The 57,671-nt window shown below is 47.3% G+C and carries 56 protein-coding genes and 4 pseudogenes (2 of these 60 cut by a window edge); 23 read left to right on the top strand and 37 right to left on the bottom strand.

Features of this window, described 5'->3' with window-relative positions; translation table 11 throughout:
- The 5 genes and pseudogenes from AC4G47_RS22625 to AC4G47_RS22645 all read right to left on the bottom strand — a co-directional run.
- On the bottom strand, positions 1-88 hold the start of the coding sequence (locus AC4G47_RS22625) for a hypothetical protein (RefSeq protein WP_491102803.1). 959 nt of this gene lie to the left of the window's left edge; 88 of the gene's 1,047 nt are visible here — the first part of the coding sequence; its start codon is at positions 86-88; its stop codon lies off the left edge, out of view.
- Positions 89-258: 170 nt separating this feature from the next.
- On the bottom strand, positions 259-903 hold the full coding sequence (locus AC4G47_RS22630) for a tyrosine-type recombinase/integrase (RefSeq protein WP_491106763.1): 645 nt from the start codon (positions 901-903) through the stop codon (positions 259-261).
- Positions 904-906: 3 nt separating this feature from the next.
- Positions 907-1,104 (bottom strand): annotated as a pseudogene (locus AC4G47_RS22635) (phage integrase N-terminal SAM-like domain-containing protein); the annotation flags it as partial.
- Positions 1,016-1,312 (bottom strand): hypothetical protein, encoded by a 297-nt coding sequence (locus tag AC4G47_RS22640; RefSeq protein ID WP_491106836.1) that lies wholly within the window; start codon positions 1,310-1,312, stop codon positions 1,016-1,018. The pseudogene AC4G47_RS22635 and the gene AC4G47_RS22640, both read right to left, overlap by 89 nt.
- Positions 1,313-1,508: 196 nt before the next feature.
- Positions 1,509-1,823, bottom strand: coding sequence for a hypothetical protein (locus AC4G47_RS22645; RefSeq protein ID WP_491102804.1), 315 nt, complete (start codon positions 1,821-1,823; stop codon positions 1,509-1,511).
- A gap of 790 nt (positions 1,824-2,613) precedes the next feature.
- On the opposite strand from AC4G47_RS22645, the pseudogene AC4G47_RS22650 reads away from it, so the two are divergent.
- A pseudogene (locus AC4G47_RS22650) lies at positions 2,614-2,914 on the top strand (IS5 family transposase); the annotation flags it as partial.
- Positions 2,904-3,173 (top strand): hypothetical protein, encoded by a 270-nt coding sequence (locus AC4G47_RS22655; RefSeq protein WP_491102805.1) that lies wholly within the window; start codon positions 2,904-2,906, stop codon positions 3,171-3,173. The pseudogene AC4G47_RS22650 and the gene AC4G47_RS22655, both read left to right, overlap by 11 nt.
- 307 nt (positions 3,174-3,480) lie before the next feature.
- Here the strand turns inward: AC4G47_RS22655 and nagA are convergent, their stop codons facing one another.
- The 16 genes and pseudogenes from nagA to AC4G47_RS22735 all read right to left on the bottom strand — a co-directional run bounded on the left by nagA (position 3,481) and on the right by AC4G47_RS22735 (position 21,625).
- Positions 3,481-4,623, bottom strand: coding sequence for an N-acetylglucosamine-6-phosphate deacetylase (gene nagA, locus AC4G47_RS22660; protein ID WP_491102806.1), 1,143 nt, complete (start codon positions 4,621-4,623; stop codon positions 3,481-3,483).
- 26 nt (positions 4,624-4,649) lie between these two features.
- On the bottom strand, positions 4,650-5,435 hold the full coding sequence (locus tag AC4G47_RS22665; protein ID WP_491102807.1) for a DeoR/GlpR family DNA-binding transcription regulator: 786 nt from the start codon (positions 5,433-5,435) through the stop codon (positions 4,650-4,652).
- A 379-nt stretch (positions 5,436-5,814) separates the two neighbouring features.
- Complete coding sequence (locus AC4G47_RS22670; protein WP_491102808.1) at positions 5,815-6,156, bottom strand: hypothetical protein; 342 nt, start codon at positions 6,154-6,156, stop codon at positions 5,815-5,817.
- A gap of 208 nt (positions 6,157-6,364) precedes the next feature.
- Positions 6,365-7,129 (bottom strand): class I SAM-dependent methyltransferase, encoded by a 765-nt coding sequence (locus AC4G47_RS22675; protein WP_491102810.1) that lies wholly within the window; start codon positions 7,127-7,129, stop codon positions 6,365-6,367.
- A 2-nt stretch (positions 7,130-7,131) separates the two neighbouring features.
- Positions 7,132-7,614 (bottom strand): SRPBCC family protein, encoded by a 483-nt coding sequence (locus tag AC4G47_RS22680; protein WP_491102812.1) that lies wholly within the window; start codon positions 7,612-7,614, stop codon positions 7,132-7,134.
- A gap of 18 nt (positions 7,615-7,632) precedes the next feature.
- Positions 7,633-7,941, bottom strand: a complete 309-nt coding sequence (locus AC4G47_RS22685; protein ID WP_491102814.1) for a hypothetical protein — start codon at positions 7,939-7,941, stop codon at positions 7,633-7,635.
- Positions 7,942-8,484: 543 nt separating this feature from the next.
- A complete protein-coding gene (locus AC4G47_RS22690; RefSeq protein WP_491102816.1) occupies positions 8,485-10,206 on the bottom strand; it encodes a helix-turn-helix domain-containing protein in 1,722 nt (573 codons plus the stop codon).
- A 45-nt stretch (positions 10,207-10,251) separates the two neighbouring features.
- Positions 10,252-11,028 (bottom strand): ferric iron reductase, encoded by a 777-nt coding sequence (locus AC4G47_RS22695; protein WP_491102818.1) that lies wholly within the window; start codon positions 11,026-11,028, stop codon positions 10,252-10,254.
- A 1-nt stretch (position 11,029) separates the two neighbouring features.
- Positions 11,030-12,070, bottom strand: coding sequence for an ABC transporter substrate-binding protein (locus AC4G47_RS22700; protein ID WP_491102819.1), 1,041 nt, complete (start codon positions 12,068-12,070; stop codon positions 11,030-11,032).
- Positions 12,071-12,206: 136 nt separating this feature from the next.
- Entirely contained in the window at positions 12,207-12,485 is a 279-nt protein-coding gene (locus AC4G47_RS22705) for a hypothetical protein (RefSeq protein WP_491102820.1), read from the bottom strand.
- A gap of 109 nt (positions 12,486-12,594) precedes the next feature.
- On the bottom strand, positions 12,595-13,128 hold the full coding sequence (locus tag AC4G47_RS22710) for a chloramphenicol phosphotransferase CPT family protein (protein WP_491102822.1): 534 nt from the start codon (positions 13,126-13,128) through the stop codon (positions 12,595-12,597).
- A 119-nt stretch (positions 13,129-13,247) separates the two neighbouring features.
- Positions 13,248-13,577: a DUF3024 domain-containing protein gene (locus AC4G47_RS22715; RefSeq protein ID WP_491102823.1), complete on the bottom strand. Its 330-nt coding sequence runs from the start codon at positions 13,575-13,577 to the stop codon at positions 13,248-13,250.
- Positions 13,578-14,040: 463 nt separating this feature from the next.
- Positions 14,041-14,958 (bottom strand): NAD(P)-dependent alcohol dehydrogenase, encoded by a 918-nt coding sequence (locus AC4G47_RS22720; RefSeq protein ID WP_491102824.1) that lies wholly within the window; start codon positions 14,956-14,958, stop codon positions 14,041-14,043.
- Between the two features lie 690 nt (positions 14,959-15,648).
- Positions 15,649-17,691 (bottom strand): B12-binding domain-containing radical SAM protein, encoded by a 2,043-nt coding sequence (locus tag AC4G47_RS22725; RefSeq protein WP_491102825.1) that lies wholly within the window; start codon positions 17,689-17,691, stop codon positions 15,649-15,651.
- Positions 17,692-18,556: 865 nt separating this feature from the next.
- On the bottom strand, positions 18,557-20,437 hold the full coding sequence (gene recQ / locus AC4G47_RS22730; RefSeq protein ID WP_491102826.1) for a DNA helicase RecQ: 1,881 nt from the start codon (positions 20,435-20,437) through the stop codon (positions 18,557-18,559).
- 309 nt (positions 20,438-20,746) lie between these two features.
- Positions 20,747-21,625, bottom strand: a pseudogene (locus tag AC4G47_RS22735) (Rpn family recombination-promoting nuclease/putative transposase).
- A 328-nt stretch (positions 21,626-21,953) separates the two neighbouring features.
- Here AC4G47_RS22735 and AC4G47_RS22740 point away from each other — a divergent pair.
- Entirely contained in the window at positions 21,954-22,472 is a 519-nt protein-coding gene (locus AC4G47_RS22740; protein ID WP_491102828.1) for a DUF5412 family protein, read from the top strand.
- A gap of 206 nt (positions 22,473-22,678) precedes the next feature.
- Here the strand turns inward: AC4G47_RS22740 and AC4G47_RS22745 are convergent, their stop codons facing one another.
- The 5 genes from AC4G47_RS22745 to AC4G47_RS22765 form a co-directional block, all read right to left on the bottom strand.
- The gene (locus tag AC4G47_RS22745; RefSeq protein ID WP_491102829.1) at positions 22,679-23,809 is read right to left on the bottom strand and encodes a glycosyltransferase; all 1,131 of its coding nucleotides are present in this window, start codon (positions 23,807-23,809) and stop codon (positions 22,679-22,681) included.
- 164 nt (positions 23,810-23,973) lie between these two features.
- Complete coding sequence (locus AC4G47_RS22750; RefSeq protein ID WP_491102831.1) at positions 23,974-24,720, bottom strand: class I SAM-dependent methyltransferase; 747 nt, start codon at positions 24,718-24,720, stop codon at positions 23,974-23,976.
- Positions 24,707-26,101: a nucleotide sugar dehydrogenase gene (locus tag AC4G47_RS22755; RefSeq protein ID WP_491102833.1), complete on the bottom strand. Its 1,395-nt coding sequence runs from the start codon at positions 26,099-26,101 to the stop codon at positions 24,707-24,709. The genes AC4G47_RS22750 and AC4G47_RS22755 overlap by 14 nt, the downstream gene beginning before the upstream one ends.
- 75 nt (positions 26,102-26,176) lie before the next feature.
- Positions 26,177-27,166 carry an SDR family NAD(P)-dependent oxidoreductase gene (locus tag AC4G47_RS22760; RefSeq protein ID WP_491102835.1) on the bottom strand — a complete coding sequence of 330 codons (990 nt, stop codon included), beginning with the start codon at positions 27,164-27,166 and terminating at the stop codon, positions 26,177-26,179.
- An 18-nt stretch (positions 27,167-27,184) separates the two neighbouring features.
- On the bottom strand, positions 27,185-27,874 hold the full coding sequence (locus tag AC4G47_RS22765) for a glycosyltransferase (protein WP_491102837.1): 690 nt from the start codon (positions 27,872-27,874) through the stop codon (positions 27,185-27,187).
- Between the two features lie 306 nt (positions 27,875-28,180).
- Between AC4G47_RS22765 and AC4G47_RS22770 the strand changes: the two genes are divergently transcribed.
- Complete coding sequence (locus AC4G47_RS22770) at positions 28,181-28,891, top strand: GT-D fold domain-containing glycosyltransferase (RefSeq protein WP_491102838.1); 711 nt, start codon at positions 28,181-28,183, stop codon at positions 28,889-28,891.
- Positions 28,892-29,118: 227 nt separating this feature from the next.
- Here the strand turns inward: AC4G47_RS22770 and AC4G47_RS22775 are convergent, their stop codons facing one another.
- Positions 29,119-29,526, bottom strand: coding sequence for a hypothetical protein (locus tag AC4G47_RS22775; protein ID WP_491102840.1), 408 nt, complete (start codon positions 29,524-29,526; stop codon positions 29,119-29,121).
- Positions 29,527-29,716: 190 nt separating this feature from the next.
- Between AC4G47_RS22775 and AC4G47_RS22780 the strand changes: the two genes are divergently transcribed.
- From AC4G47_RS22780 to AC4G47_RS22840, 13 genes and pseudogenes are all read left to right on the top strand, one after another.
- Positions 29,717-30,865, top strand: coding sequence for an RluA family pseudouridine synthase (locus tag AC4G47_RS22780; RefSeq protein WP_491102841.1), 1,149 nt, complete (start codon positions 29,717-29,719; stop codon positions 30,863-30,865).
- A 48-nt stretch (positions 30,866-30,913) separates the two neighbouring features.
- Positions 30,914-31,492, top strand: a complete 579-nt coding sequence (locus AC4G47_RS22785; protein ID WP_458127194.1) for an SLOG family protein — start codon at positions 30,914-30,916, stop codon at positions 31,490-31,492.
- 129 nt (positions 31,493-31,621) lie between these two features.
- Complete coding sequence (speD, locus tag AC4G47_RS22790; protein ID WP_491102843.1) at positions 31,622-32,437, top strand: adenosylmethionine decarboxylase; 816 nt, start codon at positions 31,622-31,624, stop codon at positions 32,435-32,437.
- A 185-nt stretch (positions 32,438-32,622) separates the two neighbouring features.
- Entirely contained in the window at positions 32,623-33,033 is a 411-nt protein-coding gene (flgB, locus tag AC4G47_RS22795) for a flagellar basal body rod protein FlgB (RefSeq protein WP_491102845.1), read from the top strand.
- Positions 33,034-33,181: 148 nt separating this feature from the next.
- A pseudogene (locus tag AC4G47_RS22800) lies at positions 33,182-33,670 on the top strand (GNAT family N-acetyltransferase); the annotation flags it as partial.
- A 159-nt stretch (positions 33,671-33,829) separates the two neighbouring features.
- Complete coding sequence (locus tag AC4G47_RS22805; protein WP_491106764.1) at positions 33,830-34,282, top strand: NUDIX domain-containing protein; 453 nt, start codon at positions 33,830-33,832, stop codon at positions 34,280-34,282.
- A 126-nt stretch (positions 34,283-34,408) separates the two neighbouring features.
- On the top strand, positions 34,409-34,930 hold the full coding sequence (locus AC4G47_RS22810) for an ankyrin repeat domain-containing protein (protein WP_491102846.1): 522 nt from the start codon (positions 34,409-34,411) through the stop codon (positions 34,928-34,930).
- 226 nt (positions 34,931-35,156) lie between these two features.
- Entirely contained in the window at positions 35,157-35,672 is a 516-nt protein-coding gene (locus tag AC4G47_RS22815) for an RNA polymerase sigma factor (RefSeq protein ID WP_491102847.1), read from the top strand.
- The gene (locus AC4G47_RS22820) at positions 35,669-36,988 is read left to right on the top strand and encodes a DUF4179 domain-containing protein (RefSeq protein WP_491102849.1); all 1,320 of its coding nucleotides are present in this window, start codon (positions 35,669-35,671) and stop codon (positions 36,986-36,988) included. Before AC4G47_RS22815 ends, AC4G47_RS22820 begins: the two co-directional genes overlap by 4 nt.
- A 101-nt stretch (positions 36,989-37,089) precedes the next feature.
- On the top strand, positions 37,090-38,133 hold the full coding sequence (locus AC4G47_RS22825; protein WP_491102851.1) for a S66 family peptidase: 1,044 nt from the start codon (positions 37,090-37,092) through the stop codon (positions 38,131-38,133).
- 64 nt (positions 38,134-38,197) lie between these two features.
- A complete protein-coding gene (locus AC4G47_RS22830) occupies positions 38,198-38,503 on the top strand; it encodes a hypothetical protein (RefSeq protein ID WP_491102852.1) in 306 nt (101 codons plus the stop codon).
- 237 nt (positions 38,504-38,740) lie between these two features.
- On the top strand, positions 38,741-39,502 hold the full coding sequence (locus AC4G47_RS22835; RefSeq protein ID WP_458127192.1) for a threonine/serine exporter family protein: 762 nt from the start codon (positions 38,741-38,743) through the stop codon (positions 39,500-39,502).
- An 18-nt stretch (positions 39,503-39,520) separates the two neighbouring features.
- On the top strand, positions 39,521-39,979 hold the full coding sequence (locus tag AC4G47_RS22840) for a threonine/serine exporter family protein (RefSeq protein WP_491102853.1): 459 nt from the start codon (positions 39,521-39,523) through the stop codon (positions 39,977-39,979).
- A gap of 120 nt (positions 39,980-40,099) precedes the next feature.
- On the opposite strand, the gene AC4G47_RS22845 is transcribed toward AC4G47_RS22840, so the two are convergent.
- The 7 genes from AC4G47_RS22845 to AC4G47_RS22875 all read right to left on the bottom strand — a co-directional run bounded on the left by AC4G47_RS22845 (position 40,100) and on the right by AC4G47_RS22875 (position 46,777).
- A complete protein-coding gene (locus tag AC4G47_RS22845) occupies positions 40,100-40,606 on the bottom strand; it encodes a DUF2569 family protein (protein WP_491102854.1) in 507 nt (168 codons plus the stop codon).
- 243 nt (positions 40,607-40,849) lie between these two features.
- The gene (locus AC4G47_RS22850) at positions 40,850-41,308 is read right to left on the bottom strand and encodes a DinB family protein (RefSeq protein WP_145320301.1); all 459 of its coding nucleotides are present in this window, start codon (positions 41,306-41,308) and stop codon (positions 40,850-40,852) included.
- 411 nt (positions 41,309-41,719) lie between these two features.
- Positions 41,720-42,661, bottom strand: coding sequence for a DUF1963 domain-containing protein (locus AC4G47_RS22855; RefSeq protein ID WP_491102855.1), 942 nt, complete (start codon positions 42,659-42,661; stop codon positions 41,720-41,722).
- Positions 42,662-43,001: 340 nt separating this feature from the next.
- A complete protein-coding gene (locus tag AC4G47_RS22860; protein ID WP_491102856.1) occupies positions 43,002-44,291 on the bottom strand; it encodes an ammonium transporter in 1,290 nt (429 codons plus the stop codon).
- Entirely contained in the window at positions 44,288-44,707 is a 420-nt protein-coding gene (locus AC4G47_RS22865; RefSeq protein WP_458125801.1) for a hypothetical protein, read from the bottom strand. Before AC4G47_RS22865 ends, AC4G47_RS22860 begins: the two co-directional genes overlap by 4 nt.
- Before the next feature lie 368 nt (positions 44,708-45,075).
- A complete protein-coding gene (locus tag AC4G47_RS22870) occupies positions 45,076-45,579 on the bottom strand; it encodes a GNAT family N-acetyltransferase (RefSeq protein WP_491102858.1) in 504 nt (167 codons plus the stop codon).
- Positions 45,580-45,676: 97 nt separating this feature from the next.
- Positions 45,677-46,777 carry a peptidoglycan DD-metalloendopeptidase family protein gene (locus AC4G47_RS22875; RefSeq protein ID WP_491102860.1) on the bottom strand — a complete coding sequence of 367 codons (1,101 nt, stop codon included), beginning with the start codon at positions 46,775-46,777 and terminating at the stop codon, positions 45,677-45,679.
- Positions 46,778-46,996: 219 nt separating this feature from the next.
- Between AC4G47_RS22875 and AC4G47_RS22880 the strand changes: the two genes are divergently transcribed.
- The 3 genes from AC4G47_RS22880 to thrS all read left to right on the top strand — a co-directional run bounded on the left by AC4G47_RS22880 (position 46,997) and on the right by thrS (position 51,988).
- On the top strand, positions 46,997-47,758 hold the full coding sequence (locus tag AC4G47_RS22880) for a response regulator transcription factor (RefSeq protein ID WP_491102861.1): 762 nt from the start codon (positions 46,997-46,999) through the stop codon (positions 47,756-47,758).
- Positions 47,755-49,515, top strand: coding sequence for a sensor histidine kinase (locus tag AC4G47_RS22885; protein ID WP_491102862.1), 1,761 nt, complete (start codon positions 47,755-47,757; stop codon positions 49,513-49,515). Before AC4G47_RS22880 ends, AC4G47_RS22885 begins: the two co-directional genes overlap by 4 nt.
- A gap of 472 nt (positions 49,516-49,987) precedes the next feature.
- Positions 49,988-51,988 (top strand): threonine--tRNA ligase, encoded by a 2,001-nt coding sequence (gene thrS / locus AC4G47_RS22890; RefSeq protein WP_491102863.1) that lies wholly within the window; start codon positions 49,988-49,990, stop codon positions 51,986-51,988.
- Positions 51,989-52,000: 12 nt separating this feature from the next.
- Here thrS and AC4G47_RS22895 read toward each other — a convergent pair whose 3' ends face one another.
- Positions 52,001-52,864: an SDR family oxidoreductase gene (locus AC4G47_RS22895; protein ID WP_491102864.1), complete on the bottom strand. Its 864-nt coding sequence runs from the start codon at positions 52,862-52,864 to the stop codon at positions 52,001-52,003.
- Between the two features lie 104 nt (positions 52,865-52,968).
- Between AC4G47_RS22895 and AC4G47_RS22900 the strand changes: the two genes are divergently transcribed.
- Both AC4G47_RS22900 and AC4G47_RS22905 read left to right on the top strand, forming a co-directional pair.
- On the top strand, positions 52,969-53,511 hold the full coding sequence (locus AC4G47_RS22900) for a hypothetical protein (RefSeq protein WP_491102866.1): 543 nt from the start codon (positions 52,969-52,971) through the stop codon (positions 53,509-53,511).
- A gap of 56 nt (positions 53,512-53,567) precedes the next feature.
- On the top strand, positions 53,568-54,299 hold the full coding sequence (locus AC4G47_RS22905) for an MBL fold metallo-hydrolase (RefSeq protein WP_491102867.1): 732 nt from the start codon (positions 53,568-53,570) through the stop codon (positions 54,297-54,299).
- A 261-nt stretch (positions 54,300-54,560) separates the two neighbouring features.
- Here the strand turns inward: AC4G47_RS22905 and AC4G47_RS22910 are convergent, their stop codons facing one another.
- Positions 54,561-55,760, bottom strand: coding sequence for a PQQ-dependent sugar dehydrogenase (locus AC4G47_RS22910; protein ID WP_491102868.1), 1,200 nt, complete (start codon positions 55,758-55,760; stop codon positions 54,561-54,563).
- 262 nt (positions 55,761-56,022) lie between these two features.
- Between AC4G47_RS22910 and AC4G47_RS22915 the strand changes: the two genes are divergently transcribed.
- On the top strand, positions 56,023-57,111 hold the full coding sequence (locus AC4G47_RS22915; RefSeq protein ID WP_491102869.1) for a M24 family metallopeptidase: 1,089 nt from the start codon (positions 56,023-56,025) through the stop codon (positions 57,109-57,111).
- 223 nt (positions 57,112-57,334) lie between these two features.
- On the opposite strand, the gene AC4G47_RS22920 is transcribed toward AC4G47_RS22915, so the two are convergent.
- Positions 57,335-57,671 carry the 3' portion of a queuosine precursor transporter gene (locus AC4G47_RS22920; protein ID WP_491102871.1) on the bottom strand. 347 nt of this gene lie beyond the right edge of the window, so 337 of the gene's 684 nt are visible here — the last part of the coding sequence; the start codon falls outside the window, past its right edge; the stop codon is at positions 57,335-57,337.

Here is a 57,671-nt window from a genome sequence, read left to right on the forward strand (position 1 = left end):
ATTCTCTTGGACGTGGTACACCGGCCCTAAATTCAGCATATTCTGTATCTTTGTAAAAATTAATAATAGCGTGTCTTAAGGAATTCATTGATTTTTCTCCTTTTTAATAATACTTTGCAGGAATTTCAGTTAACATCTAATTTATGTACTTCGTAAATACCACACATCCTGCATGATATGTGAACTACGTATATGATAACCTATGGTGTAGTATTTGCGAAGAAGAATTTGGTGAAAAAGGGAGATTTATTGAGGCATTCAATCTCCCAAATCCATCCGATCCAGCGGGCTTTGAATACGCTGGATATTTTTCGTACTAACATGCGTATATCGCTGAGTTGTACGTGCACTCGTATGACCAAGTAACTCCTGAATGTAGCGCAGGTCTGTCCCGTTCTCCAGCAAATGAGTGGCAAAGGAATGCCTCAGCGCATGAATACTAACCTTATTCATAATTCCTGCGCGTTGTCTGGCTTCTTCAAATACCTTCTGCACGCTCCGCTCGGTAAGATGTCGATCAGAAGATTGCCCCGGAAAGAGCCAACGATTTGGTCTATATTCAGCTATGTATTTCTGCACCATATCCCAGGCGAGGCTTGAAAGAAGCGTCCTCCGATCCTTTTGACCCTTCCCCTGTCTCACAATGAGTGTCTGCCTTTCAATATCGAGATCGCTGCAACGCAGACGTACAACTTCACCTACACGAAGCCCGGAAGAATACGTCAGAAATAATATATCCTTATGTTTAGGGTTGATTACGGATTTAAGTAATTGAGCAACTTCCTTTTCGGACAACACTTGCGGAAGCTTGGTCTGCTTCTTGGGACGAATATACTGGATATCCGTAGGATGATGGAGCACATGTTTGCAATAGAAGCGGAGCGCGCTAATGGTCTGATTCACGCTAGAATGGGATATTCCTCGCTCCAGCAAACCTAAACAATACATCTGAACATTGGAAGTAGTGACATCCGTATTTTTAAGGCTCAGGCTGCTTAGAAAACGCTCGACCTGATTACAATACGCTTTGATCGTTTTGCGACTGTATCCTCGTAACTTTAGCGCCTTCTGTAACGGTTCTTTGCTCCGGGGTAATCTGAACATCTTTTGGATCGAACTGATTTATGAACTCCTTAATCGCAACGATAGTGTAGAGGATAACCCAAACTTTTTGACTGGGTTTCCACTTTCTGCCCTTAATCTGGCGAATACGCTGAATGTATGCAGGGTTATATGGGATATGAATGTGAAGGGACTCAGTGGAACCTTTCGTTATAGTAATCTCCTCTTCGTATTTAGCATGTTCATTCATCGGAAACTCTCCTTTGTTTGAGTCTATGTCTTTCTCCGCAATTTTGAAAAATAAAAAAGGAAGGATCTCTGCACCCCAAATAGGGAATCAGATGACCTTCCGATGCTTTCGGAACATTTATGATGTTTAAAAGTAGAGATGAGCACAGCAAGTTTAATAGCACATCGCCACTCCATGTAACTTACCAAAGCATACACTACTGATCAATTTGTCCTGATGGATAACAGTAGACGATTGAACCAGCAGCTGGTATTTTGTTTGGGGAGATCCCTTTTCCCAAACATATACCGATATTCTTCTTCCCAGCTATAGAATGGTTAATTTGAGTAGAAACAACTTTAAACATTTGCTCTTTCCCATCCGTTTTCTTGATGATAATCTGTTCACCGATCATCTCTTTGATTGTTGAAGGGAGTAATCCATCTAACTCTGCATTGGCCCCCATAACGACGGTTCCGAATTCCGGTGTTTCAAAGACTAAACCAACGCCAAACAGCATTTTAACTTCCATTCTGCAGCCACCTTATCTCTGATCGATGAATAAGCTCGCCTTTGACATCTCTTACCCTGAGATCGGCATTACGAAGTCTAACCATGGCATCTATCAATATGCTTAAGTTATCCATTTAGCTTCTGCCCTTCTAAACATACAAATGCCACCCCATAATAAAAACAGCCAAGATGAAAGCTGATATCCCAGAAATGATGTACATGACCTTTTGCTTTTTGCTGTAACTGTTCTTCCGCAGTTTGTAAATAAGCAAGCCAAGATACGCCACTGCTAAAACAACATATAGTAGGTTAAACAATAAATTGATGTGCAACGAAGAATAAGCAGGATAATTTGGAAAACTAATCTTCGTCTGTATGATGAAAAGATTAAGAAGGAGTACCACACCTGCAAAATTGATTGCAAGATGATATTTATCAAAATCAGTTGGAGTATTTCCTCGTTTATGTAGTTTGTTAATAAGCATCCGGATTAAATAGCCGATCAAAGCACATAAACTGAAAATGGCGGCTAGCGCAACAGGAATAAGAGATATCTTAATTAAGTTCACCTTTAAATTTGATACAGGCAAGTAATCAATGTAAGGAGTGACGGAGATTTTTTCAACAACACCATTATGCTCGACAACATTATAAGATTTTACTAAATCAGCTTTTGTATATTTCGTTATATCAAGTGCCGTAAATAAATTAGTAATACTAGCGGCTGCCCGTCGTGCGGATTGAAAATATCCTCCCCCCTCTGAGGTAATTATATTAGAATTTACCTGGCTCGTTCAGGCGCCCCTTAGCGTGATCTACCAGGCCATTTCCCTAATTGGAAATCCGTTTACACCCGCTTTCGACGCTGGCAGAAAGCGGGCATTTGGGATGAAGTGTTAAAGCAGGTTTCCCTAGATCCTGACGAGGAAAGCGTGATGATTGACGCTACGATTGTGCGAGTTCACCAGCATGGATCAGGCGCAAAAGGGGGCAAAGCAAGCGATCGGACGTTCCCGAGGTGGATTAAGCACGAAAATTCATGCGGTAGTTGACGCGTTAGGGAATCCACTTCGCTTCGACTTGACTGGAGGCGAAGCGCATGACTCCGTGTATAAAGGTAATGACAGATGCGATCGAATGCGTCTATGCCAAGGGACAGTTAATGGGAGAATTCAACAAAACCTCTTCTCCAGCAATGATCTCTCGTGCCTATATCTCTTTCTTTAATGGAGTGGGCTTAACTCTTGGAGAAAGTATTATTCATCATCCCGAGTGGGAAAATCTGAAGGGGCATGCCTTTTATTTGTTCGCACCCATACAACCTAAAGAAAAAAACTGGAGGAGTCTGGATGAGTATGTAGGAAAATAAATTCAATCCAAGAGAACCAACTAGTGAGGGAGCTTGTCCTGACGAAGTAATGTGCTTATTCGCCATCCGTATGTCCTCTGAGTAAATCCGATGAGATTTTATGATCGACCATGGTATCACCTCCACAACTACAATGTACATCATATTACCCCACAGTCGATGTAATATTTTTATCATGATACCATTATTATTGTTTATATATTTGACGATTATTATCCTGTATGGGTCGGGATGTGAAGAAAATAAAAAATAAGCCCACTAGACTGATCTAATGGGCTTTCGCTGTGGAATCGCAAATAATAGTGATTTATAGAATTTGACCGCCCACCATCGTCCAGAGAACCTGAAATTCATCATCCAATAGGACCAGGTCGGCATCGAAACCAGAGGAAATTTCCCCCTTTTGTTGAAATCCAAGAATATTGGCCGGCGTAGTTGAAGCCATCTGTACGGCATCTATCAAGGGAATTCCGGTTTCGACAGTATAACGTAAGGCTTCATTCATGGTAACTGTACTGGAGGCCAGTGTTCCATCCTCCAGTCTTGCAATGCCACCCGATACCGTGACATGATGGCCTCCAAATAGATAATTCCCATCGCCCATACCCATTGCTTGTAAAGCATCTGTGATCAAGACCATTCCTTCCGGTCCTTTCAGGTTATGTATCAGTCGAATAATAGCAGGATGCAGATGGACATTATCCACAATAGCTTGAAGACTTACATGTTTCTCTTCAAAAGCAGCCACGATCAGACCCGGATCTCGATGATGGATCGGCCGCATGCCATTAAAACAATGCGTAACATGACTCGCACCTGATGTAAAGGCTTGTTTGGCTTCCTCATATGTGGCATCCGAATGAGCGATCGCTATAACTACTCCCTGTTCTTTCAAAAAGGAAATCAAGTCCATTCCTCCCGGCAGCTCGGGCGCAATAGTAACCATCTTAATGAGTGACCCTGCTTCCTGGAAAATGATCTTCATTTCTTCTATGTTGGGATGCCGCAAATACCTTTCATTCTGCATTCCTTTTCGCTTCGGGTTCAGATACGGTCCCTCTAAGTGAATCCCTGCGATCTTTGCTCCCACTTCTTGTCCTATTACACGCTTGACACTACGAATCATTTCCAGAAGATCCTCCATCGTAGAACTAACAGATGTAGCCAGAAATGAGGTACACCCCGTTAAAGCACATTGGCGTGAAACTTCTTGAATACTCTCTTCAGTACCGTCCATCATATCAAAGCCATTGGCACCGTGGATATGAACATCTATCATCCCAGGTACTAGCAAATGTCCTCTCCCATCAATCCGTTCATACTCTCCTTCTAGCGTAGGAAGATCACCTGTGTCTATCCTCATGATTTTCCCTTCAGAAATCCACACATTGGCTGATGGAACGATACGGTTGCGAAGTGCCATTTGTACATTATGCAAAATATAATACATAAAAACCCTCCTCTTCCCTATGGTTATCAGTCTTGCTTTCGAACCTCTTCATTTTCTTCCTGACACTCAATAACAGTGATGTTCTTCTGATCCAGAACTTCTCTGATCTCACTCGGGAGTTCCAGATTTGTGACTAAAATGTCAACGAAATCAAAGTCCAGCCGATGAATAGATTTGCCAATAAATTTTGTGTGATCGGCTACTACGATAACCTGATCAGATCTTCTGGCCATTTCTTTCTTTACCCGGGCATCTTCTTCATATGGATAATAGAGTCCATCAGACCGGATCGCCGATGCTCCAATGAAGGCTTTATCAGCACGAATTTCACTTAGTTTATCGATAATGGAAGAGCCATATAAAAAGCGGTGCTTTACATTCAAGTAACCACCGAGTATATAGATTTGGAGATCCTCTCGATTGGACAAGATCCCTACGTTATCAATGGAGTGCGTGACCACCGTGCAATTTTTTGCGCTAATTTGTTCCGCTACAAATTGCACCGTGGTTGATACGTCTAAAATCACAGTCTCATGGTCTTGGATAAGTTTTGCCCCAAACTTCCCTATTTTTTTCTTACTCTCGGATTCATCAATCAAACGATCCTGATAAGACAGCATTTCTTTCTGTAACTCAGGTAACGATAGCCCCCCATGAGTTCGAATCACAACGCCTTCTTGTACTAATCTAACAATATCCCTTCGTGCAGTATCCCTTGATACTTCAAACAGCGTACATATATCTGTAACACTCATCGATTGGTTTTGTTTCAAGTATTCGAGTATTTTTAACAATCTTTCCTCTTGATACACAATACATGCACCTCCTTTAAGTAATTATAAGCGTAATTTTGAGTGTTTACAAGTTATTATAAGTAAATCTTAAGTTAGTGTAAGTATTTATTCCTGACCGTTCAATAAAAAAAGACGTTAGCCAGATGAATTCACATCCGTTAACGTCTTTTTAAGTTAAGATTTACTGCTAAGAAAAAATTAAGGAATGGATTTCGGAGACATTTGCTTAACAAATTGACTTAAATCACTCAGATACTTCTCATCAAAAAGCGCTCTAGGAAAGAAAATGGCAATCAGAAGCAAAAGGATTTAAACCAAATTTATGTTTCAGTTTCTTTTCTAAAGCTTGCTCAGTTATTTTTTCTGGAAATTCCGATTCAGTTGTAACCCATTCTGGCTATGTAAGAGCGATTTGATATTTGTCTAAAATACTGTATTTAGCTGTCTTTGGTATACCTAGTTCCCACATTAAGTTAATTAATTCTCTTTTCTTCGGTTTCAATCTCTTATTGTTATTATGATTCTCATCTTTTATGTTGGAGAAAAATTCATTTATTGTAGCTTCTAAATAACCAACTGTACACAATAGTGCGCCTGTAACATAAGATTCATATTGAATTCGAGCAACTACATCACTACTGTTGTTTTTATTTTTCTCCACTTGTAAAGCATTCCTTGCCAAAAATACTGCAGACTGTATATGGTTAAAAGAAAAATCCTTTTTTCGCTGGCATAACAATAATCCCCTCCGGTTTCAAGTGTTTGAGTAACATGATCTCTTTTTTCACTGTCTACCATGAGGGGATAATACCAATGAGTTTTCACCTCTATGACATTCCCCTTACACTCCCTTATGGGCCTACTTTATTCCATCTTCGTCAGGCAGATCATACCGGATATTCAGATTGCAGTTATTTCGGGGGCAACCCATCCTTTTACCATTAAGCCTACAACTTTCTTGCTTTGATCACAAAAGTGACGGGAAACATCTTCGCTCTTTGGGCAAGATCATTGTCCTCGCCCTGCAGCCTCATGATTTCTTCGTCGGTTTCCTCCACCATCTGCTCGATTGCGAACCCGGCTTTTGCCAATGCATTGATGTAGGCGGACATCTTGCGGTCGGATAAAGTGAGTTCACCTTGGATAAACTCGGGAGCCACGGCGCACCAGGATTCATCAAAATAACTTTTGCTGAACACGAACTTTCCGTTCTCTTCGATGACGCATCTATGAATGGGATGAGACCAGCTGAAAATGAAGATACCGTCTTTTTTGAGATAGGAAGCAATCCGGCTGAACGTTCCTTCGAGGTCGGTGGTCCAGCCTATCGCATAGATGGAGTAAACATAGTCAAAGTATTCCTTCGGTATACCGCATTCTTCTTCCATGGGTGAGCAGATCAGCCTCGCCGAAATTCCGCGCTCCGCCAGATGCTGCCGTGCCTTCTCGATCTGCTGCGCGGATAAATCGATGCCCCATAGTTCAGCTGCCTGCCGCTCACCTTGATACTGCAAGGATTGACCGTTTCCACAACCGATCTCCAGTACCTTTGTCCCAGAGACATCTCCAAACAGACGGTATTTCGCTTCCGAGACAAACGCTCCGTACAGAGGAAGCACGATCGCGCCTAAAAACTCATTTCCTCTTGTATCCCAATAGGAACGATTAATGTGATGAATCTTGTCCGTATTGATCGCAATAACCTCCGTCACTGTTAACCTTCCATATTAAATGCTTCACTATAGATTTCACGCAGCTTAGTGGAGTTATCATGCCAATGAATGGGCTTACCATTGATAATTTGGACCAATACATCCAGACACCTATGCCATCCAGCGGCGGTATTCACTGCCCATGAATCATCGTTAAACGTATGGGTGAAAATCATTCGACACCCTTTATCCTCTTCCTGCAATGAAATGTTAATCAGATCATCAACTTCACGGAAACCAAATACATATGGCTTTTCCAACTCTGTAATGGTCCCCTCATATGTCGTTCCTTCACCATCATCGAAGGCAATCTTCCCACCAAGTCTGAGATCCATCTCTCCTGTTGCAAAAGGATACCATTGAGCGAAGGAACTAGGCTTCGTAATCACAAGGAAAACATCTTCTGCATTATAATGAAGAAATCGTTCAAATCTTAGAGCATACCGACCGTTTGACTCATGTAATGTACCATATTCATTCATCATTACATCCTCCTTCTTTCATCACACATATCCATCTTCAGGTTCACCAACATCAAAGCCCAACACTTTTGACGCTTCCAACTTAAATGTTTCTATCCAAGACATCCATACATCGCTATTCATCTGTGCATAAAAGGATAATCCACTTGGTTCAACGGATGCTTCAATATAAACATCATCCTCTTCAGTTCCAAACCAATATGGAATTCCACTTTTATAACCAACCCATCCTGGCATACGCTCATATACTTTAGAAACTTTAGCCCACACCTCATCAGGCAGGTCATACCTTATATTTAGGTTGCAATGATGAGAGTTTATGTTGTTCATTTAGATTCTCCCCTTCTACTTTAGACGTATATGAAGATATATCCTCTATTTTTATGTAACGTACCACACTTCTTCAATTACTTGTTCAAAGATATATCTCTTGGTCTTTATATACTATTTTCGTTATCGCTTTTGTATATTTTAATCTCGTGATTTCAATCAGTTCATTTGGATGCATCAATTTCACAATGTGACTATCATTTATTTTAATTTTTCAGGGAACAGTTCTCTAACCTCTTGCCATTTCATGTGTTATACCTCCAGTTATTCGTATTGGTTCAACTTTCTATTATTTTAACATATACCCCTTACTTCACATATCGTTCCTGTATTCGTAACACCAGACGTAGTCCAATGTGTCCTCACTCAAGTATGTAAAATGTACAAAGAAACCGTCCCATAGTATATGGTTGCTTACACTTCCATTTACTATGGGACGGTTTCTTTTGTTTTTAAATATTAAGAAAGGATCTGTTCCTTGTATTAAGACTTATGAGACGCCCCCCACAATCTTGATATTCCTCCTCATCAAAAAACTGCCTCTCAAGCCAACAACGCCTGAGCGACCTGATCCACAATGCCATTGATGCCTGTTGGCCCATAACAACCGATCCATGTCGCGGTATCTACGGAGTGTATTTGCTGTCGCTCATCTGTATCAAGCATCCCCCAGACACGTTGCTCGGTCGCGGATATACCCTCCTGCATGATCTCATTGCTAAGCAAAAAGTAGTGGCTCGCATGTACAGCAGGTAGTCTCTCAACAGAGATATGATAGGCCGTGTCGGTGGTATCTGCTACAAATAACGGGACAGGCAGACCCAGATCACGGTACAGCACAGCACCTGTACGATGAGAGGCAGAATGTACGCGAACCAGAGAATCCAGTGGACGAATCAGTGCCACGCTCTTACCTGCCAGTACTGGAGCAAGTTCTTCAGAAAGCAATGTGGTTCGTCGGTGATAATCCGCAAGTATACGTTTTGCCTCTGCTCGTTTACCAGTTAATTCACCGAACAGGCTAAGAATGGTCTGCCAGCTTTCATTGCGCTTAAACATGAGAACTGGAGCGACCCGGCTGAGCCGTTCATAGTGCTGATCATGCACCTCGGTGCAAATAATCAGATCCGGAGACAATCGTTCCACACCAAGTAGATCCGGGTACTCATACGTTCCGAGTAACTCGGTATCCTGAAGTCCTGCCCTGATATATTGCGGGAAATGGAACGTTGCACTTCCTAGTCCCACACTTCCTGCTGGAGATAACCCAAGCGCAAGCAAATGATCCGCATATTGAACATCCAGTACGGCGATACGCTGTGGAGAACGGGTGACAGGATATTCACCTCGCATATGGCATATCACTGGGCCTTGGTCCGACTCGTACGAAGAAGCTATGCGATTCCGCAGCAAGGATTGAGCATAGTTTGCATCGGTTTCCGAAGCGGCAGCAAGCCGATAACGTAGCGGAGGGACGCCATAATATTTCTTAAACGCCCTACTGAAATAATACATGTCACGGTAGCCCATTTTTTCAGCAATTTCCCCAATGGACGCATCCGTATGATGCAGCATCCGCGATGCATTTTCCATCCGTAGCTGAATGACATACTCCATCGGTCCGAGCTGCTTCTCTTGTTTGAATCGTCGCTGTAATTGTCTTACGCTGCAACCAGCGAGGGCTGCCAGCTCTTTAAGATCTAGATTCTTGCGATAATGCGAAGATATATATGACACGACAACATCCACCATGTCGGACTCTGCTCCGCCTTGACCACGCTCATACTCCATGATCAGTTCGTAGATCATCACCTGGAGCAACGCATTGGCATGAAACCGTTCCAGTCCTTCGCCACGACGCCATTTGGCAACGATTTTTTCCGCATTTTGAATCCATTCTGCCTGAGTCACAGGGTTCTGAATAAACGAATTTTGCAGCGGATGTTTGCGATACGAGGGCATAGCATGGAAGGCTCCTTCCGTTGAAGAAGCCTCGTACATGATTACGATATAATAAAGTTCGTCTGATCTGGCCGTCAGCATAAAGGATGATCCCTTCACCACATGACAGGCAAAAGAAGCTCCAATGTGGCAACCCTCGCCATCCATTGCAAGCTCCCCTTCCCCTCCATATGCCAGCAGCAGCACATTTGAAGTTAAATCCGTTTCGTGTAAAACGCTGCCTGTCTGCAAAGTACCGCTATCCCCGTCAAGCATCTTGATCGTCGTATCACTCCATAGACTTGTCTGTTCTTGCAGCGGCATTTCTCTCATCTCCTGACAATAGCAAAGGTAAAGTTGTTGCTGTTGTCATTTTAGTTGAGATTCTTTCTCATTGTCAATTTTCGGACATTTCCGGCAATATTCACCTGACATCTGATAATAGAAACAACAGGTGATGCGCTCGCTTTTTGCGACTGGAACATTGTCCTTACAATCGGTGAATCGGGTCAACGGATTCTTTCTTACACCGAACACTTGCCCGGACGCCACTTGCGTCAGATATGAAAAGTCTGCCTGGATGTGCTCACTATCCCACTCTGGCTCGTCTTCATCAGGCGTATACAGTGGGCCTATGCGTACCATGATATTCTCCCAGAGAATACTCATCGAAAGAGGCGCAATTGCAGCAAGCGTCTTTAACAAAGGTGTAAGCTGTACCGCAAACATCTCCTCGACCACCTTTTCCCGCCACACTGCCCTGTCTCCTGTTAGTCCTTCAGCCTGAAGTCCATTCACCGCTAGAAAAGGAAATCGTGTGCCGCCCTCATGATCTGAGAGCGCCGGATGATAGAGAAAGCTGTTCTCCAGCTGAAAAGAAACATGCTGATGATGAAAAGTCATCGCGGTCACCAGCGGAGCCGTCCACAGATAACCGATTCGCTTGGCTAACATCGAAGCGGCTACCTTCATGTCAGGCGCATCGATGTACTCTTGTAACCAACTGATATACTCTCGGCATGCCGCTTCGTCATGCAGCTCACTTAGAGCAATGGTACGGACACTATGTTCAGGTGGCTCACCGAGCAAGATCGAATGATCCTCCACTGTCTCTTTCCATAAATCTGTCGAGAGATACTGGTTCATATTAATTCGATCCGAGCAGGGCTTCCGATGCCTGATCTACAATAAAATTAATCGCAAGAGGTCCGTAGTATGCAATCCAAAGTGTTGAGTTTACGTCATACGTGCGGTTATTTTTCACAGCATCAAGGGACTTCCACACTGGATTACTCACCATAGCCTCGGCCTCTGCCGCAAACAGCTCATCCGACAGCACAAAATAACGATCTGCCCCAATGTCAGGAACCTTCTCCATCGAGATTTCAACGGAGGTATCATCTTTGATCTCTTTAGCGAGTTCAGGCATGTTCAAGCCCAAATCCTGATACAGAATGCCGCCTGTGCGATGCTCGATCCCATGAACACGAATGCCTTCTTTTCTCGGACGAATCAGCGCTACCGTTTCATCACCCATCTTCTCCGCCAGCTTGGTCTTCATTCCAGCAACTTTTTCCTCATAGGCTGTGCGCACTTTCTCCGCCTCGTCCTGCTTGTCTGTAATCTTAGCCACTGTGGCTAACGTATCACGCCAGTCTTCGTAGAAGTCGAGTACCAGGGTAGGTGCAATTTTGCTTACACTCTCATACTGTTTCTCCTGGAAGTCCGTCATGATAATCAGATCCGGGTCCAACGCTACAATCGCTTCCAGATTGGGCTCGTCCCGTGTCCCCAGAACCTGTACATCACTCGGCTGATCGCCCAAGTATTCTGGAAAATCTGTGTTGCCTCCAGCGATAACACTGCCTGCCGGCTTCTCGCCAACCGCTAACATCTGATCCAGAAACTTAACATCAAGCACAGCAATTTTCTGTGGTTTTTCGTTTAGCGTCAGCTCACCCTTCATGTGATTGATCGTTACAGGGAAAGCTCCGGCAGTCTGTGATTCTGTAGTCGAAGGCGTTTCCGTTGTAGTTGCTGCAGGCTGATTACCGCTATCTGTACCTGCTCCGGCACCGCAAGCCGTCAGTACAAGAATAAGGACCATCATCAAGCCCATTAATAATCGTGATTTGTGGGCAGCATACGCCTTGCTTCCGGCCGCTTGCCCCTTTGTTCCTTGATTCATGATGAATCCCCCTTATGTATAATACTGATAATGATTTTCATTATCGAAACATAAAGAGAGTATAAACGATCTCCGCATCGCGTTACCATGTACTTTTGCGACATTTCATCCGGACTAATGCGACATCGTAAGCCACTTATCCGACATTTAATTTTTCAGAAATATATGCTTGCAGTCGGTAAATGTCTGAAAGAAGCTCTTCTTCCTCCGGCGTATTTCCATATTCCCCTAGCCAACGCGGTGTACGAATGTGCCACTCGTTTGACATGTATTGCTGTTCAACCTGGTACTCTACGATGTGCTCCAAGAAATACGCCAGAGAGCCGAAGGATTGTTTACCAGTATCGTTGATAATGGATTTTGTTTTCTCAATGATTGCCTTTAACATGTGTTGGATATGATCTTCTGGATTCATAGCGTTCTCCCCATTTCAACTGTGAAAAAAAGAAAGGGCATTCTTCAGTCTCAGTCTCTTCTACTTAATTTCTTAAATGCCAAGTATTCCTTATCGGACTTCATATAACTTAATATTTTCCGGCACATTCAGCTGAGCTAAGCTCTTCCGTGTTCACTTCCAGATCATATTCATCATAGGAGTATATGTAGTCGAACTGGGAATGGGCGAGTCCGATCGCGCGATCTCCTCTGATCTGCTCTCTTCTGGTGAGTTCTTCTTTCGAGCAGTGTAGACCTACAAACAATATTGGATAATCCGAAAGCAAATCATAAAAACCGTTAAACCACTTGTCATTGCTGATGACCGTATCCACGATGACATTCAAACCCATCTCCGAAAACAGTTTAATGGTTGCACAGTACAATGAATGGATGGGATCAAAAAGGATATCTGTCATCACATGAGCTTCCAATTCTCTTGTTGGTTTCATAACTGGATATGTAGTATCGATAAAATGATCATAATTATGGAGAAATTGATCTACAGATAGATGATGAAATGGAATCTCTCTAATCTCTCCCTGATTTTTCATTTCCACCGCGATGCTGGTCTTACCCGAACTTGACGTTCCATTCAAAAATATAATGAGTCCTCGTTCCACATCCATCACCCTTATCTATGAAATTGGCAGAACGTTTACCGGGAATCTGTCTATAATGTATCAATAAATCTCTCCATCATTCCGTTTATTTCATACTCGTCCATTCCTCTGTATTTCGGTTAACCCCAGAACATTCCGTTATGACCTTCGTCCACGATCTTGAGTTGTGTTTCAAAATCTTCGTTCGGTTCGATATCATCGATGAAATGCCATTTGCCTTTACTGTCCTGCCAATACACTTTCCATGCCTTCTCATCCAATCTGAACTGTGCTACCGGCAGCTGTACCCATTGCTCGCTTCGAAAGGCTTGTCTTTCTTCAATCAACGTCACATGATTTCCTCTGATTTTATAACTAATCTTCATCTGGCTTTTCACGTGCTCGGGTACTGCATTTTGGGTGTAATTATCCATAATCTTTTGAATCCGCTTCTTAGTAAAATCATCCATTTTCTATAGCTCTCCTGCCCTAATCGGTTTTGGTTTAATTATATCACGATGTTTTCTCAGACCTAAATGATGCTTTTAGTGATGTAAAAGGTAAAACGGAGCGCGGCTTATACAATGGCAAGCCGCGTCAGGGTGAGGTGCTGCGTAAAATGGGTGCAGCACCTCATAGGGTTGCACCGCGTTTTAATAAACGCGGTGCTCATCATTCCAGCAGCATTACGGTGGACTACGCCGTGATGCATGCAATAAAAGCGCCACGACCGCATAGTCGTAGCGCTTCTCTCTGCTGCATGTCGCCAATTGGCCATGCAAGCTAGCCCCAGAGCCGCTGCATTTACATGGAAGCGGCTTTACGCTCCCTGTGGTACCGCAGGGATTGACCTTTTCCTCAGCCGATCTTCAGCACCTTTTTCCCTAAAACATGGCCTCAGCGTAAAGCTGATTCCTATATACATCCTTCATTCTATCTGACCGTTATTGCCACATTGCCTTTCTTACGCCCGGTATCCACATATCGGTGGGCCTCCACAATTTCATCCAAAGCATAGGTTCGATCGATGATCGGTTTTAGTTTGTTTTCCTCGATCAACTCTTTGAGAAAGAGTAAATCGGCTTCTTCCATTTTCGGAAGTCGACTGTTGTTTAGAAAAACACCATGGGGAGTTAGGATTTTTTGGCATTGTGAGGGTTTGGCTTTTATTACGGCATCATAAACGATATCGTATTTCGTTTCTGATTGCGTAAAGTCTTCTTCGGTATAATCAATTACTTTATCCGCTCCTATAGATTCTACCAATCCAAAATTACTTTTACTGCACACCGCTGTGACTTCTGCTCCATAGTATTTCGCAAGTTGAATTGCATACGTCCCAAGGCTGCCGGATGCTCCATTGATCAATATTTTCTGGCCTGGCTTGATTTTTGCTTTTTGCAAATTTTTCAAAGCTGTAAGTGCTCCCGATGGAACGACCGCAGCTTCTTCGTAGGATAAATGCTTGGGCTTTATTGCAACCATTCCTTTTTTTTCACCGGTTCCGTCTTTCACTTCTCCAGGTAAACAAATGTATTCGGCATAACCCCCACGAAACCCTGTAAGCCCAAAGACCTTGTCTCCTTCCTTAAAGGATTGTACGTCCTTTCCTACCGACTCAATCACACCGGATATTTCCAGGCCAAGTATTAAATTTTTCCTGGGCTTGAGCATGCCAAATACAAGTCTCACCAAGAATGGATCAGCTCTTCGAATACGGGTATCGCCAATATGTGCAGTGGCTGCAAAAACTTTAATTAAAACCTCATGGTCTTTCGGTTTAGGCTTTTCCATCTCTTTCATCTGTAGCACTTCTGGCGGTCCGTAATTGGTGCAAATCACAGCTTTCATATGAACCCTCCTTAGTGTTTCTCTGCCTGGTTCGATCATTGTTTATACATCAGCAGCCATACTGTTGAGCCTCTTTTAACGTTCGAATTGGTTGGGCCATGTTTGGGATTGATGGCGACTTCAATAAATATGCTTCAGGGCCTGCTTTTAGTGCTATTCTAATATTCCGTTCATCTTCCAAATGTTGTTCACATCATCATATTTATTAAGATCACATCCCCAAGTAACAGCCGCAAGCTTTGATAAAACGGATCGTTTTTTCAACTGTACCATTTTCTCGAACCGATAACCGTATCATTGATGCAGTAATATGTAAATCAACTTAAAGTAGGCCTTCGTTTCCAGTTCCTCTGGCGTGACCTTGAAAACAAAAGGAAGGCCCTTCTTCATCCCAAATAGAGAATCAGACGACCTTCCGATGCTTTCGAAACATATATGATTTTTTAAAAGGTGGAGCGGAGCGCGGCTTATGCAGTGGCAAGCCGCGTAAGGGTGAGGTGCTGCGTCCAATGGGTGCAGCACCTCATTGGGTTGCACCGCGTTTTAATAACCGCGGTGCTCATCAGTGCAGCAGCATCACGGTTGCTACGCCGTGATGCATGCAAAAAAGCGCCACGACCGCACAGTCGTGGCGCTTCTCCCGCTGCATGTCGCCAACCGGCCATGCAGGTAACCCCAAAGTCGCTGCACCTACATGGCAGCGGCTTCTTCTCCCAGCGGCAGCGTGTAATACTGCGCCTGCTGCCCTTCATGCTGCTGGTACACAACGACCAGCAGCGTCCGGCCTTTCGCGGCAAGCGGGCTGGCGCCTGCTAGCACACGCTCAAGCCGGAACGGAAGCACATCCAATACGGTGTGCTTCTGCAGTTCCTTTTCGCCGAGACCGAGGTCGGCGAAAGCACGGGCACCCATGACCGTCTGTGCGGTCATGGCCGAGGTCATCGGCAACGCACGCGAAGCGTTGCCGTCCACCATGTCCGCCGCTCCATCCGCGGCGGACCCTGTTGCGTCGCCCGAAGCAAGCGACGCTGCATCCCCGGCTTCGCTGCCGATTACACCCGCCGCATCTGCGGCAGCGTCTTCCCCGGCAGCAGCCGAACTTGCCACAGCGGCACTCGGACCCGTGCCGCTGCTTTCCAGCCATGCCTTGCCTGAGGCACCGGCAACGCGTGGCAGACGAACGTCTTCCGGACGTTCAGCCAACGTTTTCATATAACCCGCCCACTGGTCTTTCTGGAGCGGATCTTCCCACCAGATTTTACGCGGTTTGTATTTGTGGCCGAGGAAATAGTCGAGCTTCATCAGGCCGAGCACGATATCCATATGCGGCGTGCCCCGCGACTCCAGGAAGCTGTGCAGACGAGTGAACAGATCCTCCAATTGGTGACCGATCTTCTGCCACCCCTGACCCTCCCAGTAATCCCCAAAAGCCTGGAAGAAATCAAACGGCGAGTTGAACTCCTGCTCCATCAAGTACTTCAGCGTATGGTCCATCCGGTGTGCGTTCCAGTATTTCTCCAGCACATCCTCCAGCCGCTTCAAGCGTACAATGTCGCTGAACGGTAGCACATCACTGCCCAGAATCTCATACGGCGCGTGGTCCATGTACGTGTAGTTGTACTTCTCCGCATCCAGACGCAGCCCAGTACCACGCAGCATTTTGAGGAATCCGAGCTGAAGCTCTTCTGGCCCCAGTGCAAACACATCGTTAAACGTCTTGCGGAACGTATTGTAATCTTCCTCCGGCAGTCCGGCGATGAGATCCAGATGCTGGTCGATTTTGCCGCTGGCTTTGACTTTGTTCACCGTACGGCTCAGCTTGGTAAAGTTCTGACGGCGTTTCACCAGTTCATTCGTTGGATCGTTCGTGGACTGGACCCCGATCTCGAACCGGAATGTTCCCGGTGGCGCATTCTCTGCCAGATAGTCCAGTACTTCGGGACGCATAATATCCGCCGTAATTTCAAACTGGAACACCGTCCCCTGATGATTCTCGATCAGGAATTTGAACATTTCGAGCGCATAATCCCGCTTGATGTTGAATGTCCGGTCCACAAACTTGATCAGCTTCGCACCCTTCTCAATCAGATACAGAATATCCGACTTCGTCCGCTCAATATCGTAATACCGCACGCCGACCTCAATACTGGACAGACAGAACTGACAACTGAACGGACAGCCCCGGCTGGTCTCAAAATAAACAACCCGCTTCCCGAGATCCGGGATATCCTCTTCAAAACGATGTGGTGAAGGCAGATCGTTCAGATCCGCCTTCGGCCGTCCTGGCATGAGAATGATCTCTTCCCCTTTGCGATACGCCAGTCCATACACAAAGTGAAACTTCTTACTCCCCTGCAGCTCCGTCAAAAGCTGATGCAGCGTCTCTTCCCCTTCACCCATCACGATGTAATCGACATTGGGAATCCGGTTCATCCAATATTCCGTGTCATAGGACACTTCCGGCCCGCCCAGTAGAATTTTCACGTTCGGCATAACCTTTTTCAGATTATCGATGACCTTAATCGTCTCTTCAATGTTCCAGATGTAACACGAGAACCCAACCACGTCAGCGCCGCGCTGGTACAGATCGGACACAATATTCATGACCGGGTCCTTGATCGTATACTCCGCCAGGTCAATATCAAAATCCTTCTCACTGTACGCCTTTAGACAACGCAAGGCCAAGGAGGTATGGATGTACTTTGCATTTAATGTAGAAAGAATAACCTTCATGGTTCACAACCTTTGCCTGGACACCCAGACCATATTTTTTTGGTAAAAGGAAAGCTGCACAGCCATCCTACCTCGGACGCTGTTCATGCAAACCTCTCTAATGATAGCCATTCCACGTCTCATGGACATATCCAACTTTTGTCTTTCAAAGAGTGGACACTCTTTTTAAAAAGACATATACATCCTGCCAACCACAAACCACAACATATAGTATAAAATACATACAATCAAACCACATGTTGTGCAGTCTGCTGTCGGCCAATTCTAACGCCCATGTCCACCTTTTGAAAGACAATCCACCGCTTTTTGTCCGCACTACAGAGACAACATTATCAACTTCAACTTGTAAAAGACCTCATTCGCGTTCCATCCACGATTCGTTATCCACTTCTTACTATATAAACTGAACTAAAGAAAATTTACACTTGCCACTCCGATGACAGAACAACTTTCTGATCGCTGTTATCCCCAGATTTTTTATATTCGGCTTTACAGAGGGAAATCTGGTGATAAGCGTATGCTTTCGATGCAGCTTTCTTTCAGAAAGCTTTTAGGCGCACGCTCCGCTTCTTCAGGTTATTTCTGTCCTCTACATTCTCGTGTAAATGTATCGTTCAATTTATATAACTTGAGGCTTCAGCCTCAAACCTGTACCGAACGATTCCCCCGTATCATGGACAAGTCATCGAATAGCACGAGGCATATCTATCAACTTTTTAATCAATTAAGCTTTACGAGTCATGAACTTCAAAGACCTGAAAGCGCGAATGTAACAACAATTCTCACTTCATCCCAACCAGCCAAACTCGCTCAAATTGATCATACTCACTCATACTTACTCATACCTACTCATACCTACTCATACCTACTCATACTCGTAAAAAGTATCGTCATCCGTATCTACTTCTTCGCCCGATTGCTTCTGGAAAAACTCCAGGAACGGCAGTCCGTACTTGCGGTACTTGACCTCACCGACCCCTTTGATATCCAGCATGTCACGTTCTGTCTGTGGACATACCACACTCATCTCGCGCAGGGTCGCATCATTGAAAATAATGTACGATGGCACATGCTCTTTCGCTGCCAGATCACGACGGATCAGACGCAACTGTTCGAATACCGTCTCATTCACCGCAGATGGCATCGCATCCCGACCACGACGTCCGCCATAGTTCGTACCCGAAGCCGTCGCCGCTGTCTTGCGGACCACACGCTGCATCACTTCACGTTGGCCTTTAAGTACTTCCACCGCTAGGGGCTGCAAACGCACAACCGGATATTGTCCCTCGGACAGCATCAGATAGCCTTCGGATACCATCACGTTGATGATCTCTGAAATCTCACGCTCTGTCCGATTGCCCATCACACCATAGGTTGGCAGAGAGTTGAAGCCGTAATCGAGCACTTTTTTGGCACGAGAACCTTTAAGCACCGAAGCGACCAAGGATACACCGTACCGTTCACGCATACGGTGAATACAGCTAAATATTTTCTGCGCATCTATCGTCATGTCTACTAGCTCGCGATCGTCCGTACAAGAACTGCAAGTGCCGCACGGTTTATCGTCATGCACCTCACCGAAATAATCCAGCTGCGCACTGCGCAGACAGCGGGTCGTGTAACAGTAATCCACCATCTGCTGCAGCTTCCGGTAGTCGTTCTGTTTGCGGTCACCCTCCATCGGATTCTGCTCAATCAGGAACTTCTGGGTGATAATGTCCTGTGCCCCGAATAGCAGAATGCACTGACTCGGCTCTCCATCCCGTCCCGCACGCCCGGCTTCCTGCACGTACGCCTCCATGTTCTTCGGCATGCTGTTATGAATCACGTAACGCACGTTCGATTTATCAATCCCCATGCCGAACGCATTGGTCGCCACCATCACTCGGATATCATCGTACAAAAAAGCTTCCTGGCTCTGGGACCGTTCATCGTCCGTCATCCCGGCATGATAACGTCCTGCGGGCAATCCCGCCTGCAACAAACGCTGATGCAGATCGTCCACGTCCTTACGGGTCGCGGCGTATATAATCCCCGGCTCGCTGGCATGCTCGCGCGCATAATTCAGGACAAAGTCCTTCTTGCTCTCGCCGCGCAGCACGCTAAACGCCAGATTATCCCGCCCAAGTCCGGTCACATATGTCTGCGGGTCCTGCAAACGAAGCAGCCGCAGAATATCGCCCATGACCTCGGGCGTCGCTGTAGCCGTAAAGGCCGCAACCACCGGCCGCTCCGGCAAACTATCCACAAACGGCGCTACCGCCAGGTAGCTTGTCCGAAAATCATGTCCCCACTGCGATACACAGTGGGCCTCATCCACGGCAACGCAAGAGATCGGCAAATAGCCCATCTCCTCGCGGAACCAATCCAGCTCCAGTCGCTCAGGCGCGACATAGAGCAACTTCAGCTCACCGCGCTGCGCCGCGCGGATGCGATCATTCACTTCTTTGCCGCTAAGTGTACTATTAATATACGCGGCAGCAATTCCGGCGGTCGTCAACGCATCGACCTGATCTTTCATTAATGAGATCAACGGGGAGACAACAAGCGTCAGTCCCGAATATAACAGAGCGGGGATCTGATAACAGATCGACTTACCGCCCCCAGTTGGCATAATGCCAAGCGTATCTTCGCGTTCCAGCAGGCTGGCTACGATCTTTTTCTGTCCCTCACGGAAGTCGGGGTAGCCATAATATTTTTGCAGGAGACCCTGCGCTTCTTCTAATGTAGGTGTTTGCACACTCATGTAAAGACTCCTTACTTATCACCGGTGTTCTTCCACCAGCTTGGTCCGATCCGATTCTGACATCCGAAAGCGGGCATATACCGCATCCTTGACAACAAAATGGCGTTCTCATGACTTGTCCGTCAAGCAAACGCCGCTCCCTTTAGTTTAACGGCCCAGCCCCGAATGAGCAACCGCGTTTTACTGTAAAACGTTTGAAGCTTCTTCACCAAAATAAAAACAACCGTCCTGCCCTAGTTGGACAAAACGATTGCATTAATTTTGACAAACCCTAAGCCATCCAGCGACTGTTTTGTGCTAGATGCGCTTCTAATCTTTCAACGCCTCAACTTCAGACGCAGTTAGACCACTTGTTTTGGCAATCACTGAAATTTCAATATCAAAAGAAAGCATATTTTTTGCAATCTCAATCGCTTTTCTTTTTTCCCCTTCTACTAATCCCTTTTCTATCCCCTTGGCTATTCCTTGAGCTATTCCCTTTTCCGTAGCCCACTCAATCATAGAAGCTTCATCATGCAAATACTTTTGACGCTCTTCATACAGGCGACGCGCTTCCTGATCCTGACTGAGAAACTCCAGCGTATCCATCGCTTTTTTCAACGTAGGTTCATTCATTTGCAGCACCTCCCAATTGGATTTGTCAGCACCTTTCAGGAACAATAGCCAGTTAATCAGCCCACCTTCCATCGGAACGCGTTGATCGTCCAGTTTGGACAGCTCCATGAAATGCACTTCAAGATCATCACTCAATTCAAGTCCAGTGTGGTCTTCCCTCAGGTGAAACACATTATGATAACGCTCATTCGCGATAAACGAGTAATTCAAAATATTTATGGTAACACACTTTTTCAATTCCTTGTATGTCTGACCTTCCTGCAGCTGACTCGAATAACGCTTACTCCAGTAGTATAGGGTACGCTTTTCGATGTCATATTTATTAAATAACTGCATTTCAATGTTGATCAGCTTACCTTCGGCTGTTTTCGCCCAGATATCAAATATGGACTTGTTTATCCAGTGGAGCATCTTTATCCGTATATGGATTGAGTAGTACGATCTCTGTCAGTGGCTGCTCACCCGACTCCGCAAACGTTCGTTCAAGAACACCAGCAGGACATCTTTATTTTCCTCACTGCCAAAAATACGCTTGAAAACAAAATCGTTTCGAGGATCGAGCAAATCAGACATCTGACCATCAACTCCGTTTCTTTCTATTCTAGCATGCTTGTCGTAAGTAATTGCAGCATTAACCACCTTTATATATGTTAAACATTCCACAACAAACTATTAATTCCCCTTGCTTCTTGTAGCCCAAAATTTGCTATCAATGCCGCTTCCTCCATTATAATTTAGTCCCTCTTTATTTAAGGGTGATTTTAACTTATTTGTTATTAATTAATAAATGCAGTGTGTTACCATAAATTAATGAATACCTTCAGGAGAAGACATTGGCATATCCATATCTCCATTCCTTATATTGTTCCTACCCAACACCTCTAAAGGAGGGCAATTTATTATGAAACAATATCCACATGCTATTGATTCTTCAAACATCTCACCACCAAAATCTTGGATACGTAGACACCCGATTTTCACTACATTTACATTATTGATACTTGTGCTGTTTGCCGCCATATTTCTGTATTTCTGGCTCCGCCCATACTTCTCCACATTTGACCGTTCTGAGAAAGGAGAATTGAGCTACTCCATGCCTTCACAGAATGGTGAGTATACTGCCGAGATTTATGGTGTGTCCTATGGTGGTGCGGCAGGCGGGGTTACGATGTGGGTCGATGTGAAGAAGACGAACCCTGAGGACTCCACAGCCCAAACGATATATCGTGCTGAGCACCACGGGAATAACCATCTGGAATGGGAAAATGAAAACACACTACGAATCGAAAACTGGAACGCATACACGAATGAGACCATTACACTCAACATGGATGACGAAATCTATGATGGACGGGGTTGGGCATGCAAAAGCTTGCGGATGAAAGACCAGTATGTGCGATGCTTGGCACCCGAAAAGTAAAATTCCCAGCAGCATAAACGACCTCCTGACCACATGGCTGATCCTCAAGATGTGTGGTGTTCAATGCACCTTACGTTAGAAGATGTGCGCGTTCACTCGGTGTGAAGTATAAACATAAAGCAAACCCCGCTCACCGATTACCTCGGTCAAGCGGGGCTGCTCTTACTCTACATATTATCGTTCCTCATCTGTCCCAGTTTGTCTCCCTACTTACGAGGTGAAACCTCACCACGTTCTTCCCGTTCCTTCCTCTCCTTGCGCACTACCACTTCCAGCTTCTGCCGATTGGCAAGCAGTCCCGGATCGTCTGGCAGATACTCCCGGGCTTTGGTGTTATGCATCAGTGCCTGCTCCCAATTGCCCAGATGGGCATAACAGAGAGATAGTCGGGCATGTGGTAGCCAGGTGCGGCAGGCCGCGGGCACCGGACGAAGACCCGGATCGCGGCTGCTCACGTCCACCGCCTGCATATACCAATAGATCGCAGAGACGGGTTCCTGCCGTTCATGGAAGCAGGCCGCAATGGCGCAGCAGAAATCGGCATGCGGCAGGTCATACTGGAACGACTGCAGCAATGCGCCGAGCTTACGGCCCGGCTCGCCAAGCCGTTCATGACATTCCGCCAGCCGCGCGCAGGCAATCAGGCGATCCTCGCGGTAACCGCTTGGCTGCTCCAGCAGCTTCGCATACCCGCGTGCCGCCGCTGCATAACGCTTGCGGTCATAACATTCGCCTGCATAATAGAACAGCAGGCGACCTTGGGCTACGCCCTCTTCGGCGATCCATTTGCGCAGGATGCGCACGTTTCGCGCCGAATGATGTCCCGCTCCGCGGCGGTGCGTGACGGCAATATCTGCCGTAATAACTCCGCTCGGCGGGAAGCTAAGCTGCTCGTGCAGCCGGCCATGCCAGCGGCACCCGGCATCCCGCTTGACCAGGCGAAGCCGTCGGTCCGTCACAAGCGGACTTCCCTCCGGGCCCTCGGCCAGCGTGTAGTTCAAGATCACAGCCGCCGTCTCCCCCTTGGACGGCAGCTGCTGCTTCAACCCCTCCAGCTTCGCCCGTTCCGCAGGCAGCAGCACATCATCCGCATCCAGCCACAGGATGTACTCCTGCGTGGCCTTGGCGAATGACTCATTCCGCGCTGCGGCAAAATCTTCCTTCCATTCATACGTGTAGACCTGGTCGGTATACTGCGCAGCGATGTCCATCGTACGATCCGATGAACCGGTATCCACAATGACGATCTCGTCCGCGATGCCGGCAACCGAATCTAGACAGCGCGCCAGCGTGCGTTCCTCGTTCTTCACAATCATGCACAGACTGATGGTGATCACGTTTTGAGCCCCTTCCTGTCGTACGCGTATTGCGAAATGTCGATCATGCAAGGTCTCCTATTTTCTAACTAACTCAAGTCCACAGTTCTGATATACCTGCAATAATTTTAATCTCTCAGTCAGATGCCCTCTTATATCCTATCCTGTTACACTCATATCCCATGTTACACTTCTCCACTCTCCTGACGGCGAAGCCGTTTCACCTGCTCCACCGCACTGTCCAGTGCCTTCTTGCGCTGCTTCATTACGCGGAGATGCTGTTGTTCCACCTCGGCAAAATGGATATGATCCAGCTCCATCCACTCCATCAGTTGATCCAGTGTCGGCGACATGTGCAACTGTGTATTCCGCCGTCTGCGGGCCACGCAACATAGATATTTATGATGAACTTCCAGTTTCAAGACTTCGAAATACGGCATCAGGCACAGCGCCAGGCTTCCTGCATAGAAGGTCTGCTTGTGGTCATAGAACGGATGATATCCATATGGCACGGTCACAACCAGCGTCCCATCCTCTTGCAGCAGTCGATGAACCTGGACCAACAATGTCTCTGGACGAGCAAAATGCTCAAGAACTTCTCCAAGCATCACTGTGTCAAAGGTAGTCCTTACTTTCCATTGCGTAATATCCAGCATCCGAAAATCGACATTGTTCCTAACAGGTCGGGACTCTTTAGCAAGCTCGCCCTGGGCATACCGGATACTTTCTTCCTCCAGATCAATGCCAGTGACACGAAAACCTTCACGCGCCAGCAGAATGGAGGCAATACCCTGACTGCACCCGACATCCAAAATCCGCGTACCCTTCGCTTCACGGCACATCCAGTGGATACGGGTTCTTGTCGCTTCATGAGAATCTTCCGAATTAATCTCGCCATAATAGCGTTCACTCACTCGGTCATGATTCGCCATAGGTATCCCCCTTTTTTCCTTGCCGAACGGGCTGGCCCAGCACCACAATATTTCCCCCGTGGCATCCAGCAGTTGCGTTGCGTGTATCAAAAATCAGCTTCGCATGATCCGCCATCTCCTGATAATCGAATGCCGAATGATCCGTCGTGATGATCACCAGATCAGCCCATGTCCACAATTCCGGCGTAGCAGGCCGGGATTGAAGCAACGTACCGTCATCCTTGCGGAAGACAGGCACCATTGGATCAGTGAAAACGACTTCTGCACCCGCTGCGCTCAGCAGCCGGAAGACATCCAATGCTGGCGATTCGCGCAGGTCGTCGATGTCTTTTTTATAAGCCATACCCGCCAGGACAACGCGCGCTCCCCGAACAGATACACCATTCTTCTCCAGCAGCTCCGCTGCACGCTTCACCACTCTCTCTGGCATCTGCCGATTGGTTGCATCCGCCAGCTGGATGAATTGCAGCTCCGCTCCCTGACGGCTTGCAGCCCAGGACAGATAGATCGGATCGATTGGGATACAATGTCCGCCGATGCCGGGACCGGGATAGAATGGCATATAACCAAACGGCTTGGTGGCCGCCGCACCCAGCACCTCCCAGATGTTTACACCCATCTGTTCACAGGCCGGAGTCAACTCATTCACCAGTGCAATGTTCACACTGCGAAATGTATTTTCGAACAGTTTTGCCGTTTCCGCTACTGTTGTTGAACTGACCGGAACAACTTCGTTGAGGAATGAACCGTAGAACTGTGTGCCATAGGTCAGACAAGCGGGTGTGGAGCCGCCAATGATCTTCGGGGTATTTTTCACACCATAATGTACACTGCCCGGATCTACACGCTCCGGAGAATAACAGACATAGAACTGCTCTCCAGCTTGCCAGCCGTTTGCTGCTTCAATGGGTTGTTTCACGCGTTCCTCGGTCGTTCCTGGATAAGTCGTACTCTCCAATATGACGAGACTGCCCTCCAGCAGATAAGGAGTCATACCATCCACCGCTGCCGAGATATAAGAGATATCCGGTTGATGCTCGGCGGTCAGCGGAGTGGGTACACAGATGACAATCACATTCGCCTGCGCCACTGCTGCATAATCGTCACTTGCCGTGAACAGTCCTGTCTGCATAAGCGACTGCAGGACATCATCTTTTATACCGATGACATACGAATGCCCGGCGTTCAGCTTGGCTATCTTGGAGGTATCGATGTCAATCCCGTGGACCTGATAACCTGCCTGTGCCATCTCCACGGCCATGGGTAAACCAACATAACCGAGACCGATGACAACAGCCTTCAGGGAGCGGTCATTCATGTGTTGTATCAGGGTATATTGCTCTAACTCTTTATTTCCTTTATCCTGGTTGTTCTCTTCCATTCCTTCCACCTCCAAACGCTCCACCTCCCCTCGGTGGGCGTGTCTGAAAACTCCGAACGAGTTTTAAGGCACGCCCTAGTCGATATAGCCCCCTGCACGCAAGAAATTGGCAATCGCTGGCTTGTTCATCATGGCACTGTCCGAACGATACTCGGAGAAGTTCACACGAGGCAGGCTGCTGTACTGATCTGTCAGCCCCTTGTCCGGGTGCTCCGGCAGGATCACATAATACTGCGCATCGTATTGACGAGTGCGCGGTGCTTCAAAAGGCGAGATCAGCACTTCATGCAATTTCTCCCCTGGACGTATGCCCGTCACCTTATAGTCGAAGGATGGACGGCCTGCCTGTTCCAACATGACGGAGGCCAATTCCGTCATCTTGCAAGCCTTCATTTTCATCACAAACGTCTCCCCGCCCACAGCAGCCTCCGCTGCCTTAAGCAGTAGATGTATGGCTTCGGTTCGCGTCAGGAAAAAGCGGGTCATACCTTTGTCCGTAATGGTCAGGCTCTTGCCTTCATCAATCTGACGTCGGAATAAAGGCACCACGCTACCACTGGTTCCAAGCACATTGCCTCCACGAATGCAGACAAACCGCGTACCTTCACTCAGCCAATTGGCACGAATCATCATTTTCTCACCCAAGGCCTTCGTCATGCCGTATACGTTAATCGGATCTACCGCCTTATCGGTGGACACATCAATGACTTTCGGAACCTGCATGCGAATGGCAGCACGAATAATATTCTGCGTCCCGATTACATTCGTCTTGAACGCTTCATCCGGCTGGTCCTCGCAGACCGGAACATGCTTCAGCGCAGCCAGATGAAAGAGCACATCCACGCCTCTGCACGCATCTTCCACTGCACGATAATCCCGGATATCCCCAATGATGAATCGCAGACGCGGGTCATGGTTGAACTCACGCTGCATCGCAATCTGGGCATATTCATTACGTGACAGGAGGCGAATCTCAGCCGGGTCCTGTTCTAGCAGCACCTCGGTCAGCTTTTGACCCCAGGAGCCTGTGCCCCCGGTAACCAGAATCGTTTGTCCTTTAATCATGCATATACCCCTCCCTGATCAGATCATGAATTCGCGTAATACCTGTGCCATCTCTTCGCGGCTTAACCGGTCTTTGGGTGGTACCTTTTTGACTGACGTATTGCTCGAATGCACGATGTTGACATAGTTGCGCGGCGTCAGCAGCTCATGCGGCAGATCAATGACATTGCCATGCGTACCTCGGCCCGGCAGCTTCACCCGATACCCGGATGCATACTCCGCCGTCTTGTACAGGTAGACATAGAATTGCGGAGAACGATGAAACGCTGGTGCCATCTCGTTGTTCACGCTATCCCAGAGATAGCCGTTTTGGTTAATCAGAGCCATCGTCTGCGGCTGTGGCTGCACATCATATAGCTGCTGTACAAAGGTCCGGTGATAGAGGTCATCCGAATCCAGACGGGCAATATAGATGTGCTCCGCCCCTTCAGCAAATGCCAAAATCGCCCGTACACTCTCAATATGGGTTCCAAAACGAATGTTGGCAGGCAGCGACTCCTGTTCCGCGAGAATCTCTTGCATCACTTCTCCCGACTCCTTGGATAACTTCACCACCGTGAGGAAATCCTGATTCGTCTGAGCTTTAAGGCAGTGCAAAGTAAATGTGCGAAAAATGCTCATCCGCCGCTCCAGCCATTCTCTCGTCAACCGCTGAGGGTCGAGCCCATAATTGTTGAAGTTAATCTCAATAACCACTTTCCTGGACATAACATTCCTCCTCATGAACGCTGCAAATTCCGTTTACCGGTTACAGACCTTTTTCAACGTTTTGATGCCGTCTTCTATGAAAATCTTCTATCTGACTGATTGCTTACGAGAAACATCTCGCTTGCCAATCCAGCACTCTATAACATATGAATCGCTGATAGAAGCGGTACGGACGAATGCACTGATTTCAACGAAATAGATTGATATACAGCTGAAGATGGTGCCCTGCGGGTCGAACGTACATATCATTGCTGCAGCCGCAACATAGAATAGAGCAATTGAATTTTCAAAGGGGGCACCACTGGAATGAATTCGATCTATCTTGAAATGGAAGGTGTGCTTGATCAGCTTGAAGCAGCGCTTCTTGAACAGCGTCCTCTCTCGCTAGTGCGCGTCGGCGATGGCGAGAACATCGTCATGTCTCAGGAAACGGTGTGGACCACGGAACAGGTTCTTCAGGAGCGTTGGGCCATTAAGGCTAATCTAGGACAAAAAGGACTGACCCTGCCCAACCCGCAGCTCCGGGATGAAGTGGCGGCTTCCTTGCAACGTGCGGATATCGTCGGGGTTCTTCCCCGTGGTGACACTGCCATCAAAGCTCCGGATTATCTCAAAAGACCCCTGACCGATATGGTGTTTGCACACTTTGGCATCTCTCCTTCAATGACTTGTCATGCCTGTGTCAATCGGGAGCTGGCGCAGAACCCACGTTTTTGGCAGATCCTCGCAGGCAAACGTGTGCTTCTCGTTACCCGTGAGATCGAGGCACTGCGTGCCACGCTCGAACGTGAGCCGTATCAACTCAACATTGTGACTGCACTGCCCTTCGACAGTTATGATCAAATGCAGGACACGCTTGAGTGGATTCAGACGAATCAGCATACCTTTGATGTCGCTCTCTTCTCCTGCGGTGTCAATGCGGTTATTCTTGCTGAGCGAACAGCCGCACTCGCCGGTAAAGTCGCCATCGACTTTGGCAAAGCCAACAACATCATTCTGAAAGGCCGTGCCAACTGATTTTCAGGGCACCTCCAACCTCAAATCAGTGAGTTGCATCGAAACATACCTATGCTTGTAAGACAAAAACCCCCGGCTCTTTGAGTCGGGGGTTTAATGCTGAGCGCTAGTCGAAACGGGTCGATACATTACTTTGTACGTCTGGGTTGTCTGGGGTATGAGGCGAACTCCGCCCTCAACAGAAGTGATGACGAAGCACTCTGCCTGTCATATTACGCCCTTCACTATTAGCCGATGGCTGCAATACCATATAACATCTCCGGCCCGGTTCTTACTGCTGTGGACACCCCCGAGATGAACGAAGTATACACACTTTCCAGTGCTGGTGGTGCAGACAGATCCTGAGCTGTGAACGAATGGAATTCGGCACCTCCGTTCTGTCCAATTGTACCTTCAGCACGGTAGATGACATAGAAAGGATCATATAAAAAACCCCGCACAAGCTCTACAACAAAGGTATCTCCCAGTTCTCCCGTAACACCTACTGTCCCGTTCAACGTAATAATCGGATTCACGACACCCAGGGTCTGAAGACCAATGGTGCCGAACGCTGACGGAGATTCTGACAGAGACAAACCGGGCTGTCCAACTGTTCCCGAGTTCATCGAAGTTCTCATATCGAGAAACACGCCCATGAGTAACACCTCCAATGCTATGGGATACCCTATCCTATGAATCTCATTACTCTTATGATTGGATGTATAGCAGATTGTTTGAACCTATTTTTATTTGTCGACGGTTAATGGTATATTGAACTGCATAACGAAAATGAACGGATCGTATGCACACAAGCGGTACAGGCTGTTCAGAAGGAGATTACTATTCATGAATAAACGCAAACGTCCAACAGGCAAGACATCGGCCTCGGCCAAGGGGAAATCTTATGCTGGTTCATCTGCAGCACGTTCCGGCAAGTCTAACTTCTCACCTGCCAAAACATCAGGCGCTTCCGCATCACGCAATACGGAGGAGAATAAGAAGCCAATAGCCGCGAAATCGTCGGGTGCACCCAAGAAAGCTGGAGGCAACAAACCCAAAAATGCCAGCGCATCCAAACGACCAGGCAATTCCTACTATCGCAAGCAGGAACCACCACGCCAGTACAAAGTAACTGAACCGGATGAACTGTTGAATTTCTTGCTGCAACATCTGAAATCGGGACGCAACGCGGTGAAGTCCATTCTGGGTCGCGGACAGGTATCCGTGGATCAGAAGGTCGTAACGAAGTTTAATGAGGCGCTGACGCCAGGTCAGATTGTATACATCCGTAAAGAGGGTGCTGTAGCTGCTCCTTCCTTAACAGGCATTAACATTTTGCATGAAGACGATGACATCATTGTGATCCGCAAAGAAGCAGGACTGTTGTCCATTGCCGCTGACAAGACAGATGACCTCACGGCTTATCGCCAACTGACGGAGCATGTGCGTCGCACCAATCCGCTGAACCGGATTTTTGTCGTCCATCGTCTGGATCGAGATACGTCGGGTGTCATGATGTTTGCCAAAAGTGAAGAGGTACAACAGAAGCTGCAAAACAACTGGAAAGAAAATGTACAAGACCGCGTCTACGTTGCCCTTGTTGAAGGTTCGGTAGCCAAAGAAGAAGGTACCATCTCCTCGTGGCTGAAGGAAACCAAAACGCTGAAAATGTACTCCAGCTCTCGTCCCAATGACGGACAACATGCGATTACACATTACAAACGTCTGAAGTCGAACCGCGAGTTCTCCCTGCTGGAAGTGCGTCTGGAGACAGGCCGTAAAAATCAGATTCGTGTGCATATGGAAGATCTCGGGCATCCTATTGCTGGTGACAGAAAATACGGCGCACGCACAAGAGACCTTGGGCGTCTCGGACTTCATGCACGCATACTCTCGTTTATTCATCCGACAACCGATGAACTGATGTCATTCGAGACGGATATTCCGAAGCCATTCCTGTACCCTTTCCGTGCAGAAACTCCACCCGCGAAATAACTGCATCTTATAGAATCGACTGATCATGTCTGAAAGGAGGAACGGACACTGAAAAACTTGTTAATTACCGGTTACCGTGCACATGAACTGCAGATTTTTGGACAGAAGCATGAAGGTATTCCTTTTATCAAGAAGGCCATTGCCTCCCGCCTCACGCCTCTTGTCGAGGATGGTCTGGAGTGGGTACTTACGCCGGGACAATACGGCGTGGACCTGTGGGCCTGCGAAGTGGTGATTGATCTGAAGAAGCTGTACCCTCATCTGAAACTATCGATCATCACTGCCTTTCAGAACCCCGAGGAGCAATGGAAAGAAGACAAGCAGGAGTATTACCGTTCCATCCTCTCGGGTGTGGACTATTACGGTGCGATTAGCAATCAACCCTATATTGGACCGTGGCAGTTCACTGCACGGGATGACCTGTTGCTGCGCAAAAGCGACGGGCTTCTGCTCGTCTATGATGAAGATGCCGGGGATGGTAGTCCCCGTTTTATCAAGGAAAAAGCCGTGAAGAAACTACAGAACGAAGACTATACAATCATCAGTGTGACTTCGGAAGATATCCAGTCTGTAGCAGAGGATGAACGCATGAACGATATTGGCTACGATGAGGACTCACCCTTCTGACGTTTGCGTGGTGCGACCACGGTTGAAGGAGCCCAGAATGACGTACATATGTTTTTTTTCGAGGCAGGTTGGGTATAAGTAGTATTATAACTGCGATCATATGTCGTATGGGATAAGGGGACTGCAACCATGACAATTACGCCAGAGCAGCGCATTCAACTGCATGGATTTAACAACCTGACCAAGTCGCTAAGCTTCAATATGTACGATATCTGTTATACCAAAACCAAAGACGAACGCGAAGCTTACATTGAATATATTGATGAACAGTATAACGCCGCCCGGCTAGGCAAAATTCTGAACAACGTATCCGACATCATCGGAGCCCATGTGCTGAATGTTGCGCAGCAGGATTATGTGCCTCAAGGTGCGAGTGTGACGATGCTGGTCTCGGAAGGTCCGATCGTGGAGATCCCCGAGGAATCATTGGATGAATCACCTGGTCCGTTGCCTCATAACGTGGTCATGCAACTCGACAAAAGTCATATTACCGTGCATACCTATCCGGAGTTCCACCCGAGCGAAGGCATCAGTACTTTCCGAGCGGATATTGATGTCTCTACCTGCGGTGAGATCTCACCGCTCAAAGCGCTGAATTATCTGATCCACTCGTTCGATACGGATATAATGACAATGGACTACCGGGTACGAGGATTCACGAGGGATATGAGCGGACGCAAGCTGTTCATTGATCACGAGATCGGTTCAATTCAGAATTATATTCCAGATGAGATCAAGAGCGGCTTCGACATGATTGACGTGAACGTCTATCAGGAGAATATTTTCCATACCAAGTGCAAGCTGAAGGAATTCGACCTCGATAATTATCTCTTTGGCTATACCAAGGATAAGCTGAGCAAGGCCGAACAACAGGAGATTACGGAGTGGTTGAAGCTGGAGATGGATGAGATCTATTACGGCAAAAACATCAATCGTCCCTCTTGAGAGGTTGTTCAACGATTTATTCATAAGGCAAGATTTAAGACAAGCTATCCTGAAGGTAGGGTCCTTCTTTTCAGAGGAACCTGCGTCATGTGCTTGTCTTTTTCTTTGATAACGTTGACAGTGTGCAACTTTATTTTTTATTATAGGAGTAACTGTATCATTCTGCAGTGAAGGAGACTGAGCCCGTGATCGAAACGAATACGACAAGACGTAACGAATCACTGTTACAAGCGCTGACTGCTCAGCACAATGCGATCACCAACAACATCGCCAATGCAGACACGCCTAACTACAAAAAGAAAACGGTAGAGTTTCAGGAAGAGCTTAGACGGATCGTGGAGAATGGCAAATCAGATCAGCTTGCCATGAAGCGGACTCATGAAAAACACTTCCCTATCAGTGATCCCCATTCTTCCATCGTACAGTACCGAATTGTCGAGAATAACGAAACAGCCATGAACAACAACAACAATAACGTTGACATTGACAAGGAAATGGCGAACCTCTCGGAGAATCAGCTTATGTATAACTACATGGTTGATCGGGTCAGTGGACACTACAAAAAAATGAAGAATTTATTGAATGATTTGAAATAATGAATGTACAGCAGCCCGCGATGGCTGCTTTTTTTTATCTCTTTTTCCCTGAGCGCCCCTTGTTTGATTCCATTTTTCGGTATCCTCTGCTGTTCGTAGTATAATGGGGAGAAACGAATGATTTCATAATGAACAAAAGAGGTGCAACATGGCTCCACGTCATTTAAATGGTTTTCAAGGTTCCAAAGTGAGGCTCGCAGCTCCATGCCCGGAAGATTGCATGCGTCTCTCCCGATTCACAGACGATTACGAATATTTGCGCAACATGGATACCGATATCGCTATTCCGTTAACGCCGGATGAGACAGGTTCCTCCTCTGTCCGCCGAGACAACGGTTTTGAATTTGCATTACGTACGCTGGAGGGCAATCGATTCATAGGCTTCACCGCGCTCTACCGGATTGAATGGAACAATCGGTCGGCTCGTCTGGCGATTGGCATCGGCGAAGAAAATGATCGAGGTAAAGGATACGGCAGCGACGCCCTGGCTCTGATTCTTCGGTATGGCTTCCACGAATTGAACCTGAACCGGATTGCGCTGGAAGTCATCGAATACAACGAAGCCGCTCGCCGCGCGTACCAGAAGGCTGGATTTAAGGAAGAGGGTCGCCAGCGTTCTGCAGTTCTGCGAGATGGCATGCATTATGACCTGATCTCCATGAGTATCCTTGCAGAAGAATGGTCGGCTCAGACACATCTTCCATTGTCGTTCCAATCAACTCGTACTGCTGAAGCCGGGAAAATGGCAGTAGGTGGTCTATTACAGCGTCATGCAAACGAACAAACTGCGTTGTCCATGTCGGAGTTAAGCTCAGATCCAGTAGGCGTACCTGAGATTTCGCCCCGCATCGGCGTAGGCGCGGTCATCCTGAATGAACGGGGCGAAGTGCTTCTCGCCTGGCGGAATCGTCAGCCCGAACAGCACACCTGGAGTATTCCTGGCGGGAAAGTCGACCCCTATGAATCATTGGAAGCCGCTGTTATCCGTGAAATCAAGGAAGAAGTGGATCTGGATATCGCCATCGACAGGCTGCTCTGCACGGCAGAGACGATCCAGCCGCAGCAGAAGGAACACTGGATATCCGTTCTCTATTCCACCAAGGTGATTGGCGGCCATGCTCGTAATCTGGAAGAAGGCGGAGCCATTGGTGAGATCGGATGGTTCCCGCTCAATGATCTGCCCTCTCCACTCGCTTGCTTTGCCGTACCTGGCCTGGAAGCTGTGAAGAAGTTATATCACCAGAATTAAGCATGGAGGTGCTTGCAAATCATGGAGATTCGTACCCAACATTCCGTAACGGGAAAACCCTCTATGAAACGGTGCTGAGGAGGAACGTCTGTAATTGAATTATCTCATCAGATGGAGGGTTTCATTATGAATCATGCAGAACAGATCAATCAACTATTTCAGGCAGCACAGGCTGGAGATGTGGTAATCATTACAGGCATTCTTGCATCCCACCCGGAACTCGCCAATACTGAAAATCAGGATGGGTTGACTCCGTTGGGATATGCCTCTCATTTTGGACAAGCAGGAGCAGTGCGTGTTCTTCTTGAGCACGGTGCCGATGTTAACGCCCTTTCCCATTCCCGTATTTCCTTTATTCCGTCCAATACTGCACTGCATGCCGCTCTTGCCGGAGAACGTTCGCCAGAAGTTATCCGCCTTTTACTTGAACATGGGGCATCCACGAGCATTCTGGACAGTGATGGACAATATGCGCTACACTCGGCAGCATTTCATACCGATCAGACCGAGCTTATTGAGAAGTTGCTCCAGCACGGGGCCGATCCAAACGCGGCGAACTCATCAGGCCAAACCGCACTGGATATCGCACTAGAACGTGGCAACACTTCTACAGCTTCCTGCCTGCGATCAGCCGTTGCAGCTCAGTAGCCACACTGATTAGATAAGTATGAGCAATAGATGTATAACCGCCAGAACTCTTTTTGGAGTACAAAAAGAAGGTCTGACGGTTATTTGTGGTCCTCTACGTTCTCATATAAATACGTAGTTCAACTTATATAGAAATCGGGTACATACATATTTTTCTCAGAATATAAGAACCGTTTGATGCCTTACACGGTCTAATACTCAACATATCCATGAAAGGAGGAGCCATGTGACCCCTACTCAGCTCACCATCGCCGCACAAAAAGGGGATGCCGTTGCTTTTGCAGCCTTAATGGAATTGCATCAGAGCAGACTGTACCGTATCGCCTATGCCTACCTGCACAATGAAGGCGATGCGCTCGAAGCGATTCAGGAATCAACCTTCAGGGCGTTCCGTAAACTCAAAAAATTAAAAGATCCCTCCTACTTCGGCACTTGGCTCATCCGCATACTACTCAACTACTGTGCAGACGAACGCAAGCGAAAGAGTCGGTTCAGTCCCGTCACCGAGATTCATGAATCCAGCAGCTGGGATCGTCCTGCGGACCCCGATCTTGCTGCCGCCGTATCCACCCTTGACCGGGATTGCAAACAGATTATTATCCTGAGTTATTTCGAAGGTTTCTCCTTAACAGAAGTCGCCGAAATTCTAGAAATCCCAACCGGAACCGTAAAATCCCGATTACATCGGGCACTCGGACAACTCCGTGATCAACTTGAAACGAAAGGAGATGCATCCTCATGACGGATGAACATAAATCATTCGATGCATTGGAAGAACGGCTGAATGCTCGCAAGACGGAATACGAAACAATGCCTGTGCCCGATGCCGCGGCCTATCAGGCTGTGCAGTCCGGGATCCGCCAAGCTGCCCGTAAGCGCAAGTCCAGACTACGCTGGTATATGAGTTCCATCTCGGCAGCTGCCCTCATCCTGCTGTTTACCGGATGTATCCGCGTCTCTCCCGCCTTTGCATCCTTCGTAGAGCATTTGCCTGGCATGGAAGGCATTGTGAGCATGATTCGTCAGGACAAAGGATTAATGATGGCAATCGATCAGTCCCTCTTACAGAAGGTCGGTGTCACCGACGAGCATGATGGTGCTTCCGTAACCGTTGAAGGCATTATCACAGACGAGTCACGTATGGTTATTTTCTACACAATGAAAGGCATGAAAGATCCTGAGAAGGGTGAATATGATATTGATTTGCTTGATAGAGATGGAAAAAAGCTGCCTGTTGCGTTTAGCTATTCCTCTCCTAAGCCGGCTTCAGAAAGTGGCATTTATGAGGATAAAATCGATGTCTCTTTCACAGAATCTTTACCGCCACAAGAGCTGACCGTCATATTTAAGGAACGAGGTAAGGAAACGAATAATAAGTGGAAGGTCACCTTCCCAGTCGATCATAGCTTGACGAAAGGCATGAAAAAAATCATTCCCGTAAACCAAACAATGACCGTGGACGGGCAGCGTATTCATGTAAAACAGGCCGTTCTGTATCCCACTCGCCTTGTACTCGACATCGAATATGATCGGAACAACACCAAAAAAATCTTCGGAATTCGTGATTTGCAGTTGGTAGATGAGCAAGGCCGAGCATGGCGAACAGATTCATCCTCCATCTCAGGCTCTGGAAGTTCCGTCTTTTTCGAAAGTATGTACTTCTCCACTCCGAAAAAACTGATTTTGCAGGGATCTGGTCTTTCAGCGGTGAATAAGGATGAACTAGTTATCAGCATCGATCCATCTTCAGGTGAAATACTAGGCGGTCCATCGAGTTTGAAATTCCTGAAAAGCACTGCCCAGGGCAAAAATCTGATCCTCGAGTTTTCAATTGCAGACGCTCAAAATGCTACTTCAGGGCTATCATTTACCAATATCGAGGACAGTAAAGGAAACCCTTTCGACATTAATGAAGTAGGCTGGAGCCCCTCCGTCTTTGAAGCAAGGATTGTCATTAAAAATGGAGCCGCAGCCAAAGGAAATCTGACAATGGAAATATACTCTTACCCTGATCAAATTCGTGCACCGTTCTCTATTGAAATTCCTGTGACTCCCTAAAGGAAATGTAACAGCCATAATAGCAAGCCGCATGAAGTAGTCATGCATTATATTAAACAATACATTAAATCGATATATTCACAGGAAAGGGTGTTTCCACAATGAATCAACGTTCCATTCGTTATCCACAGCCACTCTCGCAAGGGGGTATTGTCGGTGTGGCAGCACCATCCAGCGGTGTAGGCGAATCCCTGCACCATTATCTTGAAGAGAGTAAACGCAATATGGAGCGCATGGGCTTTGTCGTACAAGAAAGCCCTTCGCTCCGTCACAACACCAAATGTGTGAGTGCCTCCAAAGAGGATCGCGCCGAAGAGATGAATGCTTTTTTCCGTGACCCTAGTATTCAGGCCATCATTCCTCCCTGGGGAGGGGAGTTCCTCATGGATATCCTTCCCCTTCTCGACTGGGAAGCCTTGAGAACATTACCGCCCAAATGGGTCATGGGTTATTCGGATATCAGTACCTTTTTATTCGCATATACCCTGATCACCGGAACAGCATCAGCGCATGGCACCAATTATGTGGATCTTAGATCAGACGCCCTCGATCCCGTGACTGCGCGCTGGATTGATGTGTTACAGACCAAATACGGCGGACAGATCACACAATCGTCTTCCACACATTACCAATCTGAATGGAAACCGGATCTACCTGGATTCAATTTGGATACACCCTCCCACTGGAAACAGCTCGGGCAACCGGAGGATATAGACACCTCGGTATCGTTCTCCGGTCGGCTGATCGGCGGCTGCATGGATACGATCTCCAGTCTGATTGGCACGCCGTATGCACCTGTTGCATCCTATCTGGAGCAATACTGTGCAGTCGAAGGTACCATCTGGTATCTGGAGAGCTGTGCGATGAACGCAGGGGATATCTACCGTCTTCTGTGGCAGATGAAACAGGCAGGCTGGTTTGCAGGTGTGAAAGGCTTCATGATCGGACGACCTGCGGGTTATTCCGATACAGAGGATTTCAATTTCACCGATGCCCTCTCCTCTGCACTGGGGGACCTGGATGTCCCTGTACTGTACGATGTGGATCTTGGTCATCTTCCGCCTCAGTTAACCTTTGTGAATGGAGCACTGGGCAAAGTGGCTTATGAAAATGGACGCGGGAGCCTTGAGATGGCGTTCGTGTAATCACCTTTTGTAGGCAGATGCATACCTTGAAGTAAGAACTTATTTTGAGGAAGGGTTGTGCATCATGTCTGAATCCACATCCACGCCGTCCGCGCGTGTCGTGTATCAAGCCAATCAACCGATGCTTCAATCCGTGCAAAGTGTGCGGAATATGCTTCATCATACAGCTCGGCAGCATGTAGGCAAGAAGGTACAAGTGCAGAATATCGATGGGCAGGTATGGGAAGGCGTTATTATTAGTGCAGACCGGGGAATTCTGTATCTCCAGGTTACCCCGATGCATGGATATCCTGAAGCACGTGCCTTGTTTGGACCGACGATTTTGCCGCTTGTGCTGTATGAATTGTTGGTTATTACACTGTTGATGTAGCTGGAATCATGCCACGATATCCGAACCCGCTTCAAGAAGCTTCGCTCCTGTGACCTTCAGGTCTCAGGAACGAAGCTTTTTTAATCGTCATGGTGATAGGCGGTATGATTCCTTGCGAGCGTGTGAAATATGATACAATGGTGTCGGCACCACGCCTTATCTCATATGAAACGGAGCTTGATCCGGTTGGAATACATACGTCATGATTCATCACCTGTATCGCAGACCGAGACGGGTATGATTGATAACACCCCTACTGAACAATCCCGCGTGATTGCAATCTGTCTGCTCGCAGGCAAAATCATGTTGCAAAGCGGTGGTGAGACCTACCGTGTGGAAGATACGATGAAACGTATGGCCGCAGCGCTGGGATTACCCCATTCACACAGTTATGTTGTGCCAACAGGTATCTTCTTCTCTGTCGATGCAACGGAACCCGCAAAGCTGATTCGCATCTCTGAGCGTACGACGGATCTGGACAAGGTATCCGAAGTGAACGCGGTCTCCCGGCGCATCGGACAAGGGGAACTATCCGTTCAGGAAGCCCATGACCTGTTGGTACAGATTGAAGGCAAGCCCTCCTCCTATTCAACGACTGTGCAGCTTGGAGCTGCGGCGTTATCCAGCGGTTGTTTTACTATTATGTTCGGTGGGGGCTGGAGCGACTTTCTTCCGGCGTTGATCTGCGGTGGCATAGGTTATGCAGCCGTTATTGCTTTTCACCGGTTGGTACGGGTCAAATTCTTTGCTGAGCTTACGGCGGCCTTCGTCATTGGCTTGCTCGCTTTTTTCCTGGTCTACATGGGAGCAGGACATGAACGGGACAAAATCATTATTGGTTCGGTTATGCCACTGGTACCGGGATTGTTAATTACCAATGCTGTACGCGACCTGATGGCCGGGCATCTGGTATCCGGATTATCCAAGGGAGCCGAGGCCTTTCTGACTGCCTTTGCCATAGGTACCGGCATTGCGGTTGTATTTTCACTTTTTATGTAAGACGGAGGAATGCAGGATATGCTCCATTTTATTGAACAAGCCTTGACCAGCTTTGTCGCTTCAGCCGCGTTCGGGATCATCTTCAACGCACCACGGCGCATGCTGCTCCACGGTGGATTTGTCGGCATGATCGGCTGGATTATCTATGTCGTGCTCGAATATGCAGCAGATGCGGTTCCTGCTACACTTGCAGCGACTATAGCCGTAGGTGTCATCAGCCAGGTTTTCTCTCGCATGTTTCGTGCACCTGTCATCATCTTCAGCGTTGCAGGCATCATTCCTCTGGTTCCTGGTGGACTGGCTTACAATGCGATGCGAAGTTTTGTGCAAAATGACTACAGTGCAGCCATGGAGATGGCCGCCAAAGCACTCATGCTATCCGGTGCCATTGCCGTAGGCCTTGTGTTATCCGAGGTATTGAATCAGATGATACGCCGAATTCCCGCCTCGATACGGACAAAATCATCATCGAAATGATCGTTCTTCTCATCTATTCAACACGCGGAAGGCCCGTTAGGCATACAGGATGAACTCTTGTATACTAACGGGCCTTCCTATCGCTTTCCTATTGAGCGATAATCTACTCATCGAAATCTGTTAATTTATGAATGTATTTTTAACCCGCACTGATCTCAGAAAATACGGAATGAAGATACAGCACGTCAGAATTGATCGTACGATCAAATAAAAAGCTGGTGTTGCATCAAGTACATGCTGTTCTCTTGGGATCTCACTTCGTGCAATCAGAATCCATGTCACAATGCCTATGATAACATTCATAATATACATCACCATCATCATGCGCGGAAACTGCCTCTTCCTTGTATATAAAAGAACGAGATTCACGATAACGATCACTAAAAGAATGATGCTGCTAATGAAGCCAAACCATAGGAGTGGGCGTACCACCTCAGTGTATATCTGCTTATCAACACCCCGGCCTCCTTCCCATCTGGCCGGGTCCATAATGACATTTACCCGTGACACATCCGAGATAAGAAACACCAGCGAGAACCAAAGACTAATCTGAATCAATATAAGCCATCCGCCTAATCCCGAGATGCCAGGCAACTCTCCATCCAATTTCATGTGTCTATTGTTCATTTCATCCTCCTCATACCGAATATTAAACGTCACCAATTATAACCCGGCCTAACTTCCACTTTGTTGCCTGGCCTCAACTCCAACATAACCTTCTGATCCGGATAACCCTTAGTTGTGTCACGTATAGCGTGTAGTATCGTCGTTCTATTCTCACTTTAGTCCGCTGTATATGCTGTAATACTCTTAATATGTATTCTATTCGTTCCTATCATTACCATATGTCCTGAAGTAAGCAATACCTTTCTATTTAAAAAGCACGGATTTGGGTTCTTTGCCTGTCAGGGTCAGCATCGTATACAATTGTCCCCTGTGATGATACACATGCCCCATAATCTCAAGCAACCACTCCAGCCGACTATAGGAAGCTCCCCAGTATGAATCCGTCACATGCAGTAATTCTTCGGTATTAAACTGCCTGTAGCGTTGGTATAGATACATCTGGTTATCAATCAGAGCTTGCTTGATCTGACTGAGTGAATGAACCTGATTCTCTGCATAGAATAGAGCCATCTCTTCTTCCGATGCACCTTCCGATATATAAACATCCGCTCGGCAGATCACAGACAGATGGGACAGCAGTTCCCCAACAGGCCGTTTGCCCTCAATTGGAGTCAAAGCCAAATCTTCTTCTGACAGCTGATCACATATATCAATTAATGATGTTACTGCCACATCAATATGTTTGAATGCAGATTGAATCAACAGATACACTTCCTTTTTATCCCATTATACAGAACGTATGATCGGTTATCAACCAAAATATCCCTCCCTAATATATAAACAAGTTATACCCCAAATCCATATAAATTGAACTAAACATTTACACAAAACGGAGAGGACAGAAAAGACCTGAAGAAGCGGAGCTAAAAGCTTTCTGCAAGAAAGCTGCTTCGGAAGCATACACTCGCCTTTATCCCCGGATTTCCCCTTTATAAAAGGAATCAAAAAAATCTGGGGATAACAGCGATCGGAAGGTTGTTCTGTCATCGGAGTGGGCAGTGTAAATATTCTTTAGTTCAATTTATATAACAATCTACGAACAAAAAAGTCCTTCCTCCTTCTTACAGACGGGATTCAGGACATTTTGTTGCTTATTTGATTTCAAATCTTCGCTCAACTGGAGTATAACGAACAATACGTTTGCTCGAATCGTCCAGCCTCCAGGTCAGACTTGCGAATGAAAAATTGCAATTCCCCGCAATCCCACCATTGGAAACCGATGGCGTCATGTGTATCTATCTTCAACAGCAGCAACGTATCGGATAGTTCCTGCCATGTCCGATCCTCATCACCGCCGTAATGCGAGGTGAGCTTCTTCTCACATTCCTGCTCGTTATAACCATACTCTTCTCCCAGCACGATCTGTAACAAGGCACGGTGCTCGGCATCCGGATGCTGCCCATCAGGGTATCCAAACATCCCACCCCAGTTCAATGTACTTGGATGATTCCAGTTCGATTCGAATTCAAGGTATCGGTCATACAGATCTATTTCCGCCTCAGTCTTATCGTTCTCAGGCTGCGAAGGCGAGAGCTCGTTCAGCGAATTAGCGTCTATATAAGCATATGTAGGAAACTCAAGATTAGGCAACACAGTCACCGAATGTGCAACAAAAGGAGCTCCATCCAGCGCGGTATTACCTTCTGGCTCTCGCCTTATCAGGTTATGAGAACTCGGCTCAAAGATCACACGATGCTCAATGGGACAAGCAGATTCATCCTTACCAACGAAAAAGTATAACATACCCCGTTCAGGCAAAGTCCCGCGCCCATCATTCGGCGTATATGGTGATAAATCCACAAGGTTCAACTGGGCCAGGAAAGTCATCGGAACTCCTTCTTGTGTTACCGGCCACTCCATGCGACTTGGTAAATCCGGATGTCCGCCTACACGTGAATTCCCTGTTCTGCGATATTCATCCAATGTGGATACATCGAGGCGAATACCCCAGCGGCTTGAAGATAACAACAGATCTGCAGCGACTCCCAAACCATATTCCTCAAGTGTTTTACGAGCTTTTCTGGTCAGACGTTCACATTGTTCTGGCTTAATCATATAGATCCTCCCCTTCAGACAATACACCTATGCTGAGACATATTCAGGTTCACCCCTGTATATTCTTCCGTCCGGACGTCTTTCCCTGCTTCTACATAAATTGAACTTAAGAATATTTTACACTTACCACTCCGATGACAGAACAACCTTCCGATCGCTGTTATCCCCAGATTTTTTAGATTCACCTTTGCAAAGGTAAAAATCCGGGGATAAAGGCGAACTCTTCGCTTCTTCAGGTTCTTTCTGTCCTCTACGTTCTCGTGTAAATGTGTAGTTCAATTTATATAGAAAAAAGAGACTGACATTCCTTGTCAGTCTACTTCCTTATCCTTTATTCCATTCAACGATTTGGGCCAGAGGACTTTTCCTGGTAAGCACGCATATGCTCCTCACCGTCCAGGAATTCATGAGCTTGATGGGCTGCCATCACACCATGATAGCTGATATCCAGACCCAGATCTTCCTCTTCCTCTGTCGAACGAACAGGTACAATTTTGCCAATCAGCTTCAAACCGATCCAAGTCATGGCGAATCCCCAGATGACCAGGGCTGTAAGGCCAAGTGCCTGAACACCCAGCAACCTCCAGCCGCCACCCATGAATAATCCACCATCCGTAGCGAACAGACCAACAGCAATCGTCCCCCACATGCCAGATGCAGCATGCACCGGGAACGCACCGACCGGATCATCAATCTGCCAACGGTCCAGCCAGTTGGTGGCAGCCATCATCAATAAACCGGATACCGCCCCAATGAATATGGCAGCTACATCGCCAACAAATGCACAGCCGGCTGTAATTCCGACCAGCCCCGCAAGCGAACCGTTAATGACCGATGGTGCATCCGAACGATTGAAGCGGAATAGCGTATACAACAGCGTAACCGCACCACCCGAAGCCGCGGATAACATCGTTACAATCGCAATGTGACCAATTCTTACATCCGTTGCGCTCAGCGTACTGCCGGCGTTGAAGCCAAACCAGCCAAACCATAGCAGAAATGCACCTACAGACGCCAGTGGCAGATTGCTTGGTAGTGCAATGGCACTCACACCAAGTGGCGTGTATTTGCCTTTACGCGGGCCAATGATAATCGCAGCAGCCAGTGCCGAGAATCCCCCGAGTGCATGGATGACAGCAGAACCGGCAAAGTCCTGCATCCCCAGCTGACTAAGCCAGCCACCGCCCCATACCCAGTGTCCACCAATCGGATAGATGATCGCCGTCATCAATATGATATACAGAAGATAGGCACGGAAGTTGATGCGCTCTGCCACTGCTCCTGAGACGATGGAAATTACGGCAATGGTAAAGGCAGCCTGGAACAACCAGAATGTCTCCAGCGATACCGGTACATCCAGATGGGACAAGTCACCATTCAGGAAGAAGCCCGTTACTCCGGCAAAACCGCCAACGTCCGAACCATACATCAGTCCAAAACCGATCGCATAAAATAGCAACGTTCCAATGGTGATGTCAGCAAAAACCTTCATAATAATGTTCACACTATTTTTATAACGTACAAATCCAGCCTCAAGCAGGGCGAATCCACCCTCCATTAATAAAATCATGGCTGCGCTCAGTACGACCCATACCGTATCGATTCCGGTGCTTAACGTCTCCAAAGTCATGCTTGTACATCCTCCGTTTCACTAAGCTGTCTGAGCTCACGGATTGTATCGGGCGCAAGCTCGATCTCGTCCCGCTCAATGCTGTCCGGATGCTTAATTCGTTCTGCGATCTGATCCAATTCACGTATGCGTCTACGAATCTGTTCCATCTTGCGAAAACGTTCCTTCACCTGAACCATATATTCCACCGCCTGATGGTGGGATGCAGGGCGTCCCGCAAACCACTTGCGTACGGTTGATAACGATTGATAAGCAACCTCTTCCGCTCGACGCTTTTGTTCGAACTGTTCGATCTTCTGCTTGAGCGTTTCGATCTCATTTTCTTTTTTGACCTTCAGCCGTTCGATAAGGTACAATAAATCGGACGATGATATTTGCAATGCTGTATGGTGATACACCTCGTCGATTACTAACATATCATGTCAGGACTCCTTACATATCAAGTTACTTGTTACCGATTATAGTTTGCCGGGGTCTGCCCGTCAATCTTTTTTTGGAGATGTTATCGTTTGAAAATGATCGTTCGTGGAGAACGGCTTTTTTTTATTTCAAATTAACTACACCTAACAAGGTTAATTGCTATAGTCATTCGCATTCAATCATTCAGTTCTCTACGCTCATAGAACAAGCAACCACATTCGGAGGATTAAGCATCACCTCGGCGTATAAACACTATCTCCATTTCTCATAGAGAGCACTATATATTGGAATGCCAAAAAACCTCCAACCCTATCACTTCGGTTGGAGGTTTTTGATGTGTTAATCTCACGAATAAGAACGACACTTATATTTTTTTGCCCAAAATCGCCAGATCTCTATTCACACCATCCAGCACAGCCACTTCGGGATAATATCCCCACTGCTCAAAACCATGCTTGTGCAATAACCCCAGACTCGGTTCGTTATGCCCAAAGACAAATCCGAGAATCGTTGTAATGCCCAGCGCAGGACATGCCGCAAATACGGTATTGAGCAAACGTCCACCCGCCCCAATTCCTCGGCATTGCTGATCCACGTATACACTAACTTCCACCGTTCCGTTATACGCAGGGCGTCCATAGAACGAGCTGAGACTCGCCCATGCTACAACATGTCCTGCCTGCTTCATCACCCAGAGGGGACGATGATCCGGCGAATGCTCCTCGAACCATGGAACACGTTGCTCCACCGTTACCGGCTCCAAATCCGCCGTGACCATGCGGCTCTCAATGGTAGAGTTATATATCTCCACTATTCTCAGCAAGTCCTCCAGGCGCGCATATTCAATCTGCACATCTTCCAACTTCATCGCTACTCCTCCATCATTCCAGATCGAACCTCTAATTATAGAAGATATTATAACGGAGAAGAGAAGTTTTCGTCATCCCTAACATTCTGACAGAGCATTACTCTGGAAGTCCCTGAATGGTGTTCCCACGCGTTAACTGCTGGCTCTGGTCTGCCCAACGAATGTTGATTGAGCGAGATGTGAACAGATCCGGGCCGTCCGATACCTGGAAATGCAGATGAGCTTCACTGGAGTTCCCCGAATTACCAAGCTCACCGATGAGGTCTCCCTGCTTGAGCTTATCTCCTTTTTTGACCGCAACACTGCCTTTCTTGATATGTCCTGTGATGCTGTATTCACTGTTTCCATGGTCGATCACCACATAGTTACCCGCCGGTTCTTCCGGATTCATCACACCCGGTACGTTGTCCGGAATGTCGTTCTTGATGTCGACGACGGTTCCATCGGCAGCTGCATAGAGCGGTTCACCAAAAGCATAGTAGTTTTCATTTGACGTTGCATCACCTTGATAGCTTGATTTGTCTTTTGTGCGAACAATGTCCAGCGCATAGCGCTGCGTTTCATGCTCATAATGATAGTTGGAAAACACATCATGGCCTCCCCAGAATACATACCACTCGCCCTTCATGGGGAAATGAAACTCGGTTTTGGTGAATTTGCTGTCCGTATCCTCATAAGTTTCTAACGGCTGAATTAAGAGACCCTCAATCTGATTTTCTTCAGAAAAATAAACTTGAACACCTTTCGTTCCAGTTTGATCCTTCCAGCTGTGCTCGGTTAATTGATTCATTTCGGCATCTACCACTAGCTCCCAAGATTCCACACCCTCCAGAAACTGGTTAGCAGCTTCCTTGAATTGTTCCAACGTTAAGGCTTCCTTCAATTCCGGGGAAAACTGACTATAGATCGCCTCCTTCGAACCATTCATCAACGTATCTATGAAATTATCTGGTGTTACCATCGCACTCACCCCTGAACTTGAGTTCTGCTCCTGATCGGAGTTCTCGCTTGCTTCATTATTGGACGCCTGTTCGGCTGACTGCTGCTCCGCCTGGTCGGAAGTAATCGAGTTGCCATTGCCGCAAGCAGACAATATCACGCAAGCTCCAAGGGTAATCGCAAGGACCTTCCAGCCCTTTCTATGCTGTAATTTCGAATATGTGTTTAGTTCTGAGTTCAGATGACCTTTCCTGTTCATTCTCAACATCCCTTCTACTGATCGTTAACCTTTCCAGTTAAGTGTACAGAACGAGTCTTATCCTTCGTCTAACCCCAACTTACATGCAGTTAAACTCGCCATACCATTTTAGGATGCATAATTAAGATTCCGTTAAGATAGCTCGTACGCTATACAACCCTCTTGGTGGTATGATTAGCAATAAACACAAAGGAAATATCAGGAGGTCATCTTTAAACTATGGATCATGTCTCATTACTGCTTGTGGATGATGAACAGGCTATTCTGCATATGCTCAAAACGGTCCTGCTCAAAGAACAGTTTCTCGATATTGACACCGTTACAACAGCCGAAGCAGCCCTTGAGGCTTGCAACAACAAGACATATCATTGTATCGTGCTCGACATCATGCTCCCTGGGAAAAGCGGACTAGAAATCTGCCCTTTTCTACGGCAGGTCACCGATGCACCCATCCTGTTTCTAACAGCCAAAACAACGGATTATGACAAATTAACCGGGTTCGCCGTCGGTGGCGACGATTATGTCTCCAAACCCTTTAATCCTCTAGAAGTGGTTGCTCGAATTAAATCATTACTGAAGCGTTATTTACCATCAAAAACAGTAAGCATCTCGGACCTCATCTCATCTAACGTAAATACGTCATTCCATAGCATGCCGGAGGGTGTGTACGACTTTGGACGATTCCAGGTATTGGAATGGGCTGGTGAACTTCGAGTTGAAGGAGAATCCGTATCCTGTCCGGCACTTGTGTTTCAACTGCTGCTCTTTTTCTGCAAGCATCCCAATCGCATATTCACCAAATCAGATCTATATGAGCGGGTATGGGGCTCTGAAGCCATTCGTGATGACAATACCGTGATGGTCCATATTCACCGCATTCGGGAGCGCATTGAAGCCGATCCTTCCAATCCAGTGTTTCTCGTTAACGTCCGGGGTCTGGGATATAAACTGATTCAGCCGGAACATGTGTCACGCCCATGAGTATTCGTCGCAGGTTAATGACCCGGTTTATCGGGATGCTTGCTGGTGCAGTCGTTCTTATCATTCTGCTTGGTTCTTTAGCCACCTATTGGGTCGTGCAAAAGGTAAATGAAGTGAATCTGGTAGATGATTTTGCTACTAACGGTCTGGACCAATTAATTAATACAGCAGAGATCATGCCGGATGATTCCATCCGATATGACCCCGAAATGCTGAAGCAAGTGGATAAAAATCAAGGCTGGCTCCAAGTTCTGGATGAACAAGGTTACGCCATTGATGCATACCACACCCCGGCCGATGTCCCTACTCACTATAAGCCAGGAGAATTGATTGCATACTGGGAAAGTCAAAAGCCATTCCCTTATCAGATTGTCATGCTGATCCGGGAGAAGAACGGAAAGGATTTCACCTTGTTATATGGTGAGCGCAACCCGGCCAGAGTCCTAATAAATCAAATTCGTTCGGATCGAGGTCCCACCAGTGGAAAATTCGCTCTTCAACCTGAGCAACAGGAAGCCATTCGTGCCGCCAATGCCTACCTTCAAGTATTGGACCCGTCAGGACGTGAAATCTCCTCCTTCAACAAACCAGCCATGGACGTACCGACCGAATACACCATTCAGGAACTCGTTCTGCAAGTTCGCTATCCGAGTCGATCCGGCCTGTCTGTTGCAACGTGGTACGACGAACAGAATGAAACCACTTGGCTAATTAGCATTCCTAGTGACCCATCCGCTACCGGGAATCAGAACCCCTACAGTTTTATTCTGGAACCGGCATTGGTTATATTGATCGTGAGCATCATCATTCTGCTCATCTTGCTCGCCTTCTGGTATGCCAACCGCTTCGGATCGCCCATGCTGCATATGCTCCAATGGTTACAGCGTCTGGAGCGAGGACATTACGAGGAACCCACCGGAGCGTTAGGAATGCCTCGCAGCCAGCGTCGTAACGGAAAATGGAAACGGAAATATCACGTGTATGCTGAGGTGCTCCGCTCCATGCAAGCCTTGTCTCACACGTTGAAGCAAGATGAAGAACTTCGGAAACAGACCGATTCACTACGCGAGGAATGGATCGCCGGCATAACACATGATCTTAAGACGCCCCTCTCCTCCATTCAGGGATACGCCCATATGCTTGAGGCAGACAAATATAGCTGGACCGCGGAGGAAGTCAGGGAATTCGCAGGCATAATGCTCGATAAGTCCATGTATATGGACAGGCTTGTCAACGACCTTGCCATGACCTATCGATTACGCAGCGGAGGATATCAACCTGTGGTGGAAGAGACTGACGTAAATGCGTTGCTTCGTGATCTGATTCAGCGCGCTGAACGGAACCCGGCATATGGGGAAGGTCGCATTATATTCCAACCTTCCGAAGTGCCTGTGTATGGACTCGTCCATATTCCGTCGTTTGAACGAATCGTAGATAATCTGACCGCCAACGCCCTTCTTCATAATCCAATGGAGTCCATCCTGGTCGTTAGTGTTCATTCTGGTCAACAGGCAGATCATTTCAGCATTCAGTTTGCCGATAATGGACGAGGCATGGACTCCGAGACGGTATGGAAGTTATTTGAACGATACTATCGTGGTACGGATACAGGTACATCGGATGTTGGATCAGGCCTGGGCATGGCGGTAACCAAAGGTTTGATCGAAGCCATGAAAGGTCGTATTGAGGTACAGTCTACGCCTGGTGAAGGAACGATCATTCGCTTAATATGGGATGGGGGTTCCGAGGCTAATTAAAATGTTCCACTTGACCTTTCCATTTTCAGTCTATATAATCGACACTCAATAACACCTGTTCCCATATATTGATATTGAATGCAACACATTTCAGAATCATTCCAATGAGTTAATCTAACATATTTGGCGATGACCAGAGACAAGATTTCGATTGCGTGCTGCCCAGAGAGAGAGGGGATTGGTGAAACCCTCTTCAGCGAACGGACCGGAATTACCCCTCTGCAGCCGTGACCTCGAACCTCAGCATTTCGGACTTCCCTCGGATGTTCGGCATGTTGCCAGTAGAGTTCACCGCCTGATCCCCGATAGCGGATTCCAATGAGGGTTATGATGTTTCCTATTCACGGCGGCTGGCCGAGATCAGGATGCACCATAACCAAATTAGGGTGGAACCACGAGCCAAGCGCACTCGTCCCTTTTCCGGGACGGGTGTTTTTTGCGCTTTCATTTTAAGAAATGGAGAGTGGTCCACATGAGCAAATCGAATAACAGTAACGCAGCAAGCAACAAATCAGGTAACGAAATTAATAAGTCAGCACATGATCTGCAACAATCCAGTCATTCCATCGAGGTCCGTCTGCAAGGTGGCGCGGTACGTTCCTACGAAGCAGGCATCACTGTAGGTGCGGTCGCCTCATCCATCAGCACAAGTCTGGGCAAACAGGCCATTGGCGGTATTGTAGATGGCAAGAACGTTGATCTGAAGTGGATGCTGGAACAGGATTGCGAACTTGTTATCGTTACTTTGGACAGTGCGGAAGGTCTATATCGTTATCGTCACAGCGCAGCACATGCGCTGGCACAGGCGCTCAAACGTATCTACGGTGCAGAACAAGTAAAACTAGGCATCGGCCCCGTCATTGAAGATGGATTCTATTACGATGTCGATCTGGAGCACGCCCTTTCCATCAGTGATCTGGCCGCCATTGAGCGGGAAATGAACAAAATCATTCAGGAGAATCATAAGATCAGTCGCCGGGTGGTTAACCGGGAGGAAGCCCTTCGTATATTCGGAGAAATCCAGGACCCGTACAAGCTTGAACTTATTCAGGATTTGCCAGAAGACGCTGAGCTTTCAATTTATGATCAAGGAGAGTTCTTCGATCTGTGTCGTGGTCCTCATCTTCCATCCACTGGTCGAATTAAAGCATTCAAGCTCCTGAATGTGGCTGGTGCGTACTGGCGGGGGAACTCGGATAATAAAATGCTGCAACGCATCTACGGCACTGCTTTTCCGAACAAGGCCCAACTGGATGAACATCTGCACATGCTCGAAGAAGCGAAGAAACGGGATCACCGTAAACTCGGCAAAGAGCTTGAGCTGTTCATGTTCTCCGAAGAAGCTCCCGGCATGCCCTTCTATCTGCCCAAAGGCATGACTGTTCGCACTGAACTGGAGCAATTCTCCCGTGAGCTGCAATTGCAAGAGGGATATCAGGAAGTCCGGACTCCTCTCATGATGAACAACCGGCTGTGGGAGCAATCCGGCCACTGGGAGCATTACAAGGACAACATGTATTTTTCGGAAGTAGACGATGCGACTTTTGCACTCAAACCGATGAACTGCCCCGGGCACATGCTGATCTTCAAAAATACACTCCATTCCTACCGTGAATTGCCGATTCGCATGATGGAATTCGGTCAGGTTCACCGTCATGAATTCTCAGGTGCCCTGAACGGCATGATGCGTGTGCGGACATTCTGCCAGGATGATGCTCATCTCTATGTCATGCCGGAACAGATCGAGGACGAGATCAATCAGGCGATCTCACTAATCGGACGTATGTACGATATCTTTGGATTCGAATACAAGATTGAGTTGTCCACTCGTCCGGAAGATTCCATGGGATCAGAAGAGCTGTGGGATCAGGCGGAACGCGCATTGCAAAATGTTCTGGATCGTCGGGGCGTGGAATATCGCATTAACGAAGGAGACGGTGCCTTTTATGGACCGAAAATTGACTTTCATATCCTCGATGCGCTGAAGCGTAGCTGGCAGTGCGGAACAATCCAGCTTGATTTTCAAATGCCAGAGAAGTTCGACCTCACTTATATTGGCGAAGATAGCCTGAAACACCGTCCGGTCGTAATCCACCGTGCCATCTACGGTTCCATTGATCGTTTCATCGGCATCCTGACTGAGCACTATGCAGGTGCGTTCCCACTCTGGCTCGCACCTGTGCAAGTGAAGCTGCTACCTGTATCGGATCATTACGCTGACTACGCACTTCAAGTACAAAGCCAGCTCCGGGCTGCAGGTATCCGGGTAGAAACAGATCTGCGCAGCGAGAAGCTCGGGTACAAAATCCGTGAAGCCCAGATGGAAAAAGTACCTTTTTCGCTCGTACTTGGTGAGAATGAGAAAAATGCCTCATCCGCCTCTGTCCGTGCATACGGTCAGGGAGATCAAGGCATCCAACCTATTGAAGCTTTTATTGAAATGATCCAACAAGCGGTGAAAACTAAAGTCTGATCCACATCCGCGTCACAACTTCTCGTCAGGCTTCAATCCAACCTGTTCTTCGCTCCATGTCCAGAAACGCTCAGCTGAAGCATCATCAACGGCATGTGTCTTCAGCTGCTGCTCTTTCTGTTGATAGAAGTAACGCCCGGTGATCCCGACGACTTCAGGACTTGTGGCCAGATAAACAGCCGTTCGCGCCCCTTCTTCAGGCGACAGGAAGAATGGAAGCTTGCCTACAAAAGCCATAATGCGTGTGCCGAAACCGGTATTGCGATCCACGCCAATACTGGTTCCCACCGCACCAGGGTGCAGACAGTTCACCGTGACAGGCGTACCTGACATTTTGCGAGCCAGTGCACGAGTGAATAGCACGTTAGCCAACTTGGATTGAGCGTAGCTTTTGATCGGATTATAACCTTTGTGCAGATGTGGATCTTCGAAGTGAATCTTACCGGCTTTGTATGCACCAGACGACACGTTCACAATCCGCCCCTGCTTCGCAGCTTTCAGAGGTTCAATCAAAAGTAAGGTCAGCAGGAAATGCCCCAGATGATTAATGCCGATACTCTGCTCGAACCCGTCTGAGGTTTCCTTCCGTTTGACCATCACCACCCCTGCATTATTAACCAGAACGTCAAGGCTGTCATGGCGCGCTCGGAACGTTCGGGCAAACTGGCGTATGCTTTCGAGTGAACCGAGGTCACACAGCATCAATTCAATCGCAGAAGATCCAGACTGACGCACAGCTTCCTGAAGAGCCTCCTGTCCGCGCTTCTCACTGCGACATGCCATAATTACGCTATATCCTTGTCTTGCAAGTTCAATAGTGGTTGCCAACCCCATACCTGAGTTAGCTCCTGTTACAATTGCTGTCTGAATGGACATAAGGTAATTCCCTTCTGAACCTGAGGTTCCGAAATTAGAGGCGCGACGACGGACAATATGAGATAATGATAGGATCACATCTCGGTTTCCATGGGAGGACAAGTATGCTGACCAAAGAAGATTTTAAAAAAGTTAAAAGACAAGCCAAACTTGAAATCGCACTACTCGAACAGGAATATCAAGATATCTTGCAGAGCGTCGATTCCACGCTGTATGAAAAATACGGTATCTTGGACCACGAAGAAACACGTGAGCTCACCCGAAAACGCAAAAACCGAAGATATGCTTCACTCGTCATTGAACTATGCGCCATTATTGAACAAATGTTAAATCAACTGTACAGACACGTATATCAGAAAAAGTTTAATTCGACCCAGCTGATGAAAACTCCTGCCTACCGTGCACGTTCCAATATGGAGATTATTCAGGCCGAACTGAGTAAAGAATTCATTGCCCTGGAATCCGAAAAGGAACACTTTGCCGAAGCCCTTAGTCAAGTGTTTCAGACGAGAAACAAGCTTGTTCATGATAACTTCTCATTTGTCACCATCGTTAAAGATGGCAGTAATGAAGAAGAAACGTTCGAAGCATTACTCCATACCGTTAAAAAATATAGAAAACACTTGAAATATAACCGTCCTGAATAACAACAATCATCGCTTAAAAAGAAAAGGAGGTGTACCGGACTAAGATCCGGATCACCATGAGCCATCCAACAACTTCGATTACTGTGCTACATCTTCATATTCCTACACCTTCAGGGAAAAACCCCATATTTCCCGTCATGCTTCGTGACGAAGATGGGGTTACCCTGGTGGATACGGGCATGATTGGACAATTTGCCGAACTTCACTCCGCATTGGAACAAGAGGGCGTACAACTCTCGGACGTCAAACGTGTGATTATTACTCATCAGGACATCGATCATATCGGTAACCTGGGCGCTCTTCTGGATGCCATCCCTGATCTGGAAATCTGGGCACATGCCGATGAAATTCCGTATCTAACAGGTGAGAAGCCTTTGATCAAATTCACTCCAGAGCGTCGCGCTTTGTTGTCTGCCCCCGTATTGGCACTGGCAGACCAACTACTCTTGCAGCTGCCGGAAGTGAACATCAGCAGAACACTGGCGGACGGAGATCTGTTACCCCTTCAAGGTGGTACACAGGTCATTCATACACCGGGACATACCCCAGGTCATATCAGCCTGTATTTCGGAGAGGAGCAGTTCCTTCTTGCTGCCGATGAACTTCGTGTGGTTGATGATGAACTGGTTGGCCCTGCGCCACCCGCGACACCAGACATGCCCGAAGCGCTGCGAAGCCTGAAGAAACTGACAGACCTGAAACTTAATAAGGTTCTCTGTTATCACGGAGGAGAGTACACGAATGATCCGGCGCAGCGCATTGCCACACTTGCGGAGAGCGCAGAGTAAGTAAAAAACGCAGACTTGTCATTGTTTGGAACGACAACACATCCTGTTAAAGATGTTATCTCGGTGTGGCATCATACTTTGTATTACATTCAAGATTAGGATGACATCTACATTACATTAAAAGGAGCTGTCCCATAAGTCATGAATTTGACGGGACAGCTCCTTTAATTAATTAAACACATACATTCTACATTTGCCACTAAACCTCTAATAAAGTGTGTCAGGTTCATTAGAAAATAGTAGGGAGTAAATCACCTCACCCTAACTCTCCGGAGTAAGTACAATCAATTTATCATCCCCATCTCGTGGCGATCCACGTCCATCCCGATTGTTCGTAAGCACGTACAACTTTCCGTCCTCACCCATACTCACATTGCGAATACGTCCCCACTCCTCTTCGAAGACGGGTTCCACCTGCTCTACCTGTGTACCATCTTCCGAAAGAGTGACCTTCAGCAACTGCTCTCCACGCAGATTCGCAGCAATCAGCGATCCGGCCCATGGTCCTTCCTCGACAAAAGCTACACCGGACGGAGCCCATGTGTCATTCCCACTATGTGCAAGCGGAGCCTGATATGCGCCGTTGTCATTGTCGTCTCCCTCCACCTCAGGCCAGCCATAATTCTCTCCGGCTACAATCCGGTTAATCTCATCATGATTCCGCTGCCCATGCTCGGTAGAATAGAGATAGCCGTTGCCCGGGTTCCAGGCCAGTCCTTGTGCGTTACGGTGTCCCATACTGTATACAGGCGAATTCGGCCATGGGTTGTCAGCAGGAATCGATCCATCGAGACCAATCCGCAATATTTTACCCCCAAGGCTATCTTTGTTCTGGGACAGTTCCGGTTCATAGCGCTCACCTGTCGTGATATAGAGCAACTTGTCCGGACCGATCTTGATCCGCCCACCGTTATGATTCGTTCCGCCTGGAATGTTACCAAGTAACTCTTGATCTACGACGGCTTTGCCACCATTCACCTTGAGGCGTAACACCCGATTGGCTATGTCGTCGCCTTCCAGATAGGAGTGGTACACATACAGATAACCGTTGTCCTCGAAGTCTGGATCCGCTGCAAGACCCAACAGACCTCCCTCACCTTCTTCATTAAACGGGGCTGAGAATTCAATTAGTGGTTCAGGGGCAAGTTTGCCATCCTCAATGACCCGAATCGCACCGGGGCGCTCGGTTACAAACATCCGACCGTCAGGCACACTCACAATCTCCCATGGTGCATTCAGTCCTTCAACCAGAACGGAAGCCTGATACGGAATAACCGCCTCTCCCTGCGCTCCACTTTCGCTTCCACTTACACTGTCATTGCCTCCATTGGCTGCCGTTCCCTGACCCTGAGACATCTGCTCTGTCCCTCCTGTAGAGGGCTCGCCTGAAGAGCATGACGCAGTTAACAAGGCCACACTTAATAAAGAAGCATATAGTGGAACGGTTACTCGATTATTCATGATTACATCTCCCTTCGAATATCATTTTTATCGTATAAAATAAATAAGCCAAGCTTCAACGTATTGTTATTGTATCGTTCGCTATAATTGTAGTGTTTTTATTCATGTGCAAAGCGGTTTCGCCCTGTATTACCCTTCACGCTCGCCACCTAAACGGAGAATTATAGGGATTCGGAGGATATGGAATTACTGCAGTTTGGAATTCCTCCATAATCTTTTATAATAGAAAGATAGAAGGAATGGAAAGGTGGACATATACCTCATGAATCAAAACCCTTTATCTCGTCTTGAAGCCGATCTGTCCGGGCAAGGATTGGACGCCATGCTCATTACAGATCCGAAACATATCTACTATTTGACTGGATTTGCAAGCAATCCGCATGAACGTTTCCTTGGTCTGGTTCTGGCACGCGGTGAAGAACCCTTGTTAATCGTTCCTGCGCTCGATGCTGAAGCTGCCGCAGCTGCTTCCTCGGTATCCAACATTGCCACTCACACGGATACAGATAATCCGTACGCTTTGTTCGAACGTTATCAAGGGCGCTTGGGCCGAGTAGGTCTCGAAAAAGAGTACGTGACGGTCGCACGTTATGAGCAACTGACCGCCGCACTGGGTGCTGCCAGCTTTGAAGATGTTGGCCCACTGCTTCGCACATTGCGTGTCAAGAAAACACCCGATGAGGTAGCCCGCATTCGCCACGCCATTCAACTAATTGAAGAAACATTGCGTCAAGGCCTCTCTCATGTTCGTACAGGCGTAACCGAGATCGAGCTTGTTGCCGAGATGGAGTATCAGATGAAGAAACTGGGCGCTGATGGCCCATCCTTTGACACCATGGTGCTCACGGGATCCAAAACAGGTCTGCCGCATGGTACACCAGGTGAACGAAAACTGCAACATGGTGACCTTTTGATGTTCGACATGGGTGTCTATGCTGGCGGATATGCCTCGGATATCACGCGTACATTCGCTTTTGGTGACATCTCACCTGAACTCAAAACCATCTATAACACCGTGCTCGCAGCGAACGAAGCTGCCATCCAAGTGGTGAAACCAGGCATTACCTGTGCGGAAGTGGATCGTGCAGCACGTCAGGTGACGGAAGAAGCGGGATACGGCGAACGCTTCATGCACAGAGTAGGCCATGGATTGGGTATCGACGTGCATGAGTATCCTTCTCTCCATGGTGAAAATATGGACATCCTGAATGAAGGTACCGTGTTCACAATTGAACCGGGCATATATACCGCAGCAGGCGGTGTCCGTATCGAGGATGATGTCATTGTGACCGAGACGGGCGTGGAAGTTCTGACGACATATCCCAAAGAACTGCAGATCCTTACCGACTGATCTGAAGAGATTCCAACCGTACACGTACGCCTTCCTTCTACGTATGGGTGTACAGGTTGGTTACAGCCTTATATGCAAAAAGTCCCGCGAAACCATGAAGTCATGGATTTGCGGGACTTTTTGATGTGTACTTATAATTTTGTCGCTATGCGTATCTGCATACAGCATTGCGTGCAGCACATAACAGCGCATGCTCCATCAGAATTAAAGAGTAGCCTCTAATCTAGGCTTCATCCTTAAACTTAAAGCTACGTGCGGCATAGAGAAACGGCGTTCCGACCGCAGTCAATACGAATTTGATGACATAAGTGGTCAAGAAGATTTCCAGCCAGATATCCCAAGGGTAAATAAACGCAAACGCGATTGTGCAGAACACCAGTGTATCTACAAAGGAACTGACGATCGAGCTACCATTCGTGCGTATCCATAACTGATTGCGTCCAGGTGCTACCTTGCGTAGCCAGCTGAACAGTCGCACATCCAGGAACTGACTGATAAAATAGGCGGTCAGACTTCCGAGGGCCAGACGTGGCAGCATCCCAAACAGTTTTTCCATCGAT

The sequence above is a fragment of the Paenibacillus sp. Negev47 genome (assembly GCF_058313655.1).

Coding starts and splice junctions, on each gene's coding strand:
- AC4G47_RS22905 (WP_491102867.1), top strand. CDS start 53,568: ATGAGCCATCCAACAACTTCGATTACTGTGCTACATCTTCATATTCCT.
- AC4G47_RS22765 (WP_491102837.1), bottom strand. CDS start 27,874: ATGTCCAGGAAAGTGGTTATTGAGATTAACTTCAACAATTATGGGCTC.
- thrS (WP_491102863.1), top strand. CDS start 49,988: ATGAGCAAATCGAATAACAGTAACGCAGCAAGCAACAAATCAGGTAAC.
- AC4G47_RS22865 (WP_458125801.1), bottom strand. CDS start 44,707: ATGTTAGTAATCGACGAGGTGTATCACCATACAGCATTGCAAATATCA.
- AC4G47_RS22775 (WP_491102840.1), bottom strand. CDS start 29,526: ATGGGCGTGTTTCTCGATATGAGAACTTCGATGAACTCGGGAACAGTT.
- AC4G47_RS22760 (WP_491102835.1), bottom strand. CDS start 27,166: ATGATTAAAGGACAAACGATTCTGGTTACCGGGGGCACAGGCTCCTGG.
- AC4G47_RS22885 (WP_491102862.1), top strand. CDS start 47,755: ATGAGTATTCGTCGCAGGTTAATGACCCGGTTTATCGGGATGCTTGCT.
- AC4G47_RS22915 (WP_491102869.1), top strand. CDS start 56,023: ATGAATCAAAACCCTTTATCTCGTCTTGAAGCCGATCTGTCCGGGCAA.
- AC4G47_RS22740 (WP_491102828.1), top strand. CDS start 21,954: ATGAAACAATATCCACATGCTATTGATTCTTCAAACATCTCACCACCA.
- speD (WP_491102843.1), top strand. CDS start 31,622: ATGACAATTACGCCAGAGCAGCGCATTCAACTGCATGGATTTAACAAC.
- AC4G47_RS22700 (WP_491102819.1), bottom strand. CDS start 12,070: ATGAATCAAGGAACAAAGGGGCAAGCGGCCGGAAGCAAGGCGTATGCT.
- nagA (WP_491102806.1), bottom strand. CDS start 4,623: ATGTATTATATTTTGCATAATGTACAAATGGCACTTCGCAACCGTATC.
- AC4G47_RS22750 (WP_491102831.1), bottom strand. CDS start 24,720: ATGGCGAATCATGACCGAGTGAGTGAACGCTATTATGGCGAGATTAAT.
- AC4G47_RS22870 (WP_491102858.1), bottom strand. CDS start 45,579: ATGAAGTTGGAAGATGTGCAGATTGAATATGCGCGCCTGGAGGACTTG.
- AC4G47_RS22685 (WP_491102814.1), bottom strand. CDS start 7,941: ATGAACAACATAAACTCTCATCATTGCAACCTAAATATAAGGTATGAC.
- AC4G47_RS22895 (WP_491102864.1), bottom strand. CDS start 52,864: ATGTCCATTCAGACAGCAATTGTAACAGGAGCTAACTCAGGTATGGGG.
- AC4G47_RS22725 (WP_491102825.1), bottom strand. CDS start 17,691: ATGAAGGTTATTCTTTCTACATTAAATGCAAAGTACATCCATACCTCC.
- AC4G47_RS22715 (WP_491102823.1), bottom strand. CDS start 13,577: ATGGATGATTTTACTAAGAAGCGGATTCAAAAGATTATGGATAATTAC.
- AC4G47_RS22640 (WP_491106836.1), bottom strand. CDS start 1,312: ATGAATGAACATGCTAAATACGAAGAGGAGATTACTATAACGAAAGGT.
- AC4G47_RS22845 (WP_491102854.1), bottom strand. CDS start 40,606: ATGAACAATAGACACATGAAATTGGATGGAGAGTTGCCTGGCATCTCG.
- AC4G47_RS22840 (WP_491102853.1), top strand. CDS start 39,521: ATGCTCCATTTTATTGAACAAGCCTTGACCAGCTTTGTCGCTTCAGCC.
- AC4G47_RS22855 (WP_491102855.1), bottom strand. CDS start 42,661: ATGATTAAGCCAGAACAATGTGAACGTCTGACCAGAAAAGCTCGTAAA.
- AC4G47_RS22770 (WP_491102838.1), top strand. CDS start 28,181: ATGAATTCGATCTATCTTGAAATGGAAGGTGTGCTTGATCAGCTTGAA.
- AC4G47_RS22655 (WP_491102805.1), top strand. CDS start 2,904: ATGACTCCGTGTATAAAGGTAATGACAGATGCGATCGAATGCGTCTAT.
- AC4G47_RS22900 (WP_491102866.1), top strand. CDS start 52,969: ATGCTGACCAAAGAAGATTTTAAAAAAGTTAAAAGACAAGCCAAACTT.
- AC4G47_RS22645 (WP_491102804.1), bottom strand. CDS start 1,823: ATGGAAGTTAAAATGCTGTTTGGCGTTGGTTTAGTCTTTGAAACACCG.
- AC4G47_RS22695 (WP_491102818.1), bottom strand. CDS start 11,028: ATGAACCAGTATCTCTCGACAGATTTATGGAAAGAGACAGTGGAGGAT.
- AC4G47_RS22910 (WP_491102868.1), bottom strand. CDS start 55,760: ATGAATAATCGAGTAACCGTTCCACTATATGCTTCTTTATTAAGTGTG.
- AC4G47_RS22860 (WP_491102856.1), bottom strand. CDS start 44,291: ATGACTTTGGAGACGTTAAGCACCGGAATCGATACGGTATGGGTCGTA.
- AC4G47_RS22705 (WP_491102820.1), bottom strand. CDS start 12,485: ATGAATCCAGAAGATCATATCCAACACATGTTAAAGGCAATCATTGAG.
- AC4G47_RS22820 (WP_491102849.1), top strand. CDS start 35,669: ATGACGGATGAACATAAATCATTCGATGCATTGGAAGAACGGCTGAAT.
- AC4G47_RS22880 (WP_491102861.1), top strand. CDS start 46,997: ATGGATCATGTCTCATTACTGCTTGTGGATGATGAACAGGCTATTCTG.
- AC4G47_RS22755 (WP_491102833.1), bottom strand. CDS start 26,101: ATGGAAGAGAACAACCAGGATAAAGGAAATAAAGAGTTAGAGCAATAT.
- AC4G47_RS22810 (WP_491102846.1), top strand. CDS start 34,409: ATGAATCATGCAGAACAGATCAATCAACTATTTCAGGCAGCACAGGCT.
- AC4G47_RS22680 (WP_491102812.1), bottom strand. CDS start 7,614: ATGATGAATGAATATGGTACATTACATGAGTCAAACGGTCGGTATGCT.
- AC4G47_RS22875 (WP_491102860.1), bottom strand. CDS start 46,777: ATGAACAGGAAAGGTCATCTGAACTCAGAACTAAACACATATTCGAAA.
- AC4G47_RS22720 (WP_491102824.1), bottom strand. CDS start 14,958: ATGAAAGCTGTGATTTGCACCAATTACGGACCGCCAGAAGTGCTACAG.
- recQ (WP_491102826.1), bottom strand. CDS start 20,437: ATGAGTGTGCAAACACCTACATTAGAAGAAGCGCAGGGTCTCCTGCAA.
- AC4G47_RS22835 (WP_458127192.1), top strand. CDS start 38,741: ATGATTGATAACACCCCTACTGAACAATCCCGCGTGATTGCAATCTGT.
- AC4G47_RS22690 (WP_491102816.1), bottom strand. CDS start 10,206: ATGCCGCTGCAAGAACAGACAAGTCTATGGAGTGATACGACGATCAAG.
- AC4G47_RS22780 (WP_491102841.1), top strand. CDS start 29,717: ATGAATAAACGCAAACGTCCAACAGGCAAGACATCGGCCTCGGCCAAG.
- AC4G47_RS22805 (WP_491106764.1), top strand. CDS start 33,830: ATGTCGGAGTTAAGCTCAGATCCAGTAGGCGTACCTGAGATTTCGCCC.
- AC4G47_RS22825 (WP_491102851.1), top strand. CDS start 37,090: ATGAATCAACGTTCCATTCGTTATCCACAGCCACTCTCGCAAGGGGGT.
- AC4G47_RS22830 (WP_491102852.1), top strand. CDS start 38,198: ATGTCTGAATCCACATCCACGCCGTCCGCGCGTGTCGTGTATCAAGCC.